Raw genomic sequence first — 53,722 nt, forward strand, 5'->3', positions numbered from 1 at the left:
GTCGGCACGACCTCCGCGCCGACGTAGTCCGTGACGTACCGGTCCGCGAGCGTCAGGCATCGGGTCGCCTCGTCCTCGTCGGCGGTGGGGTCACCGCCGACCCGCTCGATGAGATCGGGGACGGTGACCGCCACGTCAGCCCCGCTTCTCGGCGCGCTGGCGAGCCGGACGCTTCTCGGCGGCCGCCTCGCCGGTCGTGGCCGTCTGCTCGGCCGGGTCCTTCGCGGTCGCCGTCTCCTGCTCGCCGGCGGTCTGGCCGTCGCCGGCGGGCTGCAGCTCGGGGCCGTGGTCGCCCTCGAGCGCGGCGCGCAGCTCGTCGACGTCGTCGATCACCTCCGCGGCGAGGCCGCCGCGGACGAGGCCGTGCGCGTACTCGTCGGGCAGGTCGACGATGTCGCCCACCCGGGCCGTGACGGGCTCGCCGTTGTAGAGCCCGCCCGGAGCCACCTTGATCTGCACCTTCATGTCGACCCCTTCTGGTCGTCGTTGGGGGCCGGGGGCGCCCTCAGCGGGCGCCCCCGGCGGGCGGTCACGCGGCGTTGGTGACCAGCGGCTTGACGGCCGTCGGGTCGAGCCCGACCGCGCCGCGACGGACCAGGGCGCGGAACGCCGTCTGGTCGTTGCCGAACCCGGCCTCGGCGGACCGCTCGAACCGCAGGCCGCCCGCGATGCGGACGACGAGGGCCGACCAGTCGCCGAAGTAGATCGGCTTCTTCGCCAGGCCGAAGGGGTCGAAGTTCGGCTCGATGAACACCGGCTTGCCGAGGATGAGGTCGGGCTGGCCGGCGACCAGGGCCGACTCCCACACCGGCTTGCCGTCCGCGGTCTTGAGCTTGCGGACCACGGCGGCCGCGCCGTCGGACATGCCGAAGGCGCACTTCAGCGAGGCGCGGTAGGGCGCGATCACCGAGTAGAAGAGGTCCACCAGGTAGTCCGAGCCGTGCCCGATCTGGGACTGGTCGCCCAGGCTCGCCGTGTCGCCCGGGAGCGTGGTGACGCCCGGGACGGTGAAGCCGGCCTTCGCGGCCGCGGCGCCCGCCGCGGCGACGTTCAGGCCGAGCTGGCGGCCGGCGTTGCGCGCGATGTACCCCTCGACGTCGAACGTGGCGTCCTGCAGGAGCTCGTTCGGGACGTAGGTGATGTACCCGCGCTTGGCGACGCCCAGGTCGACCGTGTCGAGCGTGGAGTCGCTCTCCGTGATCGGCCCGTTCGCCGGGATGTCGGCGTCGTCCGGCTCCGCGTGGATCGTGGCGCGCGGCATGGGGATGGTGTTCCCGTCCGCCGTCGTCATGAGCGTCGCGTAGTTGAGGATCTCGGACGACTCGACGGCGTGCTCCCACAGCTGGGTGGACACGCCCGCCTTGCCGGTGCCGCCCGCGGCCGACATGGCGCGGGACTCGATCGCGACGTCGTAGGACTCGCCGGCGCGCGACTCGCGCACCCACTTCGCGAACTCCGAGTCGACGCCGCCGCGCTGCTCGTCCTCCGGGCCGCCGTGCTCGCGCCGGAACGACTCCTCGAGGTCCTTCGCGCGCTGCTCGCCCTGCTCGGCGTTGCGCAGCCGCTCGGCGGCGTCCTTGCGGGCCTCGGCGAGGTTGTCGAGCTCCTGCTTCTGCTCGGCCGACAGCACCGGGTTGCCGGAGCGGACGCTCTCGTTGAGAAGGTTCGCCTGGCGGGTGTCGATCGAGTCGACGAGCTCCTTCAGGCTGTTCGTCAGAGACGACATGGGTGTCCCCTTTCCGGGACTCGTTGGGTGGTGGGTCCCGGTGGGTTGCGCCCTGCCGGATCGTGCTGGTGGTGCTACCTGCGCAGCGGGTGGTTTCCCTGCCCGCTGCGCCGGTTGGTCGTCAGGTCAGCGCCACGCCTTCAGCGCGTCGCGGACCGTGAACGCGGGCGGGGCCTCGTCCGTGCGGCGGAAGAACTTCCGCAGCTCGCCCTCGGCCGCGAGCGCCCGGACCTCGTCGACGGACGCGTCCTTGGCGCGGGCGAGGGACTCGAACGCGGCCGCGGGGCCGACGAGCGCGCCCCCCACGGACCGCTGCTCGTCGGCGAGGGAGCGCACGCCGACGCTCGTGTCCTCGTAGGCCGGCGAGTTCACCGGGGCGACGTCGAGCAGGCGGACGGACAGCAGCCGGCGGATCGGGAAGTTCTGGTCCGTCTCGCCCCACTCGTCCTCGTGCACGACGAACGCGAACGACGACTGCCGCACGTCGCCGCGCTGGATCAGCTCGTGCACGTCCGCGCGGGCCGACGGCAGGTCGGCCTCGTAGGTGAGGCCGATGTCGTCGACACCGAGGCGCAGCGTGCCGCCCCCGGTGGTGCCGAGGACCATGTTGTCGTCGTGGTTGTACCGGGCGATGACGCCCGGCCAGCCGTCGCCGCGCGACTTGTTGAATGCGCGGGTCGCGATGGTCTCGACGAAGCCGCCGAGGTTGCGGGACGTGGTGTCGAACTTGGCGGCGTAGCCACCGATGGTGCGCTTGTCGGCGGCCGCGGCCCGGGTCTCGACCGGGACCGTGGTGAACCGACGCTCAGCGGTGCTGGTCATGCGTCCTCCTGACGGGTTGCCGGCGCGGGGTCGGGCCGGGGCACGTTGCGGTAGTCGCCGCCTGCGATGGGCGGGCGATCGTCGAGGGCGAGCGCCTCGTTGAGGGACAGACGGCCGTCCTTGAGCTTCGCGCCGATGATGTCCGTCTGGGTCTTGATGTCGGGGCGGATGGTCTCGGCGACGTCGAGGCGCATGAACTGCCCGCCGGGCAGCCACCGCGCGACGGCGAGCTCGAGCCGCTTGATGTACGGGCGCATGTTGTGCGCCCGGTTCCGGGCCCGGGACTCGTCGTTGGAGTACGTGAGCGAGTCGCCGGCGTTGCCGCCGACCTCGCGCGGGTCCAGGCCGTAGATCGCCGCGATCTCCGAGGCGGTCAGCTTGAGCGTCTCGATGAACTGCGCCTGCGCCGGCGGGACGGACACGATGGTCAGGTCCCAGTCCTTGCCGGTCACGAACGGCTTGCCGGACGCGAACGACGTCACGGCCCGGCTCTGCACCTTCTCCGCGGCCTTGCCGTCGAGCACCTGCATCTGGTTCTTCAGCACCGCGGGCGGGATCCCGCCGCCGCGCTTGACGTCCGCGTACTCCTGCGCCGACAGGCCCGCAGCCACGATCGACGCGTAGTGCTGGATCGGGGACATGCCGAGCAGCCGTCCCTCGGGCACGAGCCACGGGATGTGCGCCACCTGCGAGGCCGGTGTCTGCGCGCCGTTCAGGTACCACCACCTGGTGCCGTGCTCGTCGTTCGTCGGCGACCAGTCCCGCGACCACTCGATCATCAGCGGCAGGTTGCCGCCGTAGCCGGAGACCGACCGGATGCGGCCGACTGCGTTCCCGTCCGTGACCGTCGCGTACATCGCCTGGCCGAGCCAGTTCTCCGTGCCGTACTCGAGCTCGATGTTGCGGAACAGCTCGGGCGTCCCGATCTCCACGACGCCGCCGGCGCCGTCGGGCCGGTAGAACCGCGGGGTGAGGGTCGAGACGTAGTCCACGATCGTGCGGATGGACGCGAACACCGGCGTCAGGTACGTCGCGCGCTCGGTCGTGATCGTCTGGGCGGTGCCGGCGGTGTCGATCCACTCGTCCCCAGCGGCGCGCTTCTCCACGCCTGCGTTGAGCCACCCCATCACTGCCACCCGAGGAGCAGGGCGGCCCCGACGGCGATCGCGCCGACGGCGATGAGCGCCACGCCGAGGCCGACGGCCAGCCACAGTCCAGCGCCGACGGCGAGCGCGCCGCAGGCCATGAGGCCGGCCGAGGTCTCGCCGATGGTCGGTCGCCGCACGGAGGGGAGCTTCACGGTGAGGCGCTTCACGTTGACCCCCTTCACAGGATCGAGGACATGACGTCGTAGTTGGCTTCCTCGCGCGTCGCGGAGAGCGCGCACGCGCACGCCTCGAGCGCGCTGATGTCGCCGCCCTTGCGCGCGAACGCGCGGCGGTCGCCGATCTGCCGCCACCCGGCGGCCGCGACCGCGGCGTCGAGCTCGTCGTACCCGCCGTGCTCGACCGTGCCGGCGTCGACGGCCTGCACCAGGTCGTCGCACGCCTGCACGTACCCGGGCAGGTCCAGGCGGGTCACGATGACGCCGGCCGCCTCGAGGTAGGCGATGACGGTGGACGCGGGCCCGCCGCCGTCGACGACGACGGGCACACCCTGCTCCGACTGGATCCGCGCGACCTCGGCCACGAACTTCCCGCGCTCCCGCGTCGGGGAGCGCAGCACCGAGCCCAGGTGTGGCCGCTCGCCGCCGAGCACCGCGCCCAGCGACAGCCACGCGTGGTCGACGTCGCCGGCCACGCCGAGCGCCACGACGGGCGCGTCCTTCGGGCGCGGCGAGACGAGCTCGGGCCAGCGCGGCATGATCAGCTGTCCGGACGCGTCGTCCCGCCAGATGCCGAGGCGGTCCTCGGCGAACTTCGCCGGGTCGTAGGTCTCGAACTCGCCCTGCACGACCTCGTGGTTCATCCGCGTCAGCCACGCGGGGTTGGCCGACCAGCACAGGTACTCGACCGCCGGCGTCCACTTCCGCGCCGCCAGGTCGTCCTGCGCGGCCCGGTACTCCTCGCTGTCGACCTCGACGCCCCACTCGCACCACGCCGCGTTCGTGGACTTGCCCGCGAGCGCCGCGCGGCGGACCGCGTCGAAGGCGAACGAGTCGTCCTCCTCCTGCGGCGTCGTGCCGAGGAGCCACACCTGCGGGTTGGGCATCGCGGACATGGTCGAGTTGATCGACGTCCACGCGCGTGAGCCGAGGATCTGCGCCTCGTCGAGGAGCAGGCAGTCGGACGAGAAGCCCTTCCCGCCGGCGCCGGAGCGCGCCTTGAACTGGACCTTGGCGCCCGTGGTGAACGTGACGGCCTCGCGGTTGAGCGCGTTCATGACGGCCTTCACCCGCAGCCGCAGCGCGACGTTGTCGTCCGCCTCGATCAGCTCCATGAGCTTCGCGAACGCCTCGCGCGCGGTGTCCTGCTGGTGCGCGCTGACGACGATCTTCTTCTCGCCGAACAGCAGCGCACCCGCGAGGATCCGCGACACCATCAGCTGCGACTTGCCGTTCTGCCGAGGCACCGTCACGCCGACCCGCTGCGCCGCCCACGTACCGTCCGTGCGCTCGCCCTGCGCCGCCTCGAGGATCTCCTCCTGCCAGCCGTCGAGGACCAGGCCGAACGACGCCGACAGGTCGACGACGTCGCGCGCGGAGCTAGCGCGGACGCTCTGCGGCGTGACCCAGGCGCGCGACGGCGCCTCCCCGAGCAGCTCGACGGGCTGCGATCTCGTCAACCGGGTCACCCGCCTTCCCCTGCGACTGCGAGCCGTCGGCCGACGGGAGCGCCGCGATGCGCGCCTCGCACGCGAGCAGCTGCCCGTACAGCGGCGCGCGCTTCTCCGGCGGCGCCTTGTCGATCGAGCGTTGGATCCCCTCGAGTACGCCGCGCAGGTACGCGGCGCGGTCGGTCGCGGCCGCCGGGCGGTCAGCGCCGGCGCGGCAGGCGCGGTGCTTCGGCGTCGCGCTGCTGCGCGCCGTGAGCCGGATCGGCTCACCGCACACCGAGCACTTCCCCTGCCGGGCTGGAGAACTTCCTGTCTTGCGAGCCTTCTTCACCCGCTCGCCCTGACGCTTCGTGACCACGCCATCACCGCCCGAACGCCGTAGATCGTCCGGTTCGCCCTGCGATGCCGCAGCGTCGCGTCTCGCGCCCACCGGCATACCCCAGGGGGGCACGTCCTGCTGAGACCCGCGTAGACCCCTCTGACCTGCGACGACACGGACGAACAGCGGGTGAGACCCGAAAAATATCACGAGCCGTGTGTGAAAACTTTGGTGGTTCGGGGGTGAGGGGGAGGGCTGGCCGCAAAAAATCCGGCGCGGTCGCGCGACGACGCGCGCCGCGCGGCCGGAGATCTTCCTGTCGAGGTCAGAGGTCGAGTCGTCTCGTCGCGGTCACGACGTCGCGTCGCTCGCGTCGAGCTCGCGCGCGTCCACCCTTGCGTCCGCCCTTGCTGGTGTTGCACCGGGCGTGCGCGGGACCGAGGTAGCCGGCGCCGTCGTCCGTGTGGTCCAGGTGCCAGTTGCTGCCCGGCAGGACCGGGCGGCCGCACACCGTGCAGGGCCGGGGGAGCCGGGCCGCCCAGGCGCGGCGCGCGGCCTGGTGCGCGCCGCCGTACCGGTGCAGCTTCTCGGCGTAGGACGTGCCGCGCTGCGTGAGGCGGATCGGGCGCCACGCGGTGCAGTCGAGGTCCTCGAGCCCGGACCAGGCCGGCACGCGGTCGATGCGGTCGTGGGCGGCGTACCACGCGGTCACGCCGCGCAGCCCGTCGCGCACGGCACGCCGTCGCGCGCGCACCCGCTGCGCGCACACGTCGAAGCCCGGGTCGAGGAGATAGCCGTGCGTCGCTCGCACCAGCTGCTGCGCCTTGGCCCGGGCAGTCGAGGAAGCGCCGGTGCGGATCACCACGGCCGACGCGTTGGGGTTCGTGCCGACCGCGCGCATGGCGGCGATGAACTGCCGCTCGCTGCTCCACTGCGCGTCGTCATGGTCCAGCACCTGCAGGCCGAGCGTGTCGGCCAGCTGGTGGGCGAGTGTGGACTTGCCGGCGCCGGGCGGGCCGAACAGCAGCACGACGAGACGAGGCACGGTCACCTCCGCCCGGTACGACGAAGGCCCGGCACCGGGGAGCGGTGTCGGGCCTTGCTGCGGGCATGACGAACCCGCCGCCGTCAGAGTAGCGCATCACCCCGTCGCGTGCGACCAACCCACGATCACGGCGAGTCACGCACGACTCGGTCGGCGGTACAGCCGGGCCGGGTGCACACCTGGTGCACGCGCACGCCGGCGACGGTGGCGAGCACCGCCCACGAGTGCCCCTCGAGCTGGCATCGGGTGACCTCCACCTGGCCTGCGAACGTGACCACGCGCGGCTCGGGCGCGCTCACGGCCGCCACGCCGTACCGACGACGTCGGGCGTGGTGCGGCCGACGAGGGCCGCGGGGGTGTGGGCGCGGTACACGTCGGGGTCGGCGAAGTCCCCGGGCTCGTGGACCTGGCCGCAGGTCGTGCACGGGCCGGACGGGCGGGTCCCGATCGTCGCGGCCACGGCCGCGTGCTCGGCGGCCAGCTGCACCGCGGCGCCGAGCTCGTCGACGGTCGCGTGGTCCCACGCTGTCCCGCAGTCCAGGCAGTAGGCCGTCGTCGGGTACAGCCGCACCCGGACCTTGCCGAGCACCCCGCACACCGGGCAGCGCACGTTCGGCTTCCACGGCGGGTCGGCCCACGTCGTCGCGGTCCGAGCCAGCGCCCACCACCGCATCACGTCCGCGTCGAGGTTGCGCAGCATCGTGTCCGGCAGGGTTGGTGCGAGCTCGAGGAGCCGGCGCAGGCGACGGGCCGGCCCGGACGGCATGGCCTGGCCGACCAGCACGCGGCACCAGGTCTGCGTGCCGAACTGGATGTCCTGGTGCGCGGCCATGCCCTCGATGTTCGTCGGCGGCCGTGAGCAGGGGCCGGCCGACGAGCCGCCGGCGGACGAGTCGTCGGCCGGGTTGAGGAGCTGGGTGAGGAGCGGGTCGTGCTGGATCGTCGTGGAGCGCACGACCGCGCGCGGCAGGGGGCGGGGGCCCTCGGCACCAGGGGCCGGGTCGCGACGCTCCTGCCACGTCTGCTGAGATGCCGGGATCCACTGAGACACGTAGTCGAACCAGGGGTCGACGAGCTGCGCGACGCGCTCGGCCATCCGGTCGAGGATCTCCTCCTGCTCGGTCCGCTCGGGACGGTGCTTGCTCATGCGGGGGTACCTCCGGGGGTCGGGCGAGGGCGGGCACCTCCACGCCGGCCACGACGGCGGCGAGGGCGCGGGGGTTGGGCGGTGGGCTCGGTCGTGCTGGCGGGTGACAGATCAGGTCGTGCGCGCGGCCCCGTACTGGTGTGGTGAGTACCCGAACCGTCCCGACCCGACCCGGTCGAATCCGTTCTGTCGACCTTGGGGGTTGAGTTCCGAGGCGACTTCGGGGCGGACTTCGGACGCGCTGCCGGGGGCGCTGCTGCTCGCACTGCCGTGGGGCGTGCGGGGGCGGCTGCTGCCGGCGCTGCGGGTCGCACACCTTCGGGTGCGGGGTCCGCTGCTGCCTGGGGCGCTGCGCCGTCGTCGCTCGAGACGTTCTCGGTGATCTCGGGGTGGCCGTTGTCGTTCAGGTACTTCGTGGTCGCCTTGCCGTAGCGGGGCGACGTCGGGGGCGTGCGGACGGTGTGGTTGTCGTCCCAGAGGTCGACGTTGCCGCCGCGGGCGCTGTTGCAGCCGAGGCAGGCGACGACCATCGTGTCGACGGTGCCGGCGGTGCCCGGCTCGAGGTGGTCCAGGGTGCCGGTGCGGTTGCTCTTGCGTCCGCGCCACTGCACGAGGAGGCCGCACCATCGGCAGTTGTCGCCGTCGCGGAGCAGCACGGGCGCCTTGAGCGCCGGGTTGCGGGTGTCGTCGCGCTGCTGACGCTCCCACGTGACCTCGGCGCGCAGCCGCAGGTGGATGAACTCCGGGTCCTGGACGAGGCGCCAGGTGCGGCCCGCGAGGACCACCTCGAGCAGCCCGACGGCGACGCACTGGCTGATCAGGTCGCGCCAGCGAGCGCCGCCGATCATCTGCACGGTGCCGACGTCGATGACGTAGTCGGTGGTGTGCGCGGCGGACTGGATGGCGCACCGGCTGACGAAGCCGAAGACCTCGTTCACGGTCCGCTCGTCAGCGGTGTGGAGGCCGGCGGTCGCCATGACGGCGGGGTAGGTGGCGGCGCTGTCGCCGGTGCGCATCCAGGGCAAGGGGTGCGGCTCCTTCCGGGAGTCGGGACGGGGCGGTGGTGGGTCAGTCGGAGCATCGGCACTCGCCCGTCTGGGGGTTGGTCGGGCCACCGCAGGAGTCGCAGAGGTTCACGTCGTCGTCACCTCCTCCCGGGTGAGGACGGCGAGGATCGTGCCGTCGAGGAGGTCGGCCGGCCGCCACACGTGCCGCTCGATGCCGGCGGCCGCGAGGCCGACGAGCCACGACTGCTGCGCGGGTGAGACGCGGCCACGCTCGGTCTTGAGCTCGGCCATGACGAGGCGCCGGCGGGCCGTGCTCAGCAGGACCAGGTCCGGGAACCCGGGCTGCGAGCGGCGGGAGTCGTGGGTGTGGTAGCCGAGTTCCCAGCCGAGCTCGCGGGCCAGGCCGAGGACGCGGGTCTGCAGGGCGGCCTCGGACATGTCGCGGGCGACCTGGGCGCGGTACTCGGCGCGGGACAGGGGCCGCAGCGGGGCGGCCATCAGCCGTCCGTGTCGTCGGCGAGGAGCTCGGCCTGGGACTTGTCGCCCACCGTGCCCGCGCACGAAAAGCTGTACGAGAGGCCGTCAGCGGAGAAGCCGGCGCCGCGGCACGGAGTCTGCCCGCACCGCGGGCACGGGCGCAGGACCGACGCGTCGACGGCGCGACACGCGTGGTACCCGCCGCCCGCCGGCGCCCGCCACGGGCCCTGCCGGCGGGCTGCGCGGCACTCGGTGCAGCAGCAACGGCCGCAGCGGACGCACGGGAGGGCGACGTGCCGGCGCAGGCGCGGCGTCCACGTCGCGAACACGAGCAGGGCCACGCAAAGCAGCACGAGGCCAGCGAGCGCGCCGAGCATGAGGAACAGGAGGCTCGTCACCGGTCGGCCTCCCGCTCCGCGCGGATCTCCGCGAGGACGGCGTCGATCGCCTCAGGCGGCTCGAGCACCGTGCGGGCCCGGGATCCGTCGGACTCGCCCACGACGCCGACGCGCTCCAGCTCGTCCATGAGGCGGCCGGCCTTCGCGAACCCGATGCGGAGCTTGCGCTGCAGCATGCTCGGCGAGCCGAACTGCGTGGTGAGCACGAGCCGGACGGCGGCCTCGACGATGTCCTGCTCGAGGTCGGGCTCCTTGTCCGCGTTGGTCGTCGCGTCGAAGATGCGGTCGACGACGGCGGCGAGGCTGCCGGTACTCTCTTCCTCGAGCAGGCCCTCGCGGTAGTCGCCGGCTGCGCGGCGCAGCAGGTTCGCCCACCGGGTCTCGTGCTCCATCTGGGCGACGGCGTCGCGGCTCATCGGCATGATGACGCCGACGACCTGGCCGTTGTCGACGCGCACCGTCCACGCGCCGTCGTGGAACTCGTCGCGGCCGGCCCGCGGCGTCACCTCGAGCGGCAGGCCGTAGACGTTCGCCGTCTTCACCCACCGGGTCACCAGCACCGGGTTCAGCGCGGTGCGCAGCTGGTCCGCCGCGGGCAGGCCGAGCGTGGCCGCGATCAGGCGCGGCACGTCCGGGAAGCCACCGCCCGGCCGCACCACGTCGTCCGTCGGGATCCGCGGCACCGTCAGCGAGCGCCCGTCGAGCAGGGCGCCCTCCTCGGTGAACGTGACCTCGTGGGGCGTGACGACGAGGTGGAACGCCTGCGTCTCCCACTGCGCGCGGGCGTGCTTCTCCGCCGGCGGGGTGAGCACCGCGAGGACCTCGCGCGCTGACCGGGGCTCGATGTCCACGGTCGCGAGCTCGGGCAGCTCGAGCACGTCCTGCACCTCGATGTACGCGGCGGCCGCGGTGTAGCGGTCCAGCGCGACCGCCAGGACCGTCTTGTCGTCCACGAACTGCAGCCGCACCCGCTGCAGCACCGGGAGCTCGTCCTCCGTCGACACGTGCGGCAGGACCGCCGCGAGCGCCATGCGGAGGGACGCGCGGCCGACGTAGACGTCGACGGGCGGGGCGGCGACCTTCGTGGGGGTCTCGGTGGCGGTCACGCGGCGGCCTCCTGGGGGTGGTCCTTGCGGAAGTGGGCGGCGAGGTCGATGACGGCCATCGGGAACGTGACCTTGACGCCGACCTGGATGACCTTGTGGCGGGGGCAGGTCCAGACGAAGCCGCGGCCGAGCTCGCCGTCGAGACGGCGGACCCGGCGCACGCGCGGGCGCGGGGCGGGCTTGGCGTCGGGGCGCGCGGCGACCTGCTCCGCGACCTTGGACGGCGGCACCGGGTTGCCCTTCCAGCGACCGCGGACCTCGACGCCTGCGCCCTTGAGCACGGCGCTCACCGTCGCCTGCGAGACCCCGATGCGGTCCGCGACCTCCTGCATCGTCAGCACCTCCTCGGTGCTCGTGTAGAGGGTGACGATCTGCCGGTTGCGGATCTCGCGGGACTCGCGCGTCTCGCCGCTCCTCGGGCCGCGGCGGGCGGGCTTCTGGGTGGGCACGGGCACCTCCTCGGTGCGGTCGATCAGGGCGGGCGGCGGCGTGGTGAACGCGGCCTTCTCGTACTCGGTGCTGACGAGGGCGGCGCCGTGCAGGCGCGACGTCGACTTCGTGGCGGGCTGGCCCGACGGCTGCGCGAACGGGTTGGTGGCCGCGCGGCGTGCCGCCTCGGCCTCGCGCCGCTCGCGCAGCGCGTCCAGGTCGGCGGGGGTGCGTCCCGTCGGGAGGGTGAGGGCCCCGCCCACGTAGCCGCCCGCGGCGGTAGTGCCGGCGGCCCTCACGAGGCACGCCCCGCGACCAGACGCTGACGGTGGTCCCAGCCCTCGAGGTACGCGACCGCGGCCGCGAGCGCCGTGTCCTGGGCGATGAACCCGACGCCGCCGAGGTGCAGCACCGTGAGGGCCTCCGCGTGGAGGCGCTCGGCGTCCATGCGCGGGTCGAGCGCGGCGGCGACGTAGCAGCGGAGGGCGAACGCTTTGGCGGGCACGGCGGCCTGAGCGGCCGCGAGCGCCTCGGAGAGGATGCGGCGGGAGTCGCGGACGCCGGCGGCGAGGTGCGCGGCCGCGTGGCGCAGCTGGGCGGCGTAGATCGCGCGCACGGCCTCGTCCTCCCAGCCGGGGGCGGCCGGGATGATGGGCTGCTCGGCCGTCGCGGGGCGGCGCGCGGGGCGGTGGGCGCGGGTCAGGGTCGCGGTGGCCACGTCACGCCTCCTTCGTCTCGTAGGCGTCCAGCCAGGCGTGCTCGAGCTCGGACAGCCCGTACCCGGCGTCGGCGAGGAACCGGAGGTGGGTGGCGCCGAGGGCCGGCGCGCCGGTGTAGTTGTTGTCCGCGGCGGGCCGGCGCCAGAACGCGAGCTCGCCCTTCGCCTTGATGGCGTCCTCGCCGATCGCCATCGCGGCCTCGAGGAGGTACCGCTTGCCGCCGTCGGGACTGCGGCGGATGGCCTTCACGTGTGCCGAGGTCGACGCGTCGGCGACCAGGTCGTCGAGGACCTGGTGGACGCCGAACTCGTGCGGGTTGCCGATCGCGATCATGAGGGCTGCGTGCTGCACCTCGGCGTCGGTCGGCTTCACCGCGCGGCCCACGAAGCGCGAGCGGATGAACTCGCGGCGCACCGTCTCGGCGGCCTCGGCCGCCTTGCCGTTCGCGATCACGCGGCGGCGCTCAGCGGTCGCCTCCTCGGGCGTGGCGCCCGACGTCGCACCGGCGGTGTTCCGGGCGTGCCGGTTGAAGTGCGCGTGCTCACGCCAGGAGGTGCAGTACGTCTCCTCGCGCACGTCGTCGACGCTCCTCGCCCACACGTAGACGGCGTGCCCCGGGCAGGACATCTGGTGCTCGGTGACGTCGAGCGCGGGAGCGGTGCCGTTCGCGTTCGGCTTGTCGGTGAGGCTGCTCAGGTTCTCGGCGCGTGCGCCCTGCCCGTAGGTCACCGCGCGGACGTCCAGCACGGTCACGCCCTGGGCGCGCAGCTCGCGCTGGCGGTTCTCGACGGCCTCACGCTCGGCGATGTCGCGGCGGGTCCGCTCGATCTCGTGGTCGATGTCGGACGGGTCGTCGATGGCCGCCTCGACGAGGCGCTCGGCGGTCTCGACGTCGCCGGCGGCCACGTCCGCGATCTTCGCCGCGGTCACCAGGTCGACGCCGGCGCCGTGCACCGCGGTGCGCGTGCCCTCATCGACCTCCGCAAGCGCCAGCGCGGCGGTGACGTCGTCCTTGGGGCGGTGGGTGCGCTTGGCGATCTTCGCCGGCGACCAGCCGAACAGGGCGAGCTGCGCGACGGCCGCGACGTCGTCGGCCTGGGTGATCCCGAGCCGGTGGTGGTTCTCGCCGAGCTGCTCGACGATGCGGGCGGCCTCGTCGGCGATGTCGTCCACGAGGTAGACGGGCACGGACGGGAGGCCGGCCTCGACGGCGGCGAGGGTGCGGCGCTGGCCGGTGACGACCTGCAGGTTGCCGAGCGCGTCGTGCTTCACGGCGATCGGCTGACGGACGCCGTTCTCCGCGACGTCGCGCTTGAACGCGGTGCTCATCACGACGGTGCGGCGGACGTTCTCGCCCAGCACGAGCGACGTCGGGTCGACGAGGGTCGGGCGCGCCACCTCGGGCGCGTGGGCGGCGCTCACGCCAGCACCGCCGGCCGGACGCGGGAGACGCGCGCGGCCGTGTACGGGCCCCAGGACTCCACACGGTGCACGCGGTCGTCGACGACGGCGTAGACGTCCAGGCGGCCCTCCTCGCGCCACTTCCACTCCACGACGTTCGACACGAAGACCGGGGCCGCCGTCTCGTCGAGCATCCGGACACGGATGTCGAACGGCGTGCGCTCGCCCGACGGGCGCGACACGCGCTCGGACGGCGCGTCCTGGCGGGCCGGCGCGTCGAGCACGGGCACGGCGCGGACGCGCTCCACGACGTCGGCAGGGTCCAGGCCGACGGCCGTCGCGACGATGCGGGTGATGCCGTCCACCTCCTCCGGGGTGGCGTCGCGCAGCGGCAGCTCGTCGGACGCGGCGTACACGGGCGCGCCCTCGGGGTTGGGCTCGTCCGGGAGCGGGTACGTCATGCCGCGCACGTCGCGCGGGGTCGGGACGGGGTGCAGGTCGGTCACGGGTGTCTCCTGGTGGTCAGGCGGGGCGGGGGGTCAGTCGTCGTGGGCCGCGAGCGCCGTGGTGTCGGCGCGGGGGTGGGCGATGCGGGCGAGGGTGGCGATGGTCTGCCGTCGGGCTTCCTCGCGGGCGTCTTCGTGCCGCCGGCACATGGGGCAGGCGGGGCGTCCGGACCGGAGGGTCCGGGCGACCGGTACGCCGTGCTCGCAGAGCGGCTCGTCGACGTCGGCGAGGAGCACGGTCTACCCCGTGGGGGTGCGGCGGTAGAGCTTCACGAGGGCGTGGTGCGCGGTGAAGCCGGTGGACGGCTCGCGGCGCGGGTCGCGGGTGCCGGGGTAGTACACGGGCTCGATGAGCCGGTCGGCGCAGGCGCGGGCGAACAGGCCCGCGCGAGCGCGGTGCGGGAAGTGCACGGCGTCGAGCTGGTGGCGGACGAGGTTCACGGAGAACTCGGTGCCGGGGCGGACGCTCGCGATCGCGGCGAGGCCGGCGGCGACCTGCTCGGGCGTGACGCCCTTCATCGAGCGGGCGCGGCCGCGACGACCGGCCTCGGCGGGGGTGATGGTCGTGGCGGTCATCGGTGGGCCCTCCGCTGCGTGACGTGGACGAGGCGGGCGAGGAGCGCGGCGCCGCCGAGCATGAGGACCGGGCCCGCGATGAGCTGGCCGCCCGACGCGAGCGGGGCCGTCAGCTCGACGACGACGCCGGCGTAGACCCCCGCGAGCGCGACGAGCAGGGTGACCGCGTGGCCGATCGGGTGCCGGTCGACGCGCCCCGCGGTGTGCATGGTCACGCGGGGCGCGTCGGCCGTCCTCTCCTCCCCCTGCGAGGTGAGGTCGGGCTCGCCGTCGTCGTCGCGCGGAGTAGTCGCGGCGAGGGCGGCGAGGCTGTTGGTGGCGGCGTGGTCGGCGAGGAGGTCGTCGACGTCGCGGGACTCCGGCGCGTCGCTCACCGGATGCCTCCGCGCAGCTCGACGAGGCGGGAGCACGCGACGTCGAGGGCCGACATGGCGCGCCCCTCGGGGATGCCCGGCTCCGAGCCGTACCAGTCGAGCGCGGCCGCGACGACGTCGGCCTGGGCGCGCACGTCCGCGAGCGCCTTCGTCGCGGCCTCGTCGACCGCGGCGGAGGCGGGCGCGACCCGGCCGTGCAGCAGCGCCTGCAGGCCCGCCGGCGACGACAGGCGCGGCACCTCGGGGGCGACGGCGGCCGGGTCACGCTCGACCCCCGGGACGGCGTCGATCGGGGCCGCGTCGTCCTGCTCGGCGTGCCAGTCCATGTGGTCGCGGATCGGGTCGTAGTCCTCGTCCAGGTCGACCGGGCCACCGGCCCAGCCCGACGCGAACGAGCAGCCCAGGCGCGGGCACCGGAACAGGCCGGAGTCGGCCGACGGGTCGTAGGTGGCGCCGTCGAACGAGAGGACGCCGTCCGGCGTCACCGTCTTGGTGGTCATCGGGCCACCACCAGCTGCGTCTTGGCGGGGGCGGTGACGGCGCCGCCGCGAGAGGTCGCGGCGTACTGCTCGTCGAGCCAGGCGTCGACGTCGTCCTCGTAGTAGGCGACGCGGCGGCCGACCTTGAAGCTGCGCGGGCCCTTGCCCTCGTGGCGGAGGAAGCGCAGGGTGCCCTCCGGCATCCCGGTGCGCTCAGCCACCGCGGGGATGAGCATGATCCGACGGTTCACGGGTACTCTCCTTCGTGTCTGGTGAGGGTCGGCGCTTCTTGGCGGGGGCGGCCGGCCCTTGCTGTTTCCTGGCGGTCAGTTGGAGCGGCGCTCGGCCTCGCCGTAGATGTCGGACGCCGTCGTCCCGAGCGCCACCGCGAGCTTCACCGCGGCGGACGCCTTGAAGTCCCGGACGCCGGCGAAGTACCGCTCGACGCTGCGCGCACCGAGGCCGGCAGCGGCCGCGATGTCCGTCACGGACAGGCCCTGCTCCTTGCGGCGCTCGTCGATCACCTTCATGACCTCGGAGACCTGGGGTGCGTTCATGTTGCGACCGTAGCGCCAAATATGGCGAACGGCAACGTTGATCTGGCGAGCGTGCCAGAGTTCACCCGGATACAGGGTGTGTGAGACGGGGCGAAAAATGCGCCCGACCTGGCGTATCAGACGCCGTAACGGCGTACTCTCTCCGGGTATGGACACCTACGAGAACGACGCCGACACCCTGGTCAGAGCGCTTCTGGCCACCGTGAACGGTGAACGGGTTGCCGCCGGCCTCACGGTCGCGGAGCTCGCCGAGAAGTCCGGGGTGCCGAAGCGGACCCTCGACCGATACCTCGGGCCGGGCGGCGGCGACATCCCCAACAAGATGCTGACGAAGGTCGCGAAGGCGCTCGGCGTCACGGCGTCCTTGCTCTGGGCGCGCGCTGAGGAGCGGGCCGCACGCGAAGAGTCGCGAGACTGAGTTTCACCCGGTTCTCAAGTATTCGTACCGTTTCAGCCGAATTACTGTTCCGTCATGAAATCAATTTCCGTTCCTGACGGGACCTCCGCGACGTCGCTCGCCACGCTCCACGCACTCCGAGCCCGGGACATCCACCGCAGTGCCGTGCCGCCCGACGTCCTCGACCGCCTGGTCGCCGACGACCTCACCGCGCGCGACCTCGCGTACCTCTGCGTCGTCGCCGGCACGCTCCCGTCGACAGTCGTCGCTGCTGCCGGGGGATGAGGCTCTAGAAGCCCCCCCCCCCCCCCGCGATTCCAACGTTCAGGAGGAGCCGTGGCCAATCTCGCGAAGAGGCCAGACGGCAAGTGGCGGGCCCGCTACAGAGACGAGCAGGGCCGCCAGCACGCAAAGCACTTCCGCCTCAAGAAGGAGGCGGAGGACTGGCTCGCCGACGTCGCCGTGTCAGTCAAGTCGGGGACCTACGTAGACCCCGCCCGCGCCAAGCTCACCGTCGCGCAGTGGTGCACAGAGTGGATCGAGGCGTACAGCGGCCGACCCTCCACGATCCGACAGGCGCGCACCCACCTCGCGCGGATCGAGAAGGGGCTCGGCAAGCACCGCCTGAGCGCCCTCCGGCCGTCACACGTGAAGGCGTGGATCAAGCAGCTGCAGGACGAGCCGCTCGAACCGTCCTACGTCTACGCCCTGCACGCCCGCCTCGCGCAGCTGATGACCGACGCCGTGCACGACGGCCTCGTGCCACGGTCCCCGTGCTCCCGCCGCACGGCACCGCCGGCGGGCCGCCAGCGCACGTTCATCGCCACGACCGAGCAGATGTGGGCACTCCACGACGCCATGCCCGAGCGATACCGGGCCGCGGTGCTGCTCGGTGCGTTCGCCGGCCTCCGCGACGCCGAGGTGTGCGGGATCCGGAAGGACGACGTCGCCTGGCTCGAGTACGTGATCCGGCCGGCGGTGCAGTACCCCGAGGACCCGCTCAAGACGGAGGAGTCGAAGACGCCCATCCCCGTCGCGCGCGAGCTCGTCGACCAGCTCGCCGCCCACCTGGCCGCCCACCCCTCCGACACCTGGATCCTCACGGACGACCTCGGGCAGCAGGTCGGGCCGTGGAAGCTACAGCGCGCGGTCCGCACGGCGCGCAAGCGGGCCAACCTGCCCGCCGAGTTCCGCTTCCACGACCTCCGGCACTACTACGCCTCGCTGCTGATCTCCGACGGCGCGGACGTGAAGGTCGTGCAGGCGCGCCTGCGGCACAGCTCGGCGAAGACCACCCTCGACACCTACGCGCACCTGTGGCCCGACACCGACGAGGCCACGCGAACCGCCACCGCCGGCGTGCTCCGCGCGCGCATCGCCGCGAGCGCCGAGGAGGCCGTAGGGGAGTAGGGCTGCGAGCCCGCAGCACGAAGACGCCAGGAGCCCCGCCCCCTCATCGGGGGGCGGGGCTCCTGGCGTTGTGCTGGGGACCGTTTGGGGACCGGCAGGGTCCCCGGGGTGGTCCCGGTGCAGGTCAGAGACCTACGGGGCCTAGATGTCGTAGTAGAGCTCGAACTCGTGCGGGTGCGGGCGCAGACGGATCGGGTCGATCTCGTTGGTGCGCTTGTAGTCGATCCAGGTGGCGATGAGGTCCTCGGAGAAGACGTCACCCTGCGTGAGGAACTCGTGGTCGCGCTCGAGGTTGTCGAGGGCCTCCTCGAGGGACGCGGGCACCTGGGCGATCTGCGCGTGCTCCTCGGGGGGCAGCTCGTACAGGTCCTTGTCGATCGGCGCCGGCGGCTCGATGCGGTTCTTGATGCCGTCGATGCCCGCGAGGAGCTGCGCGGCGAACGCGAGGTAGGGGTTAGCCGTCGGGTCGGGCACGCGGAACTCGACGCGCTTGGCCTTCGGGGACGAGCCGGTCACCGGGATGCGGATGCACGCGGAGCGGTTGCGGGCCGAGTAGACCAGGTTGACGGGGGCCTCGTAGCCCGGCACCAGGCGACGGTAGGAGTTCACCGACGGGTTGGTGAAGGCGAGCAGCGACGGCGCGTGCTTGAGCAGGCCGCCGATGTACCAGCGGGCCGTGTCGGACAGGCCGCCGTAGCCCTTCTCGTCGTAGAACAGCGGCTCGCCGTTCAGCCACAGCGACTGGTGGGAGTGCATGCCCGAGCCGTTGTCGCCGAAGATCGGCTTCGGCATGAAGGTGACGGTCTTGCCGTGCTGCCAGGCGACGTTCTTGATGACGTACTTGAACTTCATCAGGTCGTCGGCCGAGTGCAGCAGGGTGTTGAACCGGTAGTTGATCTCCTGCTGGCCGGCGGTGCCCACCTCGTGGTGCGCGCGCTCGACGTCGAGGCCCACCTCGGCGAGGACGGCGCACATCTCGTCGCGCAGGTCGGCGAACTGGTCGTTGGGGGAGACGGGGAAGTAGCCGCCCTTGTACCGGGTCTTGTACCCGAGGTTGCCGCCCTCCTCCTCGCGCCCCGTGTTCCACGCCGCCTCGACGGAGTCGAGGTGGTAGTAGGACTCGTGCTGGTTCGTCGAGAAACGCACGTCGTCGAAGACGTAGAACTCGGCCTCGGGGGCGAAGAACGCCGTGTCCGCGATGCCGGTCGACTTGAGGTACGCCTCCGCCTTCGCGGCGATGGTGCGCGGGTCACGGGCGTACGGCTCGTCGGTGAACGGGTCGACGATCGAGAAGTTCACGATGAGCGTCTTGCGCTTGCGGAACGGGTCGAGGTACGCCGTCGTGACGTCCGGGACCAGCTTCATGTCCGACTCGTGGATGGCCTGGAAGCCGCGGATCGACGAGCCGTCGAACATGAGGCCCTCGGTGAAGGAGTCCTCGGAGAACTGCTCCACGGGGATGTTGAAGTGCTGCATCACGCCCGGCAGGTCGATGAAGCGGACGTCGATGAACTCCACCCCCTCGCGACGGGTGAAGGCGATGGCCTCCTCGGCGTTCGTGAACATGCATGCACTCCTTGCCTGGATGGTGCCGTTCGGTCGGGGCCGCCGGACGGTTCCGAAGGACGGGCGCGGCGGCTCGGGGGCCTGCCGCTCGACGACCACGACCGTAGGGCGGCGGCGTTTCTCCGGCATGGCGCCTTTGTTTCGAACAGGTTACGGGGGTCGCGCCCCCGGCGCCGCGTAGCCTGGAGCCATGGCATCGCCGGAGGACATCTCACGAGAAGACGTCGGGTCGTGGCTCGAGGGCGGACGCCGGGACGACGCCGGGTCTGCCGGCCGGCTGGGGCTCCCGGAGACCGGCCCGGGGTCGCTGGCGCGGCTGGGGCGCCGGGCCGTGGCCCTCCTCGTCGACTGGGCGGTGGCGACGCTCATCGCCTACCTGGTGACGACGCCGGCGACGTTCGCCGAGCTGAACTCGTGGGTCACCCTGGGCGTCTTCGCGCTCGAGAACGTGCTGCTGGTCAGCACCGCCGGCTTCACCATCGGCCACCGGCTGCTGGGCATGCAGGTCCGCACTCTCGGCGCCCCGGAGGGGATGGCGAACGGGTTCGTGCGGGGTCTCGTCCGCTCGCTGCTGCTGTGCCTGGTCATCCCCGCCGTCGTCTGGGACCGCGACGGCCGCGGCCTGCACGACCGCGCCGCGGGCACCGTCCTCGTGCGCCGCTGAGGTCGTCCGCAGGTCGCCCGCACGAAGAACGACCCACCCGGCGCGACGCCGACCCTCGGTGGGTCGGTGTCGCGGAGGGTGGGTCGATCTCGTGGTCGAGCTCCCGATGCGGATCAGCGGCCGCGGAGGCCCTTGCGGTCCGGGCGGGCGCGCATCGGGTCGACGCCCTTGGGGATCGGCAGGCGGGCGCCGCCGAGCGCCTTGAGGCGCTTGCTGACCTGGTCGGCCTCGGGCTTGGTGAGGGAGCGCTTGAGCTTCTGCACCTGGCGGGCGACCTTGGGCAGGGGGGTCTGCCCGTCCTCGTTGCCGCACTGGATCAGCGTGATCGGCACGTTCGGCACGACGCGCGCCACCTTGCGGCGCTCGTCCTCCAGCAGTCGCTGGACGCGGTGCGACGGGCCCTCGCTGACGAGGACGATGCCCGGGCGGCCGACGCCGCGGAAGACGAAGTCCTGGGTGCGCGGGTTGATCGCGACCGGCTCGTCGTCGAAGGTCCAGCCGCCGCGGACCGTGCCGAGAGCGGCGCGGGCAGCGCCGGGCTGGCCCTCGATCTGCGTGTACGCGGCCCGCTCCGCCTTGCGGGTCAGGACGAACATCGAGCCCAGCATCGCGAACGGGATGCCGAGGACGACGATGTACAGGATCTTGAAGCCGGTCGGCACGTTCAGGAGCAGCACCACGGCGGCGACGACCGCGAGGATCCCGACGAACACGCCCAGCAGCAGCCACGTCACCGTGGGGTCCTGCTTGCGCGTCATCTGGTACGCGGCCCACACCTGGTGGTACCAGCGCTGCTTCTTGGGCTTCTTCTGCTTACCGGTGGCGTCGGCGGGCGCGCCGGCGTCGGACTTGGTGCGGGCCATGGTCGTCAAGTCTAGTGCGCTCGGGGGGCCAGGAGGCTCGCGGCCTCCTGGCGCGACGTCGTCGGCTCCGCGAGGTGTGCCAGCGACTCCGGGATCGGCAGGCCGCGGCGGGTCATCGCCTGGCCCCACAGGCGGCCGGCGCGGTACGACGAGCGGACGAGCGGGCCGGCCATGACGCCCAGGAAGCCCATCTCCTCGGCCGCCTCGGACAGCTCGACGAACTCCTCCGGGCGCACCCAGCGGTCCACCGGGTGGTGGCGCAGGGACGGGCGCAGGTACTGGGTGATCGTGATGAGGTCGCAGCCGGCGTCGTGCAGGTCCTGCAGCGCCTCGCGGGCCTCGTCGATCGTCTCGCCCATACCGAGGATGAGGTTCGACTTGGTGACCAGGCCGGCCTCGCGCGCCCGGGTGAGCACGGACAGCGAGCGCTCGTAGCGGAACGCGGGGCGGATCTGCTTGAAGATGCGCGGCACCGTCTCGACGTTGTGCGCCATGACCTCGGGCCGCGACTCGTTGACGACGTCGAGCAGCTCCGGGATGGCGTTGAAGTCGGGGATGAGCAGCTCGACGCCGGTGCCCGGGTTGAGGGCGTGGATCTGGCGCACGGTCTCCGCGTACAGCCAGGCGCCGCCGTCGGCCAGGTCGTCGCGCGCGACGCCGGTGATCGTCGAGTACTTCAGGCCCATCGTCCGCACGGACTCCGCCACGCGGCGCGGCTCGTCGGCGTCGAAGTCGGCCGGCTTGCCCGTGTCGATCTGGCAGAAGTCGCAGCGGCGGGTGCACTGGTCACCGCCGATGAGGAACGTGGCCTCGCGGTCCTCCCAGCACTCGAAGATGTTGGGACAGCCGGCCTCCTCGCACACCGTGTGCAGTCCCTCGCCCTTGACCAGGCCCTTCAGCTCCCGGTACTCGGGACCCATCGTGGCCTTCGTCTTGATCCACTCGGGCTTCTTCTCGATGGGGGTGGCGGCGTTGCGGGCCTCGATGCGGAGCATGCGGCGGCCTTCAGGTGCGATCGTCACGGGTGTCTCCCGGTCGTCGTCGAGCAGGTGGACGTCCGGCGGGACTGGCCTGTGCGGACCCTGACCGCCGGACCTCGTCAGAGTACGTGAGCGGCGCGCCCCGGCGCCGCGACCTGCTCACCGTGTGGACGTGACCTCAGCAACACCCGCCGGCGCGGCCCCTGACGCGGGGGCGGCGCGCAGCGGGTCGAGGTGGCGGGCGAGCGCGTCGACCAGCGGCGCGCGCACGTCGTCGAGGGTGACGTCGCGCCCGGTCTCGATCGACAGCGAGGTGACGTCGGCGTCCGTGATGCCGCACGGCACGATGTGGTCGAACCGGCTGAGGTCGGGGTCGCAGTTGAGGGCGATGCCGTGCATCGTCACGCCCTTGGCGGTGCGCACGCCGATGGCGCACACCTTGCGCTCGCGGCGCCCCGCGTCGGCGGCGAACCAGACTCCGGTGCGGTCCTCGACGCGGATCGTCCGGAGGCCGAACCCGGCACAGACCTCCATCACCGCCTCCTCGAGCGCCCGCACGTAGGCGACGACGTCGATCGGCTCGGCGAGGCGCAGGATCGGGTAGACGACCTGCTGCCCCGGGCCGTGCCAGGTGATCTTGCCGCCCCGGTCGACGTCGACCACGGGGGTGCCGTCCGTGGGGCGCTCGTCGCGGTGGGTGCGGCGCCCCGCCGTGTAGACGTCGGGGTGCTCGACGACGATCAGGGTGTCCGGCCGGTCGCCGGCGACGACGTCGGCGTGCACGCGGCGCTGGAGCTCCCACGCCTCGTGGTAGTCGGTCAGTCCGGGCAGCGTCATCACGTCCACCCGGCCGAGGCTAGCCCTCGTCGGCCTCGCGTTGGGCGCGGACGAGGGTGACGAGCATCTCACGCAGGCTCGCGACCTGGTCGTCGTCGAGCCCTCGGGAGGTGAGGTCCTCGGCGGGCTGGAGGCGACCCGCCTCGGCGGCCGCCCTCCGGCCCGCGTCGGTGACGGCGACGGTCCGCCGCCGGCGGTCGCGGGGGTCCTCACCGCGGACGACATAGCCGGCGCGCTCCAGCCGGGCGACGACCTTGCTCATCGTCTGCTCGGTGACCCCGTTGAGGTCGGCCAGCTCGCGCTGCGTGCGGGGGCCGGCGAAGAGGTGCAGCAGCACCGGGAAGCCCGCGTGGTTGAGGTTCCAGCCCGCGAGGTGGGCGTTCCAGTCGTGCTCGATGCGGCGCACCACGGTGAACAGCAGCCGGCCCGTGGGCCACTGGGCGGGGTCGTCGCTCGTCGGGTCGACGGGGTCGGGCCAGCCGGGGGCGTCGGACGGGGGCGTGTCGTCGGGCACGTCGCGGGTCACTTGCTGCGCACCTCCTCGTGAGGCAGGATACTCAGCATGCTGAGTAATCGCGGATCGGGACTTCTCCGGGGCCTCGCCATTCTGGCAGCGATCGGGGTGTGGCTCGCCATCGGTGCGATCGGTGGCCAGGCCCAGGGCCAGCTGAGCGGCGTTCAGACGAACGATGCCGCGGCCTTCCTGCCCGCGAGCGCGGAATCCACGCAGGCTTCCGAGCTCGCCCGTGAGTTCACCGACTCCGAGACGCTCCCGGCGCTCGTCGTGGCCGAGACCTCGGACGGGTCGGCCCTGACGAACGACCAGCTCGCCGCCGTCCAGGCCTTCGCCGATGCGATCCCCGACGCCCCGCTCGAGGGCACCTCCGGCGACGAGCCGCGCACCGTCGGCGACGTGAGCGTCGCCGAGCCCGTCGTCGTCCCCTCCGAGGACGGCCAGGCCGCCCTCGTGGTGGTCTCCCTGGACGCCGCGCAGGCGTCCGAGGACGTCGGCGAGGACGAGTCCAGCGTCTCGGAGCTCGCCGTCGACGCGCTGCGCACGCTCGCTACCGCCGGCACCGCCGACGGCGGGCTCGCCGGCACCGGTCTGGACGCGTGGGTCACCGGGCCCGCGGGCTTCGTGGCGGACCTCGTGAGCGCGTTCGGCGCCATCGACACCGTGCTGCTGCTCGTCGCGCTCGGCGCCGTCCTGGTCATCCTGGCGCTCGTGTACCGGTCGCCGGTGCTGCCGTTCGTCGTGATCCTCACCGCCGTGCTGGCACTCTGCCTTGCCGGCCTGGTCGTGTACGAGCTCGCGGCGAACGACGTGCTGACCCTCAACGGGCAGTCGCAGGGGATCCTGTCGATCCTCGTGGTGGGCGCGTCGGTCGACTACGCCCTGCTCCTGGTCGCCCGGTACCGCGAGGAGCTGCGCACCACGGTGTCCCCGTACACGGCGATGCGCCGCGCCGTGCGCGCGTCGGTCGAACCGATCGCCGCCAGCGCGGGCACGGTGATCGTCGGTCTGCTGTGCCTGCTGCTGTCCGACCTGTCCTCCAACCGCAGCCTCGGGCCCGTCGCCGCGATCGGGATCGCCGCCGCGTTCCTGTCGGCGATGACGCTGCTGCCCGCCATGCTGCTCGTGGGCGGGCGCCGTGCCCGCTGGGTGTTCTGGCCGAAGGTCCCGCACGCCGTGGGTCGGCACTCCGCCTCGTCCGACGCCTCGACCGACGTCGTCGTGCCCACCCCGGTGCCCGACGACGACACGCACGTCGACGTCGCGGGCCACGGCGTGTGGTCGCGCGTCGCGGGCTTCGTGGGCCGCCACGACCGGGCGGTGTGGGTGGTCACCGCCGTCGTGCTGGCCGCGGGCGCGGCCTTCGTCCCGACGCTCGACGCCGAGGGGACGGGGGACTCGGAGGTGTTCCTCACGCAGGTGGACTCGGTCGACGGCGAGGCGGCCCTCACCCGGCACTTCGAGGGCGTGTCCGCGCAGCCGGCGACCGTCGTGGCGCCCGAGGAGGACGCCCGCGCCGTCGTCGACGCCGCCGAGGCGACCGACGGCGTGGCCGCGGCGACCGTCGTCACGGACCAGCCCGCCACGGCTCCGGGCGCACCGGCGCAGGGCGACCCCCTGGTCGTGGACGGCCGGGTCCGCGTGGACGTCACCACCGAGGCCCCGTCCGACAGCCAGGCCGCCGTCGAGACCGTGTCCGCGCTGCGCACCGCGGTGCACGACGTGAGCCCCGAGGCCCTCGTGGGCGGCGCGGCCGCCGAGCGGCTCGACACCCAGGTGGCGGGGGAGCGCGACCTGCGGACCATCGTGCCGGTGGTGCTCGCCGTGATCCTCGTGATCCTCGTGCTGCTGCTGCGCTCGGTGCTGGCGGCGGTGCTCCTGATGGCGGCGAACGTGCTGTCGTTCGGGTTCGCCCTCGGGGTCGCGGCGCTGATGTTCAACCACGTCTTCGACTTCCCGGGCGCCGACCCGGCGGTGCCGCTCTACGCCTTCTGCTTCCTCGTCGCGCTCGGCGTGGACTACTCGATCTTCCTCATGACCCGGGTGCGCGAGGAGAGCCTGCGCGTCGGGACGCGGCGGGGCGTGCTGCGCGGGCTGGCGGTGACCGGGTCGGTCATCACGTCGGCGGGCGTGGTGCTCGCGGCCACGTTCGCCGCGCTCGGCGTCATCCCGCTCCTGTTCCTCGCGCAGCTCGCGTTCATCGTCGCGTTCGGCGTGCTCGTCGACACACTCGTCGTGCGCAGCCTCCTCGTGCCCGCCCTCGTGCACGACGTCGGCGACCGGGTCTGGTGGCCCGCGCGGCTGGGGCGCGGCGCGGAGGCGGGGGTCACCCCGTTGAGTCGATGAGCTCCAGGAGGTGCCGGGCGGCGTCGCGGATCTCCGTGTGGTCGTACTGCCCGGCGCGGCTCTCGAGCGACACGACCGCGCAGCGGTGGACCTTCGAGAGGTCGCCGTAGGGGAACGACACCGCCTGCTTCGTCTCCGGGTTCTCGTCGTCGTCGACGCCGAGGTGCCAGTGCCGGAACTCCGTCCAGCCCTCGCGCTCGACGAAGCGGTTCTCCGCGTCCGTGCTCGGTGCGTGCTCGCTCCAGTCGTCGCGCTCGTCGCGCACCACCTTGCCGTCGCGGACCAGCGCCCTCGCCTGCTCGAGGCCGGGCCGGTTCAGTCGCGTGGCCATCGTCTGCTCCCTTCCGCTCGACGGGGCCCGTCCGCAGGGCCTCCCTCCGGTCTACGGGAGCCTCCGGATGCCGGCAACCGGCGGTCCCGCGTGGCCCGGCGGCCGTGCGCCGCGGCGTCGGGCACGATGGGGACCATGGTCACGGACGAGGCGACAGGGACGGGCACGACCGGCGGGGCTGGGGCACCGCCGCGGCTGGCGATCGTCGGGTACGGCGGGTCGGGGCGCGAGATCCACGCGCGCCTGGCGGCGGAGGCGGGACTGCAGGTCACGGCCGTCGTGGCGCGCGACCCCGGGCGCCGCAACCAGGCGGCGGGGGACTGGCCGGGCGCGCGGCTCGTGTCCGACCTCGACGCGCTGATCGCCGCCCGGCGCAGCTACGACCTCGTCGTCGTCGCGAGCCCCACACCCCTGCACGCCGAGCACGCGGCGGCGCTCGCACGCGCCCAGATCCCCTTCGTGCTGGACAAGCCGATCGGGCTCGACGCGCACCAGGCGCGGGCCGTCGTCGAGGAGGCCGCCACCACCGGGACGCCGTTCACCGTGTTCCAGAACCGCCGCTGGGACCCCGAGCAGCTCACCCTCGCGGCCTTGATCGGCGCGGGGGAGCTCGGCGACGTGCACACCTTCGAGCGTCGCTGGGAGCGCTGGCGTCCCGTGCCGCGCCAGCGCTGGAAGGAGAACGACCCCGTCGGCGGTGGCCTGCTCCTGGACCTCGGCCCGCACCTGGTCGACTCCGCGACCCAGCTCTTCGGCCGCGTGGAGTCGGTCTGGGCGCAGACCCGCAGGCTCACCACGCCCACCGAGGACGACGTCTTCCTGGTGCTGCAGCACGAGCCCGGCGGCGGGAGCGCGGCCAGCCCGCACGGGGTCGTGTCCCGGCTCTGGGCCGGCTCGGTGGTGGGCGCCCCCGGGCCGCGGACGCGCGTGCTGGGCTCGGCGGGCGCGTTCGTCGTGACGACGTACGAGCAGGACGCGTCCCCGTTCGAGGTGCTCGACGAGGGCGCCCCCGAGGGCACGGTCGGCTGGGTCACCCGCGGGCGCGAGAAGCGCCCGGTGCCGGCCGCTCCCGGCGGGCACGCGGACTTCTACCGGGCCCTCGGGCCGTGGCTGAGCGGCGAGGAGCCCGCACCCGTGGACCCGGCCGACGCCGTGCGCACCGCGGAGGTGCTCGACGCCGCCCGCGTCTCCGCGCGCGAGGGGCGACGCATCGACCTGTGAGCGCTGACCTGTGAGCGCCGCCCTCGGCGGGAGCGAGCTCTGAGCCGCTCGTCGAGGCCTGCCCCGGCCTGTGGACGACGGCGCGGGCGGGGCGTCCCGAGGGTGTTCGATGGCATCGTGCCGACCGAGACGCTGCCGATCCCGACCGATGCCGCGGCCCGCGAGGCCCTGCTCGCCCGGGTGAGCGCGCTGCCCGCGCTGCGCCACCCGTGCGTGGAGCCCGTGGTCGCCGTGGACGTGCGCGACGACGGCGTGCTGGCAGTGCGCCGCGGCGGGTCCGCGACCGATCTCCCGTCCGTCCTCGCCGTCCGCGGTCGCCTCACGTCGCGGGAGGCCGCGGGCCTGCTGGTTGCCGTCGCGCGGGGGCTCGCAGCCCTGCACAGCGCGGGGCTGCGGCAGGGCGTCATGGGCGCCGAGGACGTCGTGCTGGACCCGGGCGGCACGGCGATGCTGCGCCCGCGGGCCGGGGACCCCGGGCCGCAGGCCGCAGGCGACGACGGCGAGGCGGCCGACGTGCACGCCCTCGCCGCCCTGGTCGCCGACCTCCTCGGCGACCGCAGCGACGACGACGCGACCGCCCTGCGTGCCGTGCTCGCGCCGGCCTCCGCGCCCGACCCCCGGGTGCGGCCCGAGGCCGGGACCCTCGCCGCCCAGGCCGACGCGACGGTGCCGGCCGAGCCGGTGCGCCTGCCCGAGCCGGCGGCCCTCGCGGCGGCGGCCCTCGGCCGGCGGCACGTCCCGCGGGCCCCTGTAGCCGCGCCCGAGTCGCGCCGTCGTGCCGTCCGCCGCGCGGGGGACAGGGCGAACGCCGCGCCGTCCCGCGCGAGCCGGCGCCTCCCGGCAGGACGGCGGGCGACGGGACAGGGCGGGACGAGACCGGGCGGGACGGGTCGTGCGAAAGGTTCGGGTGCGGGCGGGAAGCGCGGCGAGGTCCGGCACGCGACGGGCCCACGGCCGGGCGCCCGACGCGTGCGCCCGGTGCTGGGAGCGCTCGGTGCCGTCGCGGTCGCGGCGGTGCTGACGGCCGTCGTCGTGCAGGTGCGCCCGCCGGCCGACGCCGTCGACCGGGCCGCAGCACCGACCGTCGGGACGACCGTGTCGGCCACCCCGGCGACAACCCCGCCGGGGGACGGTGCGACGGGCGCGGCGGACCCGACCCAGGACCGCGACGACCCCGCCGCCGCGGCGGCCGAGCTCACCCGGCGCCGGGTCGCGCTGCTGTCCGGCGCGGCGGACGGCGCAGCGAGCCCGGTCGGGCTCGCGGACGTGGACGTGCCGGGGTCGCCCGCGCACGACGCGGACGCGGCGCTGGTCGACGACGTGCGGCAGGCGGGCACGCGCGTGCGCGGCGCGGAGGTGACCGTCGACGAGGCACGCGCGCAGGAGCGTGACGACGCGGCCGCGGAGGTCGTCGTCCGCTACGCGGTCGGCGCGCACGAGCAGGTGGCGGCCGACGGGACCGTCACGGCGGTGCCCGCGACCGACCCCCGCACCGCGACGCTCAGGCTCACCTGGACCCCCGGCGGCTGGCGCGTGGCCGAGGTCGCCTGACCGAACTCCACCCCGCACGCTCGATCGCTCCCGGGGAACGCCGAAGGGCGCCCCGGCCGCAGCCGGGGCGCCCTTCGACGTCGGTCAGGGGGTGCCTGTCAGAGCCCGACCTCGGACTCGAACGCGGCCTCCTCGATGCGGGCCTTGACCGCGGTGAGGAAGCGCGCGGCGTCCGCTCCGTCGACCAGGCGGTGGTCGTAGGAGAGGAACAGGTACGCGAACTGGCGGATGGCGATGGTCTCCTCGCCGTCCGGGCCCGTCACGACGGCCGGCTTCTTGGTGATCGTGCCGGTGCCGAGGATCGCGACCTGACCGCCAGGGACGATCGGCGTGTCGATGAGCGCGCCGCCCGAACCGGTGTTCGTGATCGTGAAGGTCGCGCCGGACAGCTCGTCCGGGCCCACCTTGTTGGCCCGGGTGCGGGCACCCAGGTCGCCGATCTGGCGGGCGATGCCCGCGAGGTTCAGGTCACCGGCGTTCTTGATGACCGGGACCACCAGGCCACGCTCGGTGTCGACGGCGATGCCGACGTTCTCCGCGGGGTGGTAGGTGATCTCGCCCTTCTCCTGGTCGATCGAGGCGTTGATCTTCGGGAACGCCTTGAGCGCCTCGACCGCGGCGAGCGTGTAGAAGGGCAGGAAGGTGAGGTTCGCGCCCTCGCGGGCCTTGAACGACTCCTTCGCCTTCGCGCGCAGCTTGGCGACCTTGGTGACGTCCACCTCGACCACGGTGGTGAGCTGGGCCTGCGTGTGCAGCGACTCGACCATGCGCTCGGCGACGATCTTGCGCAGGCGCGACATCTTCTCCGTGGTGCCCCGCAGCGGGGAGACCGGCGGCACGGTGGCCTTGGCGGCCGGGGCCGCAGCGGGTGCGGCGGCAGCAGCCGGAGCCGGGGCGGCGGCCTTCTCGGCCGCGGCGAGCACGTCCTCCTTGCGGATGCGACCGCCGACGCCGGTGCCCTGGACGGTCGTGACGTCCACGCCCTTCTCCGCCGCGAGCTTGCGCACGAGCGGCGTGAGGTAGGAGCCCTTGCTCGCCGCGGGCGCGGCGGCCGGGGCAGCAGGAGCCGGGGCAGCGGCAGGGGCGGCAGGGGCCGCCGGAGCCGGGGCGGGCTTCTCCGCGACGGGCGCCGGGGCGGGCGCAGCAGGCGCGGCAGCAGCAGCCGGAGCGGCCGGAGCAGCCTCGGCGGGGGCCGGCGCGGCGGGCGCGGCCGGGGCCGCGGGAGCCGCGGCACCGGAGCCGACGATCGCCAGCACGGCGCCGACCTCGACGGTGGCGTCCTCCTCGACGAGGAGCTGCTGGACGGTGCCGGCCACGGGGGACGGGATCTCGGTGTCGACCTTGTCGGTCGAGACCTCGAGCAGGGGCTCGTCGACCTCGACCGAGTCGCCGACCGCCTTGAGCCAGCGGGTGACGGTGCCCTCGGTGACGGACTCGCCCAGTGCGGGGAGCGTCACCTCGGTGCCCTCGCCGCCGCCGGCGGCGGGAGCCTCGGCGGCGGGAGCAGCAGGGGCCGGTGCCTCGGGAGCCGGGGCCGGCTCGGCGGGGGCGGCGGGCTGGGCGGGGGCCTCGGGCTCGGCGGCGGGGGCCTCGGCGGCCGGGGCCGCGTCGGCGGCGCCCGCACCGGAGCCGTCGCCGATCACGGCGAGGGTGGCGCCGACCTCGACGGTCTCGTCCTCCTCGGCCAGGATCTGCTCGAGCACACCGGCGACCGGCGACGGGATCTCGGTGTCGACCTTGTCGGTCGAGACCTCCAGCAAGGGCTCGTCGACGGCGACGGTGTCGCCGACGGCCTTGAGCCATCGGGTGACGGTGCCCTCGGTGACGGACTCGCCGAGTGCAGGGAGCTGCACGTTCTCAGACATGACCTGTGGAGTCTCCTTCGATCAGTGGGTCAGGCGACGTGCCGAGGCGAGCCGGTCCTGCCGGCCCGCGACATCTCTGGTTGCCGCGTTCTGGTCACTGCCTGCCATCTTGTCACCTCGGGAGGGCGCGCCCCAATCGTTCTGGGGTGCCGGTGGGTGTGACGCTGGGTACACCTGACCGCTCCATGACCTTCAGGACACCTCCGGTCCGTCTCCAGAACATCGCGCCGACGGCGGCGGTAGTCTCGCGCCATGTCGCTTCGGACCTCCCTGGGACGCCTGCTGGGCAGGTCGTCGTCCCCGGCCCCCGGCACCGCGCCGACCTCCGGCTCGAGGGGCGAGACCGTGGCGTACCTGCAGGACTTCGTGCGCACGCGCGTCGGGGTCGAGGCGTACGTCGAGCCGCCCAACGCGCAGACCCCCTCCACGGTGCTGCTCGTCGCCACCACGGGGGAGTGGACGCGCCGCCGCGTGCCCGACGAGCGCACGGGCTTCGAGGTCGCGCGCTCCCTCGGCGTCCCGGTCTACAACGTGCGGTTCACCGGGTACCCGCAGCGCATGCGGGACTGGACCTCGGCGCAGCGTCGCCGGAGCTGACGGCGCGTGACCGAGCCGCACGACGCGTGGTCGGCCGTGGCCGCCGCATGGGCCGACCTGTGGGGCGGCGTCGCGGCACCGGTCTGGCCCCCGCTGCTGGCGGCGGCCGGGGTCGCGCCCGGGGCGCGCGTGCTCGACGTCGGCTGCGGCAGCGGCGAGCTCCTCGCCCGGCTCGCCGGCGGCGGGGCGCGGGCCACGGGGGTCGACCCGGCCCCGGCGATGGTGCGCCTGGCCCGCGAGCGGGCCCCGGAGGCGACGGTGCTCGTCGGAGAGGCGGAGCACCTGCCCCTCGACGACGGCGCGTTCGACGTCGTGCTGGCGGTGAACGCCCTGCAGCTCGCCGACGACCTGGGCGAGGCCGCGGCCGAGCTGGCCCGCGTTCTCGCGCCGGGCGGCCGGGTGGGGCTGGCCGGATGGGCCGAGGGGGCGCGCAACGACCTCGACGTCGTCGAGCGGGCCGTCGCGGCGGCGTACGAGGACGACCCGCCGCACGACGGGCCGCTGCGCCGGCCGGGCGGCTTCGAGGCCACGCTCGCCGGCGCCGGGCTCGAGGTCGTGGGAGCGGGCGTCGTCGACGTCGCGTGGGAGACCGCCGCCGACGACACCCTGGCGCACGGCGTCCTGCTCGGGGAGGACCCGGCCACCCTGGCGGAGCTGGCCCCGGTGGTGGTCGCCGCCGCGGCGCCGTTCCGGACGCCGGACGGCGGCTACCGCCTCGCGGGCGCGTTCCGCTGGGCCGTGGGGCCGCGCTGCCTGAGCCGGTCGGGTCGAGGGCGACGGCGGCGACGGCAGCGACGACGACGGACGACGACGGCGCCCGACCACCGTGGTGGTCGGGCGCCGTCGTCGTGCGCAGGCAGGTCAGAGACCGGCGCGCGCCTCGAGGAACGCGAGCATCGTGCGCACGCCGACGCCGGTGCCGCCGGTGGGCGTGTACCCGAACGACGAGCCCTCGTTGTACGACGGGCCGGCGATGTCGAGGTGCGCCCACGGGGTGTCGCCCACGAACTCCGCGAGGAAGTGCGCAGCGAACAGCATGCCGCCCCAGCGGCTGGGGGCGGAGTTGACCATGTCCGCGACGTTCGACTTCAGGCCGGCCTTGAGCTCGGCGGGCATCGGCATCGGCCAGAAGGCCTCGCCGGCGACGTCCGCCGCGGCCTTGACCTCGTCGCGCACCGCGTCGGTGCCCATGACGCCGGAGGTGCGGTTGCCGAGCGCCACCATCTGCGCGCCGGTGAGGGTCGCGATGTCGAGGACGACGTCGTGGCCGTCCTCGACGGCGGCGACCAGGCCGTCCGCCATGACGAGGCGGCCCTCGGCGTCGGTGTTGGTGACCTCGACGGTCTTGCCGCCGCGGATCGTGACGACGTCCGCGGGGCGCTGGGCGTTGCCGCCCGGCATGTTCTCCGCCAGGCAGAGGTAGCCGGTCACGGCGACGGGCAGGCCGAGCTTCGCGGCGGCGAGGACGGTGTGCAGCACGGCGGCGGCGCCCGCCATGTCGGACTTCATGGTCGGCATGCTGGCCGGCGGCTTGAGCGAGATGCCGCCGGTGTCGAACGTGATGCCCTTGCCCACGATCGCGACCTTCGCCGCGGCCTTGGCCGGCGCGTACGAGAGCTTGACGAGGCGGGGGCCGCGCGAGGAGCCCTGGCCCACGCCCACGAGGCCGCCGTAGCCGCCGGCGGCGAGCTGCTTGTCGTCCAGCACGGTCACCTTGACGCCCTTGACACCCTTGAGCGCGGCCTTGGCCGCGTCGGCGAACGCCGCGGGGTAGAGCTCGTTGGGAGCGTCGTTGACGAGGTCGCGGGTGCCGTGCACGGCGGCCGCGAGCACCTCGCCGCGCGCGACGGCGGACTTGGCGCGGCCCGAGCGGGCGAAGGTCGTCACCACCTGGATGCTGCCGACGGCGGACTTCTGGTCCTTGCCCGAGCGGTAGCGCGTGTAGGTGTAGGCGCCCAGGAGAGCACCCTCGACGACGGCGGCGAGCTCGTCCTCGTCCACCGCGGGCAGCGCGACGGCCACGGAGTCCGTGCCCGCGAGCTCGCGGGTCGCGGCGCCGGCCGCGGAGCGCAGCACCTCGCGCGGGAAGGTGCCGTCGGCCGCGCGCTCGCCGAGGCCGGCGAGCACGAGGACGTCCGCGGCGACGCCGTCGCCCGCGGGCAGGCGACGCACCTCGTCGGGGGCGCCGGTCACGCCGAGGCGGGGCGCGAGGGTCTCGATCTGCCGCACGAGCGACTCGGGGAGCTGGTCCGCGACGACGGCGACGCCGTCGGACGTGGAGCAGGTCCCGACGACGAGCGCGTCGACCTTGAGAGCGGTGGGATTCTTGCCGGAGAGGGTGAGGTCTGCCACGCGCCGATGCTATCCCCGTCCCCGGGGGCCTACCGCCCGCGTCGCGGCGTGCGGCCGGCCGGTAGTCTGCGGGCGTGGTTCTTCCCCTCCTGATCCTCGTCCTGGTGGCGTGCGCCGCGCTCGCCGGGTGGGCGCTCTGGTTCGTCGTCCGGGACCGGGCGGTGATCCTCAAGCAGCTGTTCGGCGCCGCCGTCGTCGAGGCCCTCGTCGTCGTCCAGGCGGTCGTCGCCGGCGTCCTCATGGCCACCCGCGACCACCCCGTCGACGGCCCTCTGTTCTGGGGCTACGTCGCCACCGCGCTGATCGTGCTGCCGATCGCGGCGGTCTGGGCGTTCGCGGAGCGCACCAAGTGGTCGTCGGTGGTGCTGGCCGTCGCCGCGCTCACCGTCGGCTTCCTCGACTGGCGGCTGTGGCAGATCTGGGGCGCGGCATGAGCGGGTCGAACGGCATCAGCACGCCCGGCGGCGGGAGCCGGCCGCGGGGCGAGGCGCGACGCACGGGTGCGGGCTTCGGGCGCCTGCTGGTCACGGTCTACGGCGTCCTCGCGTTCGCCGCCATCGGCCGCTCGACCTACGAGCTGGCCACCAAGTTCTCCGAGGCGCCGTTCGCCTACTCGCTGTCCACGCTGTCCGCGGTGGTCTACGTGCTCGCCACGATCGCCCTGGCCAAGGGCGGCCCGCGGTGGCGGACGGTCGCGTGGGTGACGGTGGGCTTCGAGGCCGTGGGCGTGCTCGCGGTGGGTGCCGCCTCGGCGGCGTCGCCCGACGTCTTCGGCGAGACGACCGTGTGGTCCGGCTTCGGCCAGGGCTACGGTTACATCCCGCTCGTCCTCCCGTTCGTCGGGCTGTGGTGGCTGTGGCGCACGCGCCCCCGCGCCGACGACGAGCACGCGTCACCCGACCCGACGGCGACCGAACCGACACCGCCCGAGCCGACCGCACCCGAGCCGAACCCCGCCGACCCGGAGGTCTCATGAGCCCGTACACGCTGCTGTTCAACGGCGTCTTCAAGAAGATGGACCCCGAGCGCGCGCACGAGCTCGCGTTCGGCGCCATCTCGCTCGCCGGCCGCGTGCCGGTGCTGCGTGACGTCGTCCAGGGCGCGATCGCGCCCTACCTGGGCCGCGGCAGCGGCGGGCCGGGGAGCATCGAGGTGCTCGGCCGGACCTTCCCCGCGCCCTTCGGTCTCGCGGGCGGCTTCGACAAGAACGCCCGGGCGATCCGCGGCCTGACGATGCTCGGCTTCGGCTTCGTGGAGATCGGCACGGTCACGCCGCGCCCCCAGCCGGGCAACGAGAAGCCGCGCATGTGGCGCGAGCTCGACGTCCGGGGCGTGCGCAACCGCATGGGCTTCAACAACGAGGGCGCGCCCGCCGCCGCCGCGCGGCTGCGGGAGCTGCGCGGCACCCCCGCGGGCCGCGCCGTCGTGGTGGGCGCGAACATCGGCAAGAACAAGACGACGCCTGCCGAAGGCGCCGCCGACGACTACGCCGCGTGCGCGCGCGAGCTCGCCCCCTGGGCCGACTACCTCGTCGTCAACGTCTCGTCTCCGAACACTCCGGGCCTGCGCGACCTGCAGACCACGGCCGAGCTGCGCCCCATCCTCACCGCGGCGCGCGCCGCCGCCGACGAGGCCACCGCCGCGGCCGGGGCCCGGCGCGTGCCGCTGCTGGTGAAGATCGCCCCCGACCTCGCCGACGCCGACGTCGACGCGATGGCCGACCTCGTCATCGAGCTCGGCCTGGACGGCGTGGTCGCCGTGAACACGACCATCGGCCACGACCGCGGCCCCGGCGGCCTGTCCGGCCCGCCGCTGCTCGAGCGGGGGCTGCAGGTCGTGGGCCGGCTGCGCGCGCGGCTCGGGCCCGAGCCCGCGATCATCGGCGTCGGCGGCATCGCGAGCGCCGACGACGTGCGCGCCTACCTGCGGGCGGGCGCCGACCTCACGCAGGGGTACACGTCGTTCATCTACTCGGGGCCGCTGTGGCCGTCGCGGGTCAACCGCGCGCTGACGCGGACTCGCGGCTCGGTCGCGGCCGGCGCGCTCGCCCGGTCCGAGGGGAGCGCGTCGTGATCCGCCCCCGCTGGGAGTGGGCGCTCGACGACGCCGACGGCGGCGCGCTGTCCGTGCCGAGCCCGGTGTTCACCACGCAGTACGACGCCGAGCAGTGGCTCGGGGAGCACTGGCGCGACCTGTCCGCCGAGGGCGCGGCGGTCGCGCGGCTCCTGCACGACGGGAACCAGGCCGCGCCGAACGTGCCGCTGCCCGCCGTCTGACGCGGGACCGGGATACGCCCGGGGCTCAGCGGCCCGCGCTCACCTGGGCCCAGGCCCGCGCCAGCCGCGGCACGGCCGCCGCGAGCTGGTCCGGCTCGCGGGTGAACGTCAGGCGCACGTGGTCGCGGGACGACCGGTCCGGGGTGAACGCCGGCCCGGGCGTGACCAGGACGCCGTGGTTCACGGCCGCCGCGGCGAGCGCCTGGCCCAGCGGCCGGCCCAGGTCCGCCCACAGGCACAGCCCGCCTGCCGGCACCGGCACCCGCCAGTCCGGCAGGGCGTCGCGGACCAGGCCGACCAGCAGGTCGCGGCGGCGCCGCAGCTCGTCGATGCGCCCCGGCAGGATCTCGTCGGCGCGGCGCAGCAGCTCGACGACCGCGAGCTGCTCGAGCACGGGGGTCGCGATGTCGGCGGACTCCCGCACCCGCGCCAGCCGCCGGACCACCTGGGGGTCGGCGCGCACCCACCCGACGCGCACCCCGCCCCAGAACGACTTCGACGCCGACCCGATCGTCACGACGTGCGGCGACGTGCCCTCGCCCGCGAACGGCGCGGGGACGGCGGCGCCGGGGTCGAGCGCCAGGTCGGTCAGCGTCTCGTCGCCCACCACCGTGGTACCCGTGCGGTCCGCGAGCTCTCGGACCGCGGCGCGGCCCTCGGCGGACAGGGTGTGCCCGGTGGGGTTGTGGAAGTCCGGCACGAGGTAGACGAGCCGGGGGCGCGTGCGCCGCACGGCCGACGCGAGGGTCTCGACGTCCCCGACGGGCACGCCGACCAGCCGCCCGCCGAGCCGCCGCGCGGGCTCCAGCGCGTGGAAGTAGGTGGGCGACTCGACGACGGCGGTCTCGCCACGGCCCACGAAGGCGTGCGTCAGCACCGAGATCGCCTGCTGCGCGCCCGTCGTGACGAGGATCTGGTCCGGCGTGGTCGGCACGCCGCGCGCCGTGTACCGGTCGGCGATCGCCGCGCGCAGCGGCTCGATGCCGAGGTGGGCGTACCCGCCGGTGCCCAGGTAGCCGGGCAGCGTCTCGAGCGCCGCGGCGTATGCGTCGTGCAGGGCGGGCGTGGCCGACGGCGTCGCCTGCGCGAGGTCGACGGGCGGCTCGTCGAGGTCGCCGGCGGGGGAGTCGGCCGGGGCGTCGCCGGCAGCCGCCGGGACGCGGCCGCGCGCGGTGCCGGCGCCGCGCGGGAGGGTCGTGACGGTGCCCGACCCCACGCGGCTGACGAGGAAGCCGAGCTCGCGCAGCCGCGCGTACGCGCCGGAGGTCGTCGTGCGCGAGACATGCAGGGCCGCGGCCAGCTCCCGCTCGCTGGGCACGCGCGTCAGCGGCGGCAGACTGCCCGACAGGACGGCGGCGCGCAGCGCGTCCGCCAGCGCGAGGTACGCGGGTCCTCCGGCCCGCCAGTCGCCGAGCAGGCGGGCCGTCGCGGCAGGCGAGAGCTGCCGGACGGCGGGGGCGGCGGTGGCCGCGGGGTGCGGCGAGGCGACGGTCACGGGGCCACTGTCGCCCCATTGGCCATGGATTGCAAGGCCAATGTGTCGCAGGGTAGGGACCATGAGCACGACGCCCGCCTCCATCCGTCGCCCGGCCCGTCGGGGCTCCCGCCGCCTGCCTGGCCGCCCCGCGCGGCGGGCCGCGCTGCGCCGCCCCCGGGTCGCGCCGTCCGCCCCGGCCGAGACCTCGTCGGCGACGGCGGAGCCGACCGCCGCGGGCTCGCAGGTGGCGGTTTCGCCTGCGGCAGCGGGAACGTCCCGCGCACAGGGGACGTCTGCGGCGGTGGCGTCGATGGGGCCGGTCCGCCGCGGGGTGCAGCTCGTCGTGGGGCTGCTCGGCTACGCGTGGTCGATGGCGATGCTGCTGCACGCCGGCCAGGGCGGCATGCCGTGGGACGTGCTGCACCAGGGGATCGTGCGCAGCACCGGCCTCGGGTTCGGCGCCGTGGTCGCGGCGACGTCCGTGCTCGTGCTGCTCGCCTGGATCCCGCTGCGCCAGCGGCCCGGCGTCGGCACCGTCGCGAACGTCGTGGTGATCAGCGTGGCGATCGGCCCGAGCCTGACCGCGATGGCCTGGCTCGCCCCCGACCCCGGCCTGGCGGCCCGCGTCGCGCTCGCCGTGGGCGGCATCGTCCTGAACGGCGTCGCGACCGCGGCATACATCGGCGTGCGGCTCGGACCGGGCCCCCGCGACGGGCTGATGACCGGCCTCGTGCAGCGCACCGGCTGGTCGGTGCGCCTGGTGCGGACCGGCATCGAGGTCGCGGTGGTGCTGGTCGGCATCCTGCTGGGCGGCACGTTCGGCTGGGCGACGATCGCCTACGCCCTGGGCGTGGGCCCCGTGGTGCAGGCGACGGTGCGCTGGCGGTGGCTGGTGCCCGCCGGTATCACGGGAGCGGCGCGCACCCCCATGGCGCGGGATGCGCGGGCGGCGCAGGAGCCGGCGCCCGAGCCGCCCGAAGACGTCGTGGCCCGGCGCACCCGCGAGATCTCGCGCGCCCTCGACGCCGTCGTCCGGGAGCACGGCGGCCGCTGACGACCCTCAGGCAGGGGATCCGTCGCGCCGTGCCCCGTCAGGGCGCGACGGATCGCTTGCCGGAAGGCAGGACGCGGCGGTAGAAGGTGGCGGAGTCGTCGTAGCCGAGGGCCTTGTAGAAGCCCCCGGCCCGGCGGCTGGCCAGCGACACGTAGGCGGCCCCGCGCGCCGTCGCCCAGGCCTCCGCGTACGCCATGAGCGACCGGCCGAGCCCGCGATCCCGGTGCGCCCGGTCGACCATGACCTCCTCGACCCAGCAGACCGGCCCGTTCGCGAGGAACGTCAGGTGCACGCTCGCCAGCAGGTAGCCGAGCGGTCCGCCGTCGGTCGAGGGTCCGGTCGCCGGTTCGGTCGCCGGTGCGGTCGCCACGGCGAGCAGGGTGTCATCCCGGGCGAGGAGCGTCGCCAGGGTGGCGTCGAAGGCGTCCCTCCGGGGCCGGAAGCTCGTCGCGAAGTCGCGGGTGAGCGGCCACAGGGCGGCGGCGTCGTCGGTGTGGGCGGGGCGTACGACCAGGGACGGCATGGCGGCACCGTAGCGCCGACGTAACGGTGGGTCGTCGTCCGGTCTCATGACGAGGACCCACCGCGACGTCGGCCGCCGGCGGGCGGTCAGGCCACGCGCGTCTGCGGGGCGTTCTCGGCGGTCTTCGCCGGGTCGCGCTCCACGACGCCCCCGAGGACCTCGTCGATGCGCGCCATGAGCTCGCCGGGGATGGTCACGCCGGACGCCTTGACGTTCTCCGCGACCTGCTCGGGCCGGGACGCGCCGACCAGCGCGGCGGCGACGTTGTCGTTCTGCAGCACCCAGGCGACGGCGAGCTGCGCCATCGACAGGCCGAGCTCGTCCGCGACGGGCCTCAGGCCCTGCACCCGCGTGAGGACGTCGTCGTCGAGGAAGCGGCGGATGCTCTGCGCGCCGCCCTTCGTGTCGGTCGCGCGGGAGCCGGCGGGAAGCGGCCGGCCGGGCACGTACTTGCCGGACAGCACGCCCTGCGCCATCGGCGACCAGACGATCTGCGAGAGGCCGCACTCCTTGGACGCGGGCACGACCTCCTCCTCGATGACGCGCCACAGCATGGAGTACTGCGGCTGGGAGGAGATCAGCTGGAAGCCGAGTTCCTTCGCCAGCGCCGCGCCGGCGCGGATCTGGTCGGCGGTCCACTCGGACACCCCGATGTACAGCGCCTTGCCCTGGCGGACGATGTCGGCGAACGCCTGCATCGTCTCCTCGAGCGGCGTCTCGGTGTCGTACCGGTGCGCCTGGTAGAGGTCGACGTAGTCCGTGCCGAGGCGCTTCAGCGAGCCGTTGATCGACTCCATGACGTGCTTGCGCGACAGGCCCGTGTCGTTGGGGCCGCCCGGGCCGGTGGGCCAGTACACCTTGGTGAAGATCTCGAGCGACTCGCGCCGCTCACCCGCCAGGGCGTCGCCCAGCACCTGCTCGGCCTTCGTGTTCGCGTAGACGTCGGCCGTGTCGAACGTGGTGATGCCGGCGTCGAGCGCGGCGCGCACGCACTGCGTGGCGACGTCGTTCTCGACCTGCGAGCCGTGGGTGAGCCAGTTGCCGTAGGTGATCTCGGAGATCTTCAGACCGCTGTTGCCGAGGTACCGGTAGTTGACCATGCGCCCACCCTAGGTCGGGCGCACGGCCGGGCGATCACTCCGGGTAGACGCCGTGCTTCTTCGACGTCGGCTTGGGCAGGCGCGAGCGGCGGATCTGGAAGGCGCGCATGACGGCGTACATCATCGTGCCCTTGGGGACGTCGTGGAACTTGGCCAGCAGCCGCTTCTTGAGCCCCCGCCACAGCAGGAACGCGTCGGCGATGGTGAGCAGCACGACGGCGTACAGCAGCATCAGCACGAGGGCCGAGATGGTGAGGTTCCGGCTGAAGACCAGGTTGAGGATGATGAACAGGAACGCGACAGGCAGGAAGAACTCGCCGAGGTTCCACCGGGCGTCCACGTAGTCGCGCACGTAGCGCTTGACGGGGCCCTTGTCGCGCGGCGGCAGGTGGCGCTCGTCGCCGGTCTGCATCGCCTTGTACTCGAGGTTGCGCTGCTCGCGCGCCTTCTCCCGCGCCGCCTTGCTGGCCGCCTTGCGGTCGTTCGGCACCAGGGGGCGCTTGTTGGCCGCCTCGGACACGCTGCGCTTGGGGGTGGGGCGTCCCTTGCCGGCGGGGGCGCCGGACTTCTCGATCTCGGCGGCCGCGTCGACGGGGTCGGTGGAGTCGGGGGACGACGACGTCGCGTCGGACTTGTTGCGGGAGAACACGCACCCAGGGTAGTCGAGCGCGCGGGTAGCGTGAGCCGCGTGACCGACACCCACGCCACCTCCCCGGCCGCCCCGCCGCACGACGCCGCCGCCACCACCCTGCGCGCGCACGTCGAGGCGCAGTTCCCCGCCCTCCAGGCCGACCTCGAGCGCCTGGTGCGCATCCCGAGCGTCTCGGCCGCCGCCTTCGACCAGGCCCACGTGGCCGCGAGCGCCGACGCCGTCGCCGCGCTGCTGAGCGACGCAGGCCTGCCCGATGTCCGCATCCTGAGCTCGGCGCGCCCCGACGGGACGCCCGGCGCGCCCGCCGTGGTCGCGCGCCGCCCCGCGCCCGAGGGCCGGCCCACCGTGCTGCTGTACGCCCACCACGACGTCCAGCCGCCCGGCGACGCCGCCGCGTGGGCGACCGACCCGTTCGAGCCCGTCCAGGTGGGCGAGCGGCTCTACGGGCGCGGCGCCGCCGACGACAAGGCCGGGCTGGTCGCGCACGTCGGCGCGCTGCGGGCGCTGTCGGCGCTCGCCGCGGAGACGGGCGCGGACCTGCCGGTCGGGATCACCGTCTTCGTCGAGGGCGAGGAGGAGTCGGGGTCCCCGAGCTTCCGCCAGTTCCTCGCCGACCACCGCGAGCTGCTCGCCGCCGACGTCATCGTCGTGGCCGACTCCACGAACTGGAAGGTGGGTGTGCCGGCCCTGACCACGTCGCTGCGCGGCCTGGTGGACGGCGTGGTTGAGGTCGAGGTGCTCGGGCACGCGGTCCACTCCGGGATGTTCGGCGGCCCCGTGCTCGACGCGAACACGCTGCTGGCCCGCCTGATCGCCACCCTGCACGACGACGCGGGCAACGTCGCGGTGCCGGGCCTGGTGAGCGCGCCGGAGCCGGAGGTCGACTACGACGAGGCGGCGTTCCGCGCCGACTCCTCCGTGCTCGACGGCGTGACGCTCGCGGGCGAGGGCACCATCGCCGGCCGGCTGTGGACCAAGCCGGCGCTGTCCGTCATCGGCATCGACGCCACGAGCGTCGCGCACGCGTCCAACACGATCGCGCCCCGCGCGGCGGCCAAGCTGTCGCTGCGCATCCCGCCGGGCCAGGAGCCGCAGGCGGCGGAGGACGCCCTGCGTGCCCACCTCGAGGCGGCGGCGCCGTCCGGCGCGCGCGTCACCTGGCGGCCGGGGGAGCAGGGCCGGGCGTTCCACGCCGCCGGCGACTCCGCCGCGATGCGCGCCGCCCGGGCCGCGTTCGCCGCGGCGTGGGGCACCGACCCGGTGGACATCGGCGTCGGCGGCTCCATCCCGTTCATCGCCGATCTCCTCGAGTTCTTCCCCGACGCCTCCGTGCTGGTCACGGGCGTCGAGGACCCGGACTCCCGCGCGCACGGCGCCGACGAGTCGGTGCACCTGGGCGAGCTGCGCAAGGTCGTCCTGGCCGAGGCGCTGCTGCTGCGCCAGGTCGCGGCGCAGGGCTGAACCGATGCCGGATCCCGGCCCCGCGGGCCCTGGTCCCGTAGACCCCGCTCCCGCCGGCCCGCCCACCGACCCGACCGGCGGCGCGTTCGTCCGCGCCGCCGAGCGTGCCTTCATGGTGTCGCTGCTGCCGTGCGGCGACTCCGAGCACGACCAGGACGCGCTGGTGGAGTTCTGGACGGCGCTCGGTCTCGAGGTGACGTACCGGCAGCGCCGGCCCTACCCCGTGGTGTCGTTCGGGCGCGGCGGCATCCAGGTCCAGTACTACGGGATGCCGGGCTGGGACCCGGAGGCGAGCCACTCCACGTGCGTGGTCGTCGTCCCGGAGACCGAGCCCGTCTACGAGTCGTTCGCGGCCGGGCTGCGCTCGCTCCACGGCCGCCTGCCGGTGTCGGGCGTGCCGCGGGTGACGCGCCCGCGGAGGCGCGCCAACAACGCGGGGCTGAGCGGCTTCAGCGTCATCGACCCCGCGGGCAACTGGGTGCGGGTCACGCGGGCACCGGATCCCGGGACGACGTTCGCCGCGGGCGAGGGCGGGACGATGACGTGGACCTCCGGCGGCGGGGGCGCGCTCGCGCGGGCGACCGAGAACGCCGTCGTGCTGGCCGACTCGAGGGGTGACGTCGCCCAGGCCCGCAAGGTCCTCGGCGGCGCGCTGCGCCGGGCCCGGGCCGGCGCGGACGGGCCGCCCGTGGCCGAGGTCGCGCCGGCGCTCGCCTACCTGGCGGAGCTGGCCGTCCGCGCCGGCGACCCGGCCGCGGCGCGGGGTCTCCGCGCGGAGCTCGAGGCTCTGCCGGAGGGCTCCGGAGCCGACGCCGTCGCGCTCGCGGAGGCGCTCGCGGACGTGCGGGCGCTGCCGGCGGGCTGAGCCCCTACGCGTCGACGGACCCCGGGGCGCGGGCCTCGTCGTCCGGGGCGACCGCCGCGCGGACCGCGTCGAGCGCCGCGGCGGCAGCCTCGGCCCGCCCGTCGCGCAGCGCGGCCTCCAGCTGCTGCGTGGCGGCGGCGAGCGCCGTGTCCCCGAAGGTGCTCGCCGACCCGGTCACGGTGTGGCACAGGCGCTCCGCCTCCTCGCGCGCAGCCCGGTCCGGCGGGGCGCCCGGCGCCTCCAGGAGCTCCAGGATCCGCCGCGACCGGCCGACGTTGCGCGCACGGGCCCGGCGGGCGAGCACCACGACGGCGTCGCCCAGCCCGCCCTCGGGGTCCGCGGACGTCATGCGTCCCACCCGAGGGCCAGGGCGAGCTCGTCGGCCAGGCGCAGCGGGTCGAACGGCTTGGTCAGGACGGCGACGGCCCCCAGGCCGTCGAGCCGCGAGATCTCCGGGGTGCCGACCTTCGCCGTGAGGAAGACGACCGGCACGTCGGCCAGCTCCGGCACGGCGCGCAGCCGGCCGAGCACCGTGGGCCCGTCGTGCACTGGCATCATGACGTCGAGGAGGATCGCGTCCGGCCGCACGCGTCGGGCGACCTCCAGGCCCGCCGTCCCGTCGCCCGCGGTGTGCACCTCGTGCCCGCCCACGGCCGACAGCGCCAGCGCGGCCACCTCCCGGATCGACGGATCGTCGTCGATGACCACCACGCGTCGGCCCCCCGTCGCCACGTGTCGTTCCCCTTCGTCCGGCTGCTCGATCGATCGACCGTACCCCCGACGGACGACCGGCGCCCTCCGTCGCCCGGAGCGCCCGTGCGGGGGGCGGAGCGGGCCGACGTCTCCTAACCTCGGCCCCATGAGGGACGCGCGACCGACGACGGCGAAGGCGCACCGCACCTTCGTCCGGTGGTGCTGGGCGGGCGCCGTCGCCGTGCTGGCGCTGACGGTCGTCCTCGCCGGCCCGACGGACCAGGCGGCGCGGGCCGAGCTCTCGCGTACCGCGATCGCGGTCGCGGGCGTCGTCGCGGCGCTCAGCTGCGGGTGGCGGGCGGTGCGCTCGACAGGCCGGCGCCGGCGCGCGTGGGGGCTGCTGGCGCTCGGCGGCCTCGTGGGCCTGCTCGGGAACGTGTGGGCCGTGCTCGCGGGTGACCCCGACACCGGTGACGCCGCCTACATCGCGGCTCTGCTGCTCGGCGTGATCGGCCTGGCGTTCTTCCCGACCGTGCGCCCGCGCGGGCACGAGCTGGTGCGGATGCTCCTCGACAGCGTCGTGGTCGGCGGCTCGGTGCTGTACATCGCCGTCTTCGCCGTCGTGCTCGAGGGGCAGGCCTTCTCCGCGGCCCCCTCGCTCACGGCCTACGCGCTCCCGGTCGTGGACGCGCTGCTCGCCACCCTCGCCGTGCTCGTGCTGACCAGGTCGAGCGCCGCCGAGCGGGTGCCGCTCGGCCTCGTCGGGAGCGGGTTCGTGCTGTACGCCGTGGCGGACGTGGCCTTCGCGCTCCTGACCGCCGAGGGCGGGTTCACGTTCGGCAGTCCCGTCGACGCCGCGTGGGTCGGCGGCTACCTCGCGATCGCCGTGGCCGCCCGGCACCCCGCCGCGTCGGGCAGCCCGGTGACCGGCGAGCGCGCCGGCGGCTCGTCGGTGCTCGGCACCGTCGTCACGTTCGCGCTCTTCCTCGCGGCGGCCCTGGTGCGGGTCGGCCAGTCCGGTGAGCCGACCCCGTGGATGGCGAACGCGCTGTGGGTGGCGGTCGTCGTCGCGGTCGTCGCGCGCCAGATCCTCGTGGTCGTCGACAACGAGTCGCTGCGCCACGGCCTGGAACGCCGGGTGGAGCTGCGGACCGCCCAGCTGCGTGCGCTCGCGAGCGAGCGGGAGCGCACGCTCGAGTCCGTGGCCGACGGCATCTACGGCGTCGACGCCGCCGGGCGGGTCACCTTCGTGAACGCCGCGGGGGCCCGGACCCTGGGTGCCACCGCGGACGACCTCGTGGGCCGCGACGCGCACGAGACCTTCCACGCCCCGGCGGACGACGGCACGCCCTACCCCGCGGACCGGTGCTACATCGCCGAGGCGGTGCGGGACGGCGTCACGGCGACGGCCGAGCAGGACGTCTACCGGCGCCTGGACGGCAAGGACGTGCCCGTCGAGGTCACGGCGAGCCCCCTGCGCGCCGACGGCGAGGTCACCGGTGCGGTCGTCGTGTTCCGCGACGTCACCGAGCGGCGCGAGGTGGAGCGGATCAAGGACGAGTTCGTCTCCGTGGTGAGCCACGAGCTGCGTACCCCGATCACGTCGATCCGCGGCGCTCTCGGGCTCCTCGACAGCGGCGTGCTCGACCGTTCCTCCGCGCAGGCCGGCCGCATGGTCCGGATCGCCCTGACCAGCAGCGAGCGGCTCGGCCGGCTCGTCGACGACATCCTGGACGTCGAGCGCATGGACGCTGGCACCACCCCGCTCGAGCTGGCCGACCACCACGTCGACGCGCTCGTGGCAGCCGCGGTGGAGCAGATGTCGATCCTCGCGGACGAGGCCGGCGTCGTGCTGGCGCCCGAGCACGACGCCGACGTCGTGCGGGTCGACGGCGAGCGCATCGTGCAGACGCTGGTGAACCTGCTCAGCAACGCCGTGAAGTTCTCCCCGCGCGGTGGCACCGTCCGGGTGACGGCCGCTCCCTTGGGCGAGCTCGTGGAGGTACGGGTCGACGACCAGGGGCGCGGGATCCCCCCGGACAAGCTCGAGACGGTGTTCGGCCGGTTCGAGCAGATCGACGCGTCCGACGCTCGCGAGCGCGGCGGTACCGGCCTCGGACTCGCGATCGCCCGGAGCATCGTCGAGCGGCACGGCGGCCGGATGTGGGCCGTGAGTGACGGAGAAGGGCACGGCGCCAGCTTCCGGTTCACGCTGCCGCACGTCGTGGCTCCCCCGGTGGAGCCCGCCGCACCGGACGGCGGGGGTGCGACCACCCGCGTGGTCGTGGTCGACGACGACTCGTACGTCGTGGAGGTGCTCCGCGAGGTGCTCGAGGAGCGCGGCTACGACGTCGTCGGCGTCACGGACGGGCGCGCGGCGGTCGACGTGGTGGAGGACGAGCACCCCGCGGCCGTCGTGCTGGACCTCGCCATGCCGGGCACGGGCGGCACGGAGATCCTCCGTCGGCTGCGCCGGTCCGCTGCGACCGCGCAGCTGCCCGTCGTCGTGGTGTCCGGGACGTCGCCCGCCGACGCGCGCGAGACCGCGGCGCTCGCGGACGGCTGGCTGGTCAAGCCCGTGGACCCCGACCGGCTCGTCGAGACGGTCCGCGAGGTGATCCGGCTGCGGCCGCACCACGACCGGGTGCTGGTGGTCGAGGACGACGACGACCTGCGCCAGGTCCTCGTGACCGTCCTGGAGAGCGGCGGGCTCGTCGTGACGCCGGCCCGCGGTCTCGCCGAGGCGCGCGCGGCCCTCACCGGTGGCCCGGGGCCGGACGTCGTGGTCCTCGACCTGCGGCTGCCCGACGGCTCGGGACAGGACCTCGTCGCCGACCTGCGTCGCAGCGGGCGCCTGCGCCACGTCCCCCTCGTCGTCTACTCCGGGGCGGAGGTGGGCACGCGCGAGCAGGACGACCTCCGGCTCGGCAGTACCGTCTTCCTCACCAAGGGGGACAGGGCGCCGGACGCCGTCCTGCGCCCGGTGCTCGACCTCCTGGACGCGGCCTCCGGCCGTGCCGGAGCCGTGCCCTCCGACGCTGTGCCTTCCGACACTGTGCCCCCTGACGTTGTGACCGCCGACCCGCCGACCCCGAGGACCCCATGAGCGACCCCCTGACCATCCGCGTGAGCGCCGGTACCGGCACCGGGCGCACGACCCTCGCGGCGTTCGACGCCGCGCTCGTCGCCGCCGGCGTCGGCGACTTCAACCTGGTGCGCCTCAGCTCCGTGGTGCCGCCGGGCAGCGCCGTGCTCGAGGTCGACGGCGCGGACCAGCTGCGCGGGGAGCACGGCGACGCGCTCTGGTGCGTCTACGCCGCGGGGTACGCGTCGCTGCCGGGCCACGAGGCGTGGGCCGGGGTGGCGTGGTCGCGCCGCGACGACGGCAGCGGCGCCGGCCTGTTCGTCGAGCACGACGGGCCGTCGCACGAGCAGGTCGCCACCGACCTCACGCACAGCCTCGAGGACCTGTCCGCCACGCGCGGGGGCACCTTCGCCCCGGAGGGTCGCATGATCACCGGCCTGACGTGCGAGACGCTCCCGGTGTGCGCGGTCGTGGTCGCCACGTACCGCGCCGTGGGCTGGGGGGAGCAGACCGGTGCGCGCTGACGTCACCTTCGAGCCGACGGTCACGGGCGACGTCGCCGAGGACTTCTGGCGCCTCTACCTGGAGGCGTTCGAGCCGCTGCGCACGCGCGCCGCCGCGCGGCACGTCCTGCACCGCGAGGAGTTCGACGAGGAGATGGCCGACCCGCGCGTGCTGAAGCTGCTCGCGCACGACCGTGCGGGCGTGCCGGTCGGCCTGACGACGCTCGCGACGGACCTGGGTGCTGTGCCGTGGGTGAGCCCGGAGTTCTTCGCGGCCCGCTACCCGGAGCACGCGGCGCGCGGCGCCGTCTGGTACATCGGCTTCACCCTCGCGCACCCAGGGCGGCGCGCCACGCGCACCTTCATGGACATGATCGACGCCCTGGTCGCGCACCTCGCCGAGCACCGGGTGGTGTGCGCGTACGACGTCTCGCGCTTCAACGACGACTCGCTGCGCTTCGCGGACAACCTGCGTCGCCGGCTGGAGCGCACGCAGGACGTCACCGTGGAGACGGTGGACCGCCAGACGTACTACGCGACCACGTTCCACTGACTCCCGGCGGGTCTGCCCGGCTCGGACCCGGCTCGGACCCGGCTCGGACCCGGCTCGGACCCGGCTCGGACCCGGCTCGGACCCGGCTCGGACCCGGCTCGGACCCGGGTCAGACCCGGCCGGCGTCCCGGTGCGCGACGTCCACGGCCCGCGCCCACGCGGCGACGTCGGCGGGCAGCTCGGGGCTCTGCGGCGGTGCGTCCGGCCCCATCAGCGCGACGACGTCGGGGGCGGGGACCCGCGCGTTGCCCGGGCCCAGGAACCGCCCGGCCACGATCCCTCGGGCGTAGAGCCGGCCCTTGCAGGTGAAGACCTGCTCGATGTAGACGACGCGCTCGTCCCACCCGAGCACGCGGGTAGTGATCTCGAACCGGTCCCACAGCTGCAGGGAGCGCTTGTACGTCATGGTCGACGCGGCGACGACGGGGTACCACTTGCGGTCGCCGATCTTCGCGAACCCGTCGAGGTCGGCGATGAAGTTCGAGCGCGCCACGTCCATCATCTGCAGGTACGAGCCGTTGTTGACGTGCAGGTACAGGTCGAGGTCGCCGGGGTGCACGCGCATCGTGGTCACCGACGGGTCGAGCATGCCCTGGCCGGGGACGGGCTTGCGCGGCCGCAGGGAGGCCCAGGTGAGCTGGATCATTCGAGTCACCCGCGCAGGCTATATCGGCGACCGTCGGTATCAGGTACCTGACTCTTCCCGGTACCGAGGACGCTCAGACCGGGGGAGCCGGGTCGTACTGGAGGCCGCGCCGCACGGCACGCGCGACCTCGGGCGACTCCAGCCGCGCCACGAGGTGCAGGGCCATGTCGATCCCCGCCGAGACGCCGGCCGCCGTCACGACGTCGCCGTCGTCGACGAACCGGGCCTCCGTGTCCACCACGACGCTGGGGTCGAGCTGCGCCAGCTCGTCGTAGTGGTCGCGGTGCGTCGTCGCGGGGCGACCGCCCAGCAGTCCCGCCGCCGCGAGCACGAGCGCCCCGGTGCACACGCTCGCGAGGATCGGCGTCTGGAGGCGCACCTGCCGCAGCCACTCGAGGTGGGCGGGGTCGGCGATCATCGCACGGGTGCCCCAGCCGCCCGGGTAGACGAGCACGTGCAGCGGCCCGACGTCGTCGGCCGAGCGGGCCGGGACGAGCCGCAGCCCCTTCGCCAGGCGCACGCCGTCGCCGTCGCGCGAGAACGTGCTGACCTGCGGCTTGAGCCCCGACTCGACGCTCGAACGCTGCTCCCACGCGGCGAGCACCTCGAACGGACCGACGACGTCGAGCTCCTCCGCGTCGTCGAACACGAAGATCCCGATGTGGAGCCCACCGTCCGTGCTCATGCCATCTCCCGCGTCCGGGCCGCGCGCGGCCCCCGGTCAGATCCCCGGCAGCGCCAGCATCTGGTCGAGCGCCACGCGCGCCCAGTGGGCGTCGTCGGCGTCGACCACGATCCGGTTGACCACGCGCCCCTCGACCAGGGACTCCATCGCCCACACCAGGTGCGGCAGGTCGATGCGGTTCATGGTGGAGCAGAAGCACACGGTCGAGTCGAGGTAGTGCACCTGCTTGTCCGGGTGCGCCTTGGCGAGACGACGCACCAGGTTGAGCTCGGTGCCGATCGCCCAGGAGCTGCCGGGCTCGGCGGACTCCAGGGCCTGGATGATGAACTCGGTCGAGCCGACCCGGTCGGCGGCCGTGACGACCTCGTGCTTGCACTCGGGGTGCACCATCACCTCGACGCCGGGCACCTTCGCCCGGACGTCCGCCACGTTGCGCTCGGAGAACCGGCCGTGCACGGAGCAGTGCCCGCGCCACAGGATCATGCGCGCGTCGCGCAGCTGCTGCTCGGTGAGGCCGCCCAGGGGCTTGCGCGGGTCGTAGACCACGCAGTCGTCCAGGCTCATGGCGAGCTGGAGGACGGCGGTGTTGCGGCCCAGGTGCTGGTCGGGGAGGAACAGCACCTTGCCGGTGCCCTCGACGCCGCCCACGCGGTCGAACGCCCAGCGCAGCGCGACCTGGGCGTTGGACGACGTGCAGACGGTGCCGCCGTGGCGGCCGGTGAAGGCCTTGATCGCGGCGGAGGAGTTCATGTACGTCACCGGCACGGTGTCGTCGGCGATCCCGACGTCCTGCAGCACCGCCCACGCCTCCTCGACCTGGCCGATCTCCGCCATGTCGGCCATGGAGCAGCCGGCGGCGAGGTCGGGCAGCACGACCTGCTGCGCGTCGGAGGTGAGGATGTCGGCGCTCTCGGCCATGAAGTGCACGCCGCAGAAGAGCACGAACTCCGCCTCGGGGCGGGCGGCGGCCTCGCGCGCGAGCTTGAAGGAGTCGCCCGTGACGTCGGCGAAGTCGATGACCTCGTCGCGCTGGTAGTGGTGCCCGAGGACGAACGCGCGCTCGCCCAGCGCGGCACGTGCGGCGCGGGCCCGGTCCACCAGGTCGGGGTCGGACGGTGCGGGCAGCGCGCCCGTGCACTCGACGCCACGCTCGGAGGCGAGGTCACGGCCCTGGCCCAGCAGCAGCAGCGCGGAGGGCGCGGGCTCGGAGAAGCCGGTCGAGGTGCCGGTCGAGGTGCCCGCGGTGTCGTTCAGCAGGGTGGTCACCCGCCTATGTTTCCACAAGGCCGCCGCGCGTCACGCCGTGCGTCCGGCTCCGGGTCCGGCGCCGCGTCCGGCCCGTCCCCGGGCCCGGGAGGGCCCGTGTACGGGCCGCCGCGCACGCGTGCGCCGGTCGCCCGTGCAGCCCGCGTCACCGCACCGCCGGCTCGCGCCGGGCCCGTCGGGGCCCCGCCTGTGCCACGATCGCGGCATGCGCGTGCTGCTCTGCGTCGGCGAGGACGCCGACGCCCTCCTCCCGGACCTGGCGACCGCGTGGCGCGAGGCCGCGCCGGCGTGCGAGGTGACGACCGCGGTGCTCCCCGGTGCCGGCCCCGCCGCGGTGGGACAGGCCGCGCCCGTCGGGGTGTTCGTCCCGCTGGACGCGCTCGGGCTGGCCTCGGTGGCCTCGCCCGGGGCCGGGCCCCTGGACGCGGCGGCGGAGGCGGCGGACCTCGTCGTCGTGCACCTGGGCGCGCTGGACGGCACGACGCTGCGGGAGGGTCTCGTGGCCGCCGCGGTGCGCGCCGCCGCGCCGCTCGCGCTGCCGGTCGTGGTGCTGGCCGGGCGCAGCGAGGTCTCGCGGCGCGAGTGGTCCGGGGCGGGGGTGAGCGGGGTGCACGAGACCGGCCCGGACGTCCTGGCCGCCGTGCCCCGCGTCGCGCGGACCTGGGCTCCCTCGTGGGCCTGAGCCTCGTCCGCCCCCGCCCGGGAGGGGCGACGCGCGGGGGCTGTGAGCCGCGTCATCGCGTCTGCGAGATTCGCGCGTAGGATCGGGAACAGCCGCAAGGGTCCGCCTGTTGGAGGAAGCATGACCGACACCACCGAGATCGCCACGCACGGCGTGGACCTGTCCGACGTCGCCGCCGACAAGGTTCGCAGCCTGCTCGAGCAGGAGGGCCGTGACGACCTGCGTCTGCGCGTGGCCGTCCAGCCCGGCGGCTGTTCCGGCCTGATCTACCAGCTCTACTTCGACGAGCGTCTGCTCGACGGGGACGCGCTGCGCGACTTCGACGGCGTCGAGGTCGTCGTGGACCGCATGAGCGTGCCCTACCTCGAGGGCGCGAAGATCGGCTTCGCGGACACCATCGAGAAGCAGGGCTTCACGATCGACAACCCGAACGCCGGCAGCTCCTGCGCCTGCGGCGGCTCGTTCAGCTGAGCCGCTGATCCCGGCCTCCGACGGCCCGGTCGCCCCTCTGGGTGGCCGGGCCGTCGTCATGCGCGGAGCACGCGTGGAGATGGCCGCCCGTGCCGTACCCGGAGGTGGCGCTCACTCAGGCCCCGGCGCCGAGCCGCACCGTGAGCACCCAGAACGCGTCGCCGTCGTCCGGATCGCGGGTCTCGGGGTCCGCGGCCATCGCATGGCCGCGCATCCGTGCCCACGCGGGGACGTCGTGCCGGGCCGCGGGGTCCGTGGACAGCACGGTGACGAGGGCCCCCGCGGGCAGGTCGCGCGCTGCCCCGGCGAGCCGGATCACCGGCAGCGGGCAGCGCAGGCCGCGGGCGTCGACGAGGACCTCGCCGGGGCCCGCGCCGGATCCCGCGGCGTCGCGGTGCGCAGTCACAGCCCGCTCACCCCGAGCGCGTCGCGCACGCGCCGGACGGCGCCGGGGAGCACCTCGAGGAAGCGCTCGACGTCGTCCTCCGTCGTGGAACGGTCCAGCGCGACCCGCACGTTGCCGTGCGTGAGCACGCCCATCGCCGCGAGCACGTGGGAGGGCTCGAGCGTGCTCGAGGTGCACGCGGAGCCCGAGCCGACGGCGAACCCCGCGCGGTCCAGCTCGGTCACGAGCGCCTCGCCGTCGACGTAGAGGCAGGAGAAGGTCACGACGTGGGGGAGCCGGTCGTCGGGGTCACCCACGACGTCGACGTCGGGGATCGTCGCGACGGCGGCCCGCACGCGGTCGACGAGCGCCCGCCGCCGCGCGTCCTCGGCGGCCCGGTCGGCGACGGTGGCCTGCAGGGCCACGGCGGCGGCGAACGCCGCGGGCACGCTCACGCCGCCGGGGGCCCACGGGTCCGCGTCCTCAGGCCCCGGCGGCACGGTCCGCACGCGCTGGCGCACGGCGAGGACACCGACGCCCGCCGGGCCGCCCCAGTCGGACGGCTGGGCGGCGAGCAGGTCCCAGGCGTCGGGCAGGTCGTCGTGGCCGAGGCTCGCCCCCGCGTCCACGAGGAGCGGCACGTCGGCGGCTCGGGCCGCGTCGTGGGCGGCACGGAGCGGCTGGCGAGTCCCGACCTCCCCGTTGGCGTGCTGGAGCGCGGCGAGGGCGACCCCGGGCGCGGCGACGGCGGCGCGGAAGGCGTCGAGGTCGACCCGGCCGTGCCGGTCGACGCCGACCGGCACCCGGGCGCCACCGTGCGTGGCGGCGGACGCCGCGGCAGCGTGCAGCACCGCGGCGCGCTCGGTCGCCCCGACGACGACGTCACTGCCGGCGCGGCGCCGGGCCGCGGCCGTGCCGAGCACCGCGGAGTGGAGCGCCGCGACGTGGCTCGGGGTGAACCGGACCTCCTCCGTGCGCGCGCCGAGCACGGCGGCGACCGCCTCGCGGGCGCCGTCCAGGAGGCGTGCGGCGCGCCGGCCCTCCGTGTGAAGGCGGCGCGGGTCGGCCCAGCCGTCGTCGAGCGCCTGCAGCAGGCCCTGGCGCGCCAGCGGGTGCAGCGGCGCGCCGCCCCCGTTGTCCAGGTGCACCCGTGCGAGAACCCCTCCCTGGCGCGTGGTCGAGGCCGCGGGGGAGGGGGGCGCGGCGGGATCGGTGGCGTCCGTCACAGGTGTGCTCCGTGGGGGGATGACGTGCGGTGCGACGCCTGTCGGTCGGCGTACGCCGGGGCGCGGAACCCGCGCCCGAGGCATGATCGTGCCATCTTCTGCCGGTCGGGGTGGGGCTCCCGTCGCGGTCGTCGGCGCCCGAGGATCTGACACCCGGGCGCAACGATCTGACACGCCCGCGGGGTCTGTGTGCAACCGGCAGATGTGGACGTCCCGTGCGGAAAGAGTCACGTCCCGACGGGGCTTTTGCGGCGTCGAACCTGCTCCGGGCGCGCTAGGCTGCATCACATCGAGGACGAAGGTCCCGTCTGCGCGCCCGCCCCCCAGGGCTGCGGCGTTCGGGCTGGACGTGACGTGAAAGGCCTCCCTTGCACTCGAAGAGCCCCACCCGCACCCGGCGGGTCATCCTGCGCGCGACGGTCATCGCCGGCGCCGTCGCGGTGTTGGCGTCCGGTTGTGCCAGCGACTCCGTCAAGCGCGGATACCTGCCCGGATACAGCGACGGGGAGGTGACCAACCAGACCGAGCGAATCACCAACCTCTGGGTCGGCTCCTGGATCGCTGCGCTGATCGTCGGTGTCCTCACCTGGGGCCTGATGCTGTGGTGCGTCGCGGCCTACCGCAAGCGCCGCAACGACCACCAGCTCCCGGTCCAGACGCGCTACCACATGCCGCTCGAGATCATGTACACGGCCGTTCCGACGATCATGATCCTGGTCCTGTTCTTCTACACGGACCGCGACATGTCCGCCGTGAAGGACA

The 53,722-nt window shown here is 74.4% G+C and carries 65 protein-coding genes and 1 pseudogene (2 of these 66 cut by a window edge); 22 read left to right on the forward strand and 44 right to left on the reverse strand.

Annotated features, from left to right (window positions below; genetic code table 11):
• The 25 genes from ACWF41_RS04460 to ACWF41_RS04580 form a co-directional block, all read right to left on the reverse strand.
• Positions 1–134, reverse strand: the start of a protein-coding gene (locus ACWF41_RS04460) for a hypothetical protein (RefSeq protein WP_380318667.1). 196 nt of this gene lie to the left of the window's left edge; only the first 134 of its 330 coding nucleotides appear in the window; its start codon is at positions 132–134; its stop codon lies beyond the left edge, outside the window.
• A gap of 1 nt (position 135) precedes the next feature.
• Positions 136–465 carry a hypothetical protein gene (locus ACWF41_RS04465; protein ID WP_380318664.1) on the reverse strand — a complete coding sequence of 110 codons (330 nt, stop codon included), beginning with the start codon at positions 463–465 and terminating at the stop codon, positions 136–138.
• Between the two features lie 64 nt (positions 466–529).
• On the reverse strand, positions 530–1,726 hold the full coding sequence (locus ACWF41_RS04470; protein WP_380322832.1) for a phage major capsid protein: 1,197 nt from the start codon (positions 1,724–1,726) through the stop codon (positions 530–532).
• Between the two features lie 126 nt (positions 1,727–1,852).
• The gene (locus tag ACWF41_RS04475) at positions 1,853–2,548 is read right to left on the reverse strand and encodes an HK97 family phage prohead protease (RefSeq protein ID WP_380322829.1); all 696 of its coding nucleotides are present in this window, start codon (positions 2,546–2,548) and stop codon (positions 1,853–1,855) included.
• A complete protein-coding gene (locus ACWF41_RS04480) occupies positions 2,545–3,675 on the reverse strand; it encodes a phage portal protein (protein ID WP_380322826.1) in 1,131 nt (376 codons plus the stop codon). Before ACWF41_RS04480 ends, ACWF41_RS04475 begins: the two co-directional genes overlap by 4 nt.
• Positions 3,675–3,863, reverse strand: a complete 189-nt coding sequence (locus ACWF41_RS04485) for a hypothetical protein (protein ID WP_380322823.1) — start codon at positions 3,861–3,863, stop codon at positions 3,675–3,677. Before ACWF41_RS04485 ends, ACWF41_RS04480 begins: the two co-directional genes overlap by 1 nt.
• A gap of 11 nt (positions 3,864–3,874) precedes the next feature.
• The gene (locus tag ACWF41_RS04490) at positions 3,875–5,332 is read right to left on the reverse strand and encodes a hypothetical protein (protein ID WP_380322820.1); all 1,458 of its coding nucleotides are present in this window, start codon (positions 5,330–5,332) and stop codon (positions 3,875–3,877) included.
• Positions 5,253–5,681 carry a hypothetical protein gene (locus tag ACWF41_RS04495; RefSeq protein ID WP_380322817.1) on the reverse strand — a complete coding sequence of 143 codons (429 nt, stop codon included), beginning with the start codon at positions 5,679–5,681 and terminating at the stop codon, positions 5,253–5,255. Before ACWF41_RS04495 ends, ACWF41_RS04490 begins: the two co-directional genes overlap by 80 nt.
• A 286-nt stretch (positions 5,682–5,967) precedes the next feature.
• Positions 5,968–6,687, reverse strand: a complete 720-nt coding sequence (locus tag ACWF41_RS04500) for an AAA family ATPase (protein WP_380322814.1) — start codon at positions 6,685–6,687, stop codon at positions 5,968–5,970.
• Between the two features lie 125 nt (positions 6,688–6,812).
• Positions 6,813–6,986 carry a hypothetical protein gene (locus ACWF41_RS04505; protein WP_380322811.1) on the reverse strand — a complete coding sequence of 58 codons (174 nt, stop codon included), beginning with the start codon at positions 6,984–6,986 and terminating at the stop codon, positions 6,813–6,815.
• Positions 6,983–7,834 carry a DUF7341 domain-containing protein gene (locus ACWF41_RS04510; protein ID WP_380322808.1) on the reverse strand — a complete coding sequence of 284 codons (852 nt, stop codon included), beginning with the start codon at positions 7,832–7,834 and terminating at the stop codon, positions 6,983–6,985. The genes ACWF41_RS04505 and ACWF41_RS04510 overlap by 4 nt, the downstream gene beginning before the upstream one ends.
• Positions 7,831–8,859 carry a hypothetical protein gene (locus tag ACWF41_RS04515; protein WP_380322805.1) on the reverse strand — a complete coding sequence of 343 codons (1,029 nt, stop codon included), beginning with the start codon at positions 8,857–8,859 and terminating at the stop codon, positions 7,831–7,833. Before ACWF41_RS04515 ends, ACWF41_RS04510 begins: the two co-directional genes overlap by 4 nt.
• A 108-nt stretch (positions 8,860–8,967) precedes the next feature.
• On the reverse strand, positions 8,968–9,339 hold the full coding sequence (locus ACWF41_RS04520; RefSeq protein ID WP_380322802.1) for a VRR-NUC domain-containing protein: 372 nt from the start codon (positions 9,337–9,339) through the stop codon (positions 8,968–8,970).
• Positions 9,339–9,716: a hypothetical protein gene (locus ACWF41_RS04525; protein WP_380322799.1), complete on the reverse strand. Its 378-nt coding sequence runs from the start codon at positions 9,714–9,716 to the stop codon at positions 9,339–9,341. Before ACWF41_RS04525 ends, ACWF41_RS04520 begins: the two co-directional genes overlap by 1 nt.
• Positions 9,713–10,822, reverse strand: a complete 1,110-nt coding sequence (locus ACWF41_RS04530) for a DNA translocase FtsK (RefSeq protein ID WP_380322796.1) — start codon at positions 10,820–10,822, stop codon at positions 9,713–9,715. Before ACWF41_RS04530 ends, ACWF41_RS04525 begins: the two co-directional genes overlap by 4 nt.
• The gene (locus ACWF41_RS04535; protein WP_380322793.1) at positions 10,819–11,550 is read right to left on the reverse strand and encodes a hypothetical protein; all 732 of its coding nucleotides are present in this window, start codon (positions 11,548–11,550) and stop codon (positions 10,819–10,821) included. Before ACWF41_RS04535 ends, ACWF41_RS04530 begins: the two co-directional genes overlap by 4 nt.
• Positions 11,547–11,969: a hypothetical protein gene (locus tag ACWF41_RS04540; protein ID WP_380322791.1), complete on the reverse strand. Its 423-nt coding sequence runs from the start codon at positions 11,967–11,969 to the stop codon at positions 11,547–11,549. Before ACWF41_RS04540 ends, ACWF41_RS04535 begins: the two co-directional genes overlap by 4 nt.
• A gap of 1 nt (position 11,970) precedes the next feature.
• Positions 11,971–13,392 carry a ParB/RepB/Spo0J family partition protein gene (locus tag ACWF41_RS04545; protein WP_380322788.1) on the reverse strand — a complete coding sequence of 474 codons (1,422 nt, stop codon included), beginning with the start codon at positions 13,390–13,392 and terminating at the stop codon, positions 11,971–11,973.
• Positions 13,389–13,877, reverse strand: a complete 489-nt coding sequence (locus tag ACWF41_RS04550) for a hypothetical protein (RefSeq protein WP_380322785.1) — start codon at positions 13,875–13,877, stop codon at positions 13,389–13,391. The genes ACWF41_RS04545 and ACWF41_RS04550 overlap by 4 nt, the downstream gene beginning before the upstream one ends.
• 33 nt (positions 13,878–13,910) lie before the next feature.
• Positions 13,911–14,114 (reverse strand): hypothetical protein, encoded by a 204-nt coding sequence (locus tag ACWF41_RS04555; protein ID WP_380322782.1) that lies wholly within the window; start codon positions 14,112–14,114, stop codon positions 13,911–13,913.
• Between the two features lie 3 nt (positions 14,115–14,117).
• Positions 14,118–14,453: a hypothetical protein gene (locus ACWF41_RS04560; RefSeq protein ID WP_380322780.1), complete on the reverse strand. Its 336-nt coding sequence runs from the start codon at positions 14,451–14,453 to the stop codon at positions 14,118–14,120.
• Positions 14,450–14,827, reverse strand: coding sequence for a hypothetical protein (locus ACWF41_RS04565; protein WP_380322777.1), 378 nt, complete (start codon positions 14,825–14,827; stop codon positions 14,450–14,452). The genes ACWF41_RS04560 and ACWF41_RS04565 overlap by 4 nt, the downstream gene beginning before the upstream one ends.
• Positions 14,824–15,327 carry a hypothetical protein gene (locus tag ACWF41_RS04570; RefSeq protein WP_380322774.1) on the reverse strand — a complete coding sequence of 168 codons (504 nt, stop codon included), beginning with the start codon at positions 15,325–15,327 and terminating at the stop codon, positions 14,824–14,826. The genes ACWF41_RS04565 and ACWF41_RS04570 overlap by 4 nt, the downstream gene beginning before the upstream one ends.
• Entirely contained in the window at positions 15,324–15,557 is a 234-nt protein-coding gene (locus tag ACWF41_RS04575; protein WP_380322771.1) for a helix-turn-helix transcriptional regulator, read from the reverse strand. The genes ACWF41_RS04570 and ACWF41_RS04575 overlap by 4 nt, the downstream gene beginning before the upstream one ends.
• Before the next feature lie 75 nt (positions 15,558–15,632).
• Positions 15,633–15,863 carry a helix-turn-helix domain-containing protein gene (locus ACWF41_RS04580; protein WP_380322768.1) on the reverse strand — a complete coding sequence of 77 codons (231 nt, stop codon included), beginning with the start codon at positions 15,861–15,863 and terminating at the stop codon, positions 15,633–15,635.
• A gap of 148 nt (positions 15,864–16,011) precedes the next feature.
• Here ACWF41_RS04580 and ACWF41_RS04585 point away from each other — a divergent pair, with 148 nt between their 5' ends.
• From ACWF41_RS04585 to ACWF41_RS04595, 3 genes are read left to right on the forward strand one after another with little or no spacing between them, the layout of a single operon-like run.
• Positions 16,012–16,281, forward strand: coding sequence for a helix-turn-helix domain-containing protein (locus ACWF41_RS04585; RefSeq protein ID WP_380322765.1), 270 nt, complete (start codon positions 16,012–16,014; stop codon positions 16,279–16,281).
• A 54-nt stretch (positions 16,282–16,335) separates the two neighbouring features.
• Positions 16,336–16,545 carry a hypothetical protein gene (locus ACWF41_RS04590; protein WP_380322762.1) on the forward strand — a complete coding sequence of 70 codons (210 nt, stop codon included), beginning with the start codon at positions 16,336–16,338 and terminating at the stop codon, positions 16,543–16,545.
• Positions 16,546–16,596: 51 nt separating this feature from the next.
• Positions 16,597–17,670 (forward strand): site-specific integrase, encoded by a 1,074-nt coding sequence (locus ACWF41_RS04595; RefSeq protein ID WP_380322759.1) that lies wholly within the window; start codon positions 16,597–16,599, stop codon positions 17,668–17,670.
• A 141-nt stretch (positions 17,671–17,811) separates the two neighbouring features.
• Here ACWF41_RS04595 and glnA read toward each other — a convergent pair whose 3' ends face one another.
• Positions 17,812–19,236, reverse strand: coding sequence for a type I glutamate--ammonia ligase (glnA, locus tag ACWF41_RS04600; protein WP_380324767.1), 1,425 nt, complete (start codon positions 19,234–19,236; stop codon positions 17,812–17,814).
• 190 nt (positions 19,237–19,426) lie between these two features.
• On the opposite strand from glnA, the gene ACWF41_RS04605 reads away from it, so the two are divergent.
• On the forward strand, positions 19,427–19,900 hold the full coding sequence (locus ACWF41_RS04605) for an RDD family protein (RefSeq protein ID WP_380324764.1): 474 nt from the start codon (positions 19,427–19,429) through the stop codon (positions 19,898–19,900).
• 113 nt (positions 19,901–20,013) lie between these two features.
• Here ACWF41_RS04605 and ACWF41_RS04610 read toward each other — a convergent pair whose 3' ends face one another.
• The 4 genes from ACWF41_RS04610 to ACWF41_RS04625 all read right to left on the reverse strand — a co-directional run bounded on the left by ACWF41_RS04610 (position 20,014) and on the right by ACWF41_RS04625 (position 23,106).
• Positions 20,014–20,763: a DUF4191 domain-containing protein gene (locus tag ACWF41_RS04610; protein WP_380324762.1), complete on the reverse strand. Its 750-nt coding sequence runs from the start codon at positions 20,761–20,763 to the stop codon at positions 20,014–20,016.
• A gap of 11 nt (positions 20,764–20,774) precedes the next feature.
• Positions 20,775–21,785 (reverse strand): lipoyl synthase, encoded by a 1,011-nt coding sequence (gene lipA, locus ACWF41_RS04615; RefSeq protein ID WP_380324759.1) that lies wholly within the window; start codon positions 21,783–21,785, stop codon positions 20,775–20,777.
• Between the two features lie 117 nt (positions 21,786–21,902).
• Entirely contained in the window at positions 21,903–22,580 is a 678-nt protein-coding gene (lipB, locus tag ACWF41_RS04620; protein ID WP_380324770.1) for a lipoyl(octanoyl) transferase LipB, read from the reverse strand.
• 19 nt (positions 22,581–22,599) lie between these two features.
• Positions 22,600–23,106, reverse strand: a complete 507-nt coding sequence (locus ACWF41_RS04625) for a MarR family winged helix-turn-helix transcriptional regulator (protein ID WP_380324756.1) — start codon at positions 23,104–23,106, stop codon at positions 22,600–22,602.
• Positions 23,107–23,142: 36 nt separating this feature from the next.
• Between ACWF41_RS04625 and ACWF41_RS04630 the strand changes: the two genes are divergently transcribed.
• The gene (locus ACWF41_RS04630) at positions 23,143–25,440 is read left to right on the forward strand and encodes an MMPL family transporter (RefSeq protein WP_380324753.1); all 2,298 of its coding nucleotides are present in this window, start codon (positions 23,143–23,145) and stop codon (positions 25,438–25,440) included.
• Here ACWF41_RS04630 and ACWF41_RS04635 read toward each other — a convergent pair.
• Positions 25,421–25,771: a hypothetical protein gene (locus ACWF41_RS04635; RefSeq protein WP_380324750.1), complete on the reverse strand. Its 351-nt coding sequence runs from the start codon at positions 25,769–25,771 to the stop codon at positions 25,421–25,423. The genes ACWF41_RS04630 and ACWF41_RS04635 overlap by 20 nt on opposite strands.
• A gap of 135 nt (positions 25,772–25,906) precedes the next feature.
• Between ACWF41_RS04635 and ACWF41_RS04640 the strand changes: the two genes are divergently transcribed.
• Positions 25,907–26,992 (forward strand): Gfo/Idh/MocA family protein, encoded by a 1,086-nt coding sequence (locus ACWF41_RS04640; RefSeq protein WP_380324747.1) that lies wholly within the window; start codon positions 25,907–25,909, stop codon positions 26,990–26,992.
• Between the two features lie 117 nt (positions 26,993–27,109).
• Positions 27,110–28,543 (forward strand): hypothetical protein, encoded by a 1,434-nt coding sequence (locus ACWF41_RS04645; protein WP_380324744.1) that lies wholly within the window; start codon positions 27,110–27,112, stop codon positions 28,541–28,543.
• Between the two features lie 98 nt (positions 28,544–28,641).
• On the opposite strand, the gene sucB is transcribed toward ACWF41_RS04645, so the two are convergent.
• Positions 28,642–30,408 carry a 2-oxoglutarate dehydrogenase, E2 component, dihydrolipoamide succinyltransferase gene (gene sucB, locus ACWF41_RS04650; RefSeq protein ID WP_380326982.1) on the reverse strand — a complete coding sequence of 589 codons (1,767 nt, stop codon included), beginning with the start codon at positions 30,406–30,408 and terminating at the stop codon, positions 28,642–28,644.
• 252 nt (positions 30,409–30,660) lie between these two features.
• On the opposite strand from sucB, the gene ACWF41_RS04655 reads away from it, so the two are divergent.
• Together ACWF41_RS04655 and ACWF41_RS04660 are read left to right on the forward strand one after the other, a co-directional pair.
• Positions 30,661–31,005, forward strand: a complete 345-nt coding sequence (locus ACWF41_RS04655) for an oxidoreductase (RefSeq protein ID WP_380326979.1) — start codon at positions 30,661–30,663, stop codon at positions 31,003–31,005.
• Positions 31,006–31,041: 36 nt separating this feature from the next.
• Positions 31,042–31,422: pseudogene (locus tag ACWF41_RS04660) on the forward strand (class I SAM-dependent methyltransferase); the annotation flags it as partial.
• Between the two features lie 444 nt (positions 31,423–31,866).
• Here the strand turns inward: ACWF41_RS04660 and ACWF41_RS04665 are convergent.
• A complete protein-coding gene (locus ACWF41_RS04665; RefSeq protein WP_380319838.1) occupies positions 31,867–33,357 on the reverse strand; it encodes a leucyl aminopeptidase in 1,491 nt (496 codons plus the stop codon).
• 74 nt (positions 33,358–33,431) lie between these two features.
• Between ACWF41_RS04665 and ACWF41_RS04670 the strand changes: the two genes are divergently transcribed.
• The 4 genes from ACWF41_RS04670 to ACWF41_RS04685 are packed head-to-tail and all read left to right on the forward strand — an operon-like array spanning position 33,432 to position 35,633.
• Positions 33,432–33,791, forward strand: a complete 360-nt coding sequence (locus ACWF41_RS04670; RefSeq protein ID WP_380319841.1) for a hypothetical protein — start codon at positions 33,432–33,434, stop codon at positions 33,789–33,791.
• The gene (locus ACWF41_RS04675) at positions 33,767–34,333 is read left to right on the forward strand and encodes a hypothetical protein (protein ID WP_380319843.1); all 567 of its coding nucleotides are present in this window, start codon (positions 33,767–33,769) and stop codon (positions 34,331–34,333) included. The genes ACWF41_RS04670 and ACWF41_RS04675 overlap by 25 nt, the downstream gene beginning before the upstream one ends.
• Positions 34,330–35,430 (forward strand): quinone-dependent dihydroorotate dehydrogenase, encoded by a 1,101-nt coding sequence (locus tag ACWF41_RS04680; protein WP_380319846.1) that lies wholly within the window; start codon positions 34,330–34,332, stop codon positions 35,428–35,430. Before ACWF41_RS04675 ends, ACWF41_RS04680 begins: the two co-directional genes overlap by 4 nt.
• Positions 35,427–35,633 (forward strand): hypothetical protein, encoded by a 207-nt coding sequence (locus tag ACWF41_RS04685; RefSeq protein ID WP_380319849.1) that lies wholly within the window; start codon positions 35,427–35,429, stop codon positions 35,631–35,633. The genes ACWF41_RS04680 and ACWF41_RS04685 overlap by 4 nt, the downstream gene beginning before the upstream one ends.
• A 25-nt stretch (positions 35,634–35,658) precedes the next feature.
• On the opposite strand, the gene yczR is transcribed toward ACWF41_RS04685, so the two are convergent.
• Positions 35,659–37,128, reverse strand: a complete 1,470-nt coding sequence (gene yczR / locus ACWF41_RS04690; protein ID WP_380319852.1) for a MocR-like transcription factor YczR — start codon at positions 37,126–37,128, stop codon at positions 35,659–35,661.
• 61 nt (positions 37,129–37,189) lie between these two features.
• Between yczR and yczE the strand changes: the two genes are divergently transcribed.
• Positions 37,190–38,164, forward strand: coding sequence for a membrane protein YczE (yczE, locus tag ACWF41_RS04695; RefSeq protein WP_380319855.1), 975 nt, complete (start codon positions 37,190–37,192; stop codon positions 38,162–38,164).
• A 37-nt stretch (positions 38,165–38,201) separates the two neighbouring features.
• Here yczE and ACWF41_RS04700 read toward each other — a convergent pair whose 3' ends face one another.
• The 3 genes from ACWF41_RS04700 to ACWF41_RS04710 form a co-directional block, all read right to left on the reverse strand.
• Positions 38,202–38,687, reverse strand: coding sequence for a GNAT family N-acetyltransferase (locus ACWF41_RS04700; RefSeq protein WP_380319858.1), 486 nt, complete (start codon positions 38,685–38,687; stop codon positions 38,202–38,204).
• 86 nt (positions 38,688–38,773) lie between these two features.
• Entirely contained in the window at positions 38,774–39,787 is a 1,014-nt protein-coding gene (locus ACWF41_RS04705) for an aldo/keto reductase family protein (protein ID WP_380319861.1), read from the reverse strand.
• A gap of 34 nt (positions 39,788–39,821) precedes the next feature.
• Positions 39,822–40,436, reverse strand: coding sequence for a DUF3043 domain-containing protein (locus ACWF41_RS04710; protein WP_380319864.1), 615 nt, complete (start codon positions 40,434–40,436; stop codon positions 39,822–39,824).
• Between the two features lie 39 nt (positions 40,437–40,475).
• Between ACWF41_RS04710 and ACWF41_RS04715 the strand changes: the two genes are divergently transcribed.
• Complete coding sequence (locus ACWF41_RS04715) at positions 40,476–41,900, forward strand: dipeptidase (protein WP_380319867.1); 1,425 nt, start codon at positions 40,476–40,478, stop codon at positions 41,898–41,900.
• Positions 41,901–41,904: 4 nt separating this feature from the next.
• Entirely contained in the window at positions 41,905–42,765 is an 861-nt protein-coding gene (locus tag ACWF41_RS04720; RefSeq protein ID WP_380319870.1) for a VOC family protein, read from the forward strand.
• A gap of 4 nt (positions 42,766–42,769) precedes the next feature.
• Here the strand turns inward: ACWF41_RS04720 and ACWF41_RS04725 are convergent, their stop codons facing one another.
• Together ACWF41_RS04725 and ACWF41_RS04730 are read right to left on the reverse strand one after the other, a co-directional pair.
• A complete protein-coding gene (locus tag ACWF41_RS04725; RefSeq protein ID WP_380319873.1) occupies positions 42,770–43,114 on the reverse strand; it encodes an Hpt domain-containing protein in 345 nt (114 codons plus the stop codon).
• Positions 43,111–43,476, reverse strand: a complete 366-nt coding sequence (locus tag ACWF41_RS04730) for a response regulator (protein WP_452182100.1) — start codon at positions 43,474–43,476, stop codon at positions 43,111–43,113. The genes ACWF41_RS04725 and ACWF41_RS04730 overlap by 4 nt, the downstream gene beginning before the upstream one ends.
• A gap of 148 nt (positions 43,477–43,624) precedes the next feature.
• On the opposite strand from ACWF41_RS04730, the gene ACWF41_RS04735 reads away from it, so the two are divergent.
• The 3 genes from ACWF41_RS04735 to ACWF41_RS04745 are packed head-to-tail and all read left to right on the forward strand — an operon-like array spanning position 43,625 to position 47,599.
• Positions 43,625–46,564: a hybrid sensor histidine kinase/response regulator gene (locus tag ACWF41_RS04735; protein WP_380319879.1), complete on the forward strand. Its 2,940-nt coding sequence runs from the start codon at positions 43,625–43,627 to the stop codon at positions 46,562–46,564.
• Positions 46,561–47,067: a pyruvoyl-dependent arginine decarboxylase gene (locus tag ACWF41_RS04740; protein ID WP_380319882.1), complete on the forward strand. Its 507-nt coding sequence runs from the start codon at positions 46,561–46,563 to the stop codon at positions 47,065–47,067. Before ACWF41_RS04735 ends, ACWF41_RS04740 begins: the two co-directional genes overlap by 4 nt.
• Entirely contained in the window at positions 47,057–47,599 is a 543-nt protein-coding gene (locus ACWF41_RS04745) for a hypothetical protein (protein WP_380319885.1), read from the forward strand. The genes ACWF41_RS04740 and ACWF41_RS04745 overlap by 11 nt, the downstream gene beginning before the upstream one ends.
• Before the next feature lie 109 nt (positions 47,600–47,708).
• Here ACWF41_RS04745 and ACWF41_RS04750 read toward each other — a convergent pair whose 3' ends face one another.
• The 3 genes from ACWF41_RS04750 to nadA form a co-directional block, all read right to left on the reverse strand.
• Entirely contained in the window at positions 47,709–48,245 is a 537-nt protein-coding gene (locus tag ACWF41_RS04750) for an acyl-CoA thioesterase (protein WP_380319914.1), read from the reverse strand.
• Positions 48,246–48,318: 73 nt separating this feature from the next.
• Positions 48,319–48,930, reverse strand: a complete 612-nt coding sequence (locus ACWF41_RS04755; RefSeq protein WP_380319888.1) for a DJ-1/PfpI family protein — start codon at positions 48,928–48,930, stop codon at positions 48,319–48,321.
• Between the two features lie 36 nt (positions 48,931–48,966).
• Entirely contained in the window at positions 48,967–50,187 is a 1,221-nt protein-coding gene (nadA, locus tag ACWF41_RS04760; protein ID WP_380319917.1) for a quinolinate synthase NadA, read from the reverse strand.
• Between the two features lie 214 nt (positions 50,188–50,401).
• Between nadA and ACWF41_RS04765 the strand changes: the two genes are divergently transcribed.
• Both ACWF41_RS04765 and ACWF41_RS04770 read left to right on the forward strand, forming a co-directional pair.
• Positions 50,402–50,878: a glycerate kinase gene (locus tag ACWF41_RS04765; protein ID WP_380319891.1), complete on the forward strand. Its 477-nt coding sequence runs from the start codon at positions 50,402–50,404 to the stop codon at positions 50,876–50,878.
• A gap of 120 nt (positions 50,879–50,998) precedes the next feature.
• On the forward strand, positions 50,999–51,349 hold the full coding sequence (locus ACWF41_RS04770; RefSeq protein ID WP_380319894.1) for a HesB/IscA family protein: 351 nt from the start codon (positions 50,999–51,001) through the stop codon (positions 51,347–51,349).
• Between the two features lie 115 nt (positions 51,350–51,464).
• Here ACWF41_RS04770 and ACWF41_RS04775 read toward each other — a convergent pair whose 3' ends face one another.
• Together ACWF41_RS04775 and ACWF41_RS04780 are read right to left on the reverse strand one after the other, a co-directional pair.
• The gene (locus ACWF41_RS04775) at positions 51,465–51,755 is read right to left on the reverse strand and encodes a sulfurtransferase TusA family protein (RefSeq protein WP_380319897.1); all 291 of its coding nucleotides are present in this window, start codon (positions 51,753–51,755) and stop codon (positions 51,465–51,467) included.
• Positions 51,752–52,882, reverse strand: coding sequence for a cysteine desulfurase family protein (locus ACWF41_RS04780; RefSeq protein ID WP_380319900.1), 1,131 nt, complete (start codon positions 52,880–52,882; stop codon positions 51,752–51,754). The genes ACWF41_RS04775 and ACWF41_RS04780 overlap by 4 nt, the downstream gene beginning before the upstream one ends.
• A gap of 446 nt (positions 52,883–53,328) precedes the next feature.
• Between ACWF41_RS04780 and ctaC the strand changes: the two genes are divergently transcribed.
• Positions 53,329–53,722, forward strand: partial view of an aa3-type cytochrome oxidase subunit II gene (ctaC, locus tag ACWF41_RS04785; protein ID WP_380319903.1) — the 5' portion only. Its footprint extends 527 nt past the window's final position; the window shows 394 of its 921 coding nt (coding positions 1–394); its start codon is at positions 53,329–53,331; the stop codon falls past the right edge of the window.

Source organism: Isoptericola sp. NPDC055063 (genome assembly GCF_053608125.1).

Bases quoted from the DNA above. Each gene is read 5' to 3' on its own strand.
- ACWF41_RS04680 (WP_380319846.1), top strand. From the start codon at position 34,330: ATGAGCCCGTACACGCTGCTGTTCAACGGCGTCTTCAAGAAGATGGAC.
- ACWF41_RS04720 (WP_380319870.1), top strand. From the start codon at position 41,905: ATGCCGGATCCCGGCCCCGCGGGCCCTGGTCCCGTAGACCCCGCTCCC.
- ACWF41_RS04700 (WP_380319858.1), bottom strand. From the start codon at position 38,687: ATGCCGTCCCTGGTCGTACGCCCCGCCCACACCGACGACGCCGCCGCC.
- ACWF41_RS04590 (WP_380322762.1), top strand. From the start codon at position 16,336: ATGAAATCAATTTCCGTTCCTGACGGGACCTCCGCGACGTCGCTCGCC.
- lipB (WP_380324770.1), bottom strand. From the start codon at position 22,580: ATGACGCTGCCCGGACTGACCGACTACCACGAGGCGTGGGAGCTCCAG.
- ACWF41_RS04520 (WP_380322802.1), bottom strand. From the start codon at position 9,339: ATGGCCGCCCCGCTGCGGCCCCTGTCCCGCGCCGAGTACCGCGCCCAG.
- ACWF41_RS04630 (WP_380324753.1), top strand. From the start codon at position 23,143: ATGCTGAGTAATCGCGGATCGGGACTTCTCCGGGGCCTCGCCATTCTG.
- glnA (WP_380324767.1), bottom strand. From the start codon at position 19,236: ATGTTCACGAACGCCGAGGAGGCCATCGCCTTCACCCGTCGCGAGGGG.
- ACWF41_RS04640 (WP_380324747.1), top strand. From the start codon at position 25,907: ATGGTCACGGACGAGGCGACAGGGACGGGCACGACCGGCGGGGCTGGG.
- ACWF41_RS04750 (WP_380319914.1), bottom strand. From the start codon at position 48,245: ATGATCCAGCTCACCTGGGCCTCCCTGCGGCCGCGCAAGCCCGTCCCC.
- ACWF41_RS04705 (WP_380319861.1), bottom strand. From the start codon at position 39,787: ATGGTCAACTACCGGTACCTCGGCAACAGCGGTCTGAAGATCTCCGAG.
- ACWF41_RS04510 (WP_380322808.1), bottom strand. From the start codon at position 7,834: ATGAGCAAGCACCGTCCCGAGCGGACCGAGCAGGAGGAGATCCTCGAC.
- ACWF41_RS04740 (WP_380319882.1), top strand. From the start codon at position 46,561: ATGAGCGACCCCCTGACCATCCGCGTGAGCGCCGGTACCGGCACCGGG.
- ACWF41_RS04470 (WP_380322832.1), bottom strand. From the start codon at position 1,726: ATGTCGTCTCTGACGAACAGCCTGAAGGAGCTCGTCGACTCGATCGAC.
- ACWF41_RS04605 (WP_380324764.1), top strand. From the start codon at position 19,427: ATGGCATCGCCGGAGGACATCTCACGAGAAGACGTCGGGTCGTGGCTC.
- ACWF41_RS04770 (WP_380319894.1), top strand. From the start codon at position 50,999: ATGACCGACACCACCGAGATCGCCACGCACGGCGTGGACCTGTCCGAC.
- ACWF41_RS04580 (WP_380322768.1), bottom strand. From the start codon at position 15,863: ATGAACGCACCCCAGGTCTCCGAGGTCATGAAGGTGATCGACGAGCGC.
- sucB (WP_380326982.1), bottom strand. From the start codon at position 30,408: ATGTCTGAGAACGTGCAGCTCCCTGCACTCGGCGAGTCCGTCACCGAG.
- ACWF41_RS04475 (WP_380322829.1), bottom strand. From the start codon at position 2,548: ATGACCAGCACCGCTGAGCGTCGGTTCACCACGGTCCCGGTCGAGACC.
- ACWF41_RS04570 (WP_380322774.1), bottom strand. From the start codon at position 15,327: ATGACCACCAAGACGGTGACGCCGGACGGCGTCCTCTCGTTCGACGGC.
- ACWF41_RS04735 (WP_380319879.1), top strand. From the start codon at position 43,625: ATGAGGGACGCGCGACCGACGACGGCGAAGGCGCACCGCACCTTCGTC.
- ACWF41_RS04560 (WP_380322780.1), bottom strand. From the start codon at position 14,453: ATGACCGCCACGACCATCACCCCCGCCGAGGCCGGTCGTCGCGGCCGC.
- ACWF41_RS04610 (WP_380324762.1), bottom strand. From the start codon at position 20,763: ATGGCCCGCACCAAGTCCGACGCCGGCGCGCCCGCCGACGCCACCGGT.
- ACWF41_RS04765 (WP_380319891.1), top strand. From the start codon at position 50,402: ATGCGCGTGCTGCTCTGCGTCGGCGAGGACGCCGACGCCCTCCTCCCG.
- ACWF41_RS04585 (WP_380322765.1), top strand. From the start codon at position 16,012: ATGGACACCTACGAGAACGACGCCGACACCCTGGTCAGAGCGCTTCTG.
- yczE (WP_380319855.1), top strand. From the start codon at position 37,190: ATGAGCACGACGCCCGCCTCCATCCGTCGCCCGGCCCGTCGGGGCTCC.
- ACWF41_RS04480 (WP_380322826.1), bottom strand. From the start codon at position 3,675: ATGGGGTGGCTCAACGCAGGCGTGGAGAAGCGCGCCGCTGGGGACGAG.
- ACWF41_RS04465 (WP_380318664.1), bottom strand. From the start codon at position 465: ATGAAGGTGCAGATCAAGGTGGCTCCGGGCGGGCTCTACAACGGCGAG.
- ACWF41_RS04655 (WP_380326979.1), top strand. From the start codon at position 30,661: ATGTCGCTTCGGACCTCCCTGGGACGCCTGCTGGGCAGGTCGTCGTCC.
- ACWF41_RS04755 (WP_380319888.1), bottom strand. From the start codon at position 48,930: ATGAGCACGGACGGTGGGCTCCACATCGGGATCTTCGTGTTCGACGAC.
- ACWF41_RS04725 (WP_380319873.1), bottom strand. From the start codon at position 43,114: ATGACGTCCGCGGACCCCGAGGGCGGGCTGGGCGACGCCGTCGTGGTG.
- ACWF41_RS04635 (WP_380324750.1), bottom strand. From the start codon at position 25,771: ATGGCCACGCGACTGAACCGGCCCGGCCTCGAGCAGGCGAGGGCGCTG.